Origin of the sequence: Wolbachia endosymbiont of Laodelphax striatellus (genome assembly GCF_007115015.1) — a bacterium.
In the GTDB taxonomy this organism is placed as follows: Bacteria; Pseudomonadota; Alphaproteobacteria; order Rickettsiales; family Anaplasmataceae; genus Wolbachia.
Genome location: NZ_MUIX01000001.1, coordinates 1,144,771 through 1,201,121, shown reverse-complemented (window position 1 = coordinate 1,201,121; position 56,351 = coordinate 1,144,771). Strand labels below are relative to the sequence as shown.

The window sequence follows — 56,351 nt, the reverse complement described above, 5'->3', positions numbered from 1 at the left end:
CCCATATACTTAGGAAATTACTAACAATAAGCTCAAAGCATGAATAATGATTTAGATAACACCACAAAACAAGAAGCACTTAAGTACCATAATAAAAGTGGTAAACCTGGTAAGGTATCAGTTATACCAACAAAACCCTTATCCACACAGCATGACCTATCACTTGCTTATTCTCCTGGTGTTGCAGCCCCATGCCTTGCAATAGCTAAAAATCCTGAGGATGTTTATGATTACACAGCAAAAAGCAATTATGTAGCTGTTATTTCAAATGGCACCGCAGTACTGGGACTTGGTAATATCGGTCCTCTTGCTTCAAAACCCGTCATGGAAGGCAAAGCTGTTTTATTTAAGCGTTTTGCTGACATTGATGCAATCGATATAGAAGTTGACACAGAAAATATAGAAAATTTCATCAATGCAGTAAGGTATCTTGGCTCAAGTTGGGGGGGAATAAATCTAGAAGATATAAGATCTCCTGATTGTTTCATAATAGAGAAACGTCTAAATGAATTGATGGATATTCCAGTTTTCCACGATGATCAACACGGAACTGCAGTAGTTGTTGCAGCTGGTATAGAAAATGCCCTCGATATTGTTGGAAAGAAATTAGGAAATGTAAAGATCATCATGAATGGTGCTGGAGCAGCTGGTATTGCGTGTTTGGAAATACTGAAGTCTATGGGTGCTAAGAACATAGTACTATGTGACAAACAAGGAGTAATACACAAAGACAGAAAAGAGGATATGAATGAGTGGAAAGAAAAATATGCAATTGACACTAAAGAACGTTCCTTGCTCGATGCCATAAAAGATGCTGATGTATTCATCGGACTCTCTGCAAAGGATGTGCTCAGTGAAGAGATGTTAAAAAGCATGGGTAAAGACCCAATCATTTTTGCTCTTGCTAACCCTGATCCAGAAATAAGGCCTGAATTTGCAAAATCTGTAAGGCCAGATGCAATAATTGCAACTGGTAGGTCAGACTATAACAACCAAGTCAATAACGTAATGGGATTTCCTTACATATTCAGAGGAACACTCGACGTACATGCAACGACAATAAATGATGAAATGAAAATTGCCGCTGCAGATGCAATAGCAAAGCTTGCTCGCGAGCCAGTGCCGCACGAGATATCTGCAGCCTATGGTGGTCGTAAAATGAGCTATGGACGTGAATATATAATACCTACTCCATTTGACCCAAGATTAATTTCTATAGTATCTCCTGCTGTTGCAAAAGCTGCAGTTACCTCAGGTGTAGCAAGAAAGGAAATAAAGGACTGGAATGAGTATGCAAGTCAATTAAAATCTCGTCTTGCTAGTGCTCTCAGCACGCTGAATCTATTGTCTTCACAATAATCAATTGCATATTTTAGACTTATAATTAAAATAAACTGATGACTATTACAATTCACGAGTTAGAGAAAATTATCAAACAATCATTTCCTGATGCTGATATAAAAATTAAAGACCTTGCTGGAGATGATGATCACTACCATTTAAAAATAACTTCCAAGTGTTTCTCTGGAAAGACAAAAATAGAACAACACAGAATGGTATACAAGGCTCTTGAAGGTCAGTCTATACATGCATTGCAACTAGAAACTGGAGCTTAAAATTAAGGTGATATTTATGAACAACTTTGAACAAATAAAAAAAGACATAGCAGAAAACGATGTAGTGCTGTATATGAAAGGCACCTCTGACTTTCCTCAATGCGGATTCTCTGGGCTCGTCGTATCAATTCTCAAAAATTTGAATGTAAAGTTTAAATGCATCAACGTACTTGAGAATGATGAAATACGTCAGTCCATAAAAAGTTTTTCTGATTGGCCAACAATTCCACAAATATATATAAAGGGAGAGTTTATTGGTGGCTGTGACATAATCCGCGAGATGTATGAAAAAGGTGAATTACAAAATTTGTTAAAAGAAAAAAAGGTTATTGCGGAGTAAGTTTACACAGCAAAGTGGCAAAATAAAAACATAGTGTCAGTGTCCAGACACTACCTTCTTTTCTGGATTTCAGTGTCAGCTACTTGAATCACAGAACTCGATGTCATGAAAGTAGCTGACACTGGAGTTATACCTTATCACCAGGCTTAACAAATAGATGGCCCAATGTTATTAACTTTATAGGCTTATCTTCGTTATTTACCACCACCCAAACACCATCATCTTCATGATCAACAATTTCTATTGCTGTAAATACTACATAATTATTGTTATCAACAATCTTTATTCCAAGAACGCCATCATCACTTAAACTTAAGGCCGAAGAAGGAATTTTATATGCAAATCTTTCACCTGAAGGGAGGCTTACACTAGCAGTCAGTCCTTGCAAGGATATAATCTCATTATCAGTTACCTTTACCTCCACTCTATAAGATCCAGTTTTAGGCTCAGCAATTTTACTAATAAAACTCACTTCACCTACTAATTCCCTTCCGTCTAGCAAATTAATTTGCGCTGCACTACCCAGTTTTATTTTATTTACTTCATTTTCTGAAACATACAACACTACAAGAACTTGATCAAAATTAACTATGTCAGTTATCTTCTGTCCAGAATTAACAAAATCCCCTTCATTTACGTTGATCTTATCTACATAACCATCAATAGGGGATTTAATCGCAGTATTTTCCAAATCCAACTCTAGCCTTTTTAGGTCAGGTTTTGCACTCTGCAATGCAGTAAAAGCTGCTTCCACTTTTATTTGTGCTCCATACCCTTTTGTATTCAATTTTCGAGAGGAATCATACTCAATTTCACGCTGCTTTAATAAAGCTTTGGCTTTTTCAACTTGCTCAACTCTGTCATAATCTTCTATCTTTAAAATTACATCGCCTCTTTTTACTTTTTCACCATCAGACAAATAAATAGCAATAACTTGACCACTTGTTCTTGAGACAAGGCTTGCCCTATGCAAGGGATTTACTGTACCAGAAAAATTTAAATATACAGTGCGATTTTGTGGAGTATAATCCTGAGTTTTTACTGAAAAACTACTAGTTGGATTATCACTATTAACTGCTTGATCTTTTTTTAAAAATGTACTGTTGATAAAAAACAGTAGAATAAGAGCAATACTGGAAACAATGATTACTTTGCTTCTCATCCTTAAGCAGTAAAATTTATTGACCAATCTTGTTAGAAATAACTGCATAAACTTTTGAATCAAAAGTGTAAGTATAATACATCTATTGTCACTCTATAAACAGTTTTATGTGAGCAAATTTTCCTAAAATTAAGTAAGTTTGCTAAAATGCAATTTTTAATCAAGAAACCTTATCCGAAAAGTTATTATGTCAATATAAGAATTAACATTATATTAGCATATAAGTACTAACGTAGTGTTAGTTTTATAATTAAGGAGTATATTATGACAAATCCTGTACTAAACCCTCCATTTCAATGGAAGGCACTTCATGATTGCTATAGAGAATGTGAAGAAAAGTCACCAGGTAATAGTTGGCAGGTAACAGCAGAGCAAAATAACTGCAAGTGGTACTGTCATCTGAAAGATACTCATGGCTTATTTAAATCTGATTCACAAGAAGAGTCGACACCTATTGATATAAGTAGTACATTCAGAGAGATTGGAAATAAATTCTATGATCTCGCAGATTCAGTGTCTGTTCTATAGTAAAATAAAGGATCAAAGTTCAATTAGTAAGTCTACTTTTGTAGACTTACTCTCTCATATTGACTCAACTGTAGCGCTGAAGTGCTAATGCCTGAGCTTTTTTTTACTGACTTTCCGTATTTTCAGGAAGAGGAGATCCTTGACCTTACCCAGAAAAAGTAGACAGAAAGTTAAGACGTTTTTGAAGTAAAATAAAACGTTTTTTCAAAGAGGTGTGGTATGACAAAAAGAAAAGAATATACAGCAGAATTCAAAATTGAAGCTATAAGACTAGTAAAAGAAACAGGTCAATCATCAGCAAAAATAGCAAGAGATTTGGGTATTAGCGGTAAGCAGATGGGTAAAAACATACAATGATAGAATGTCTGGAGTAGATGCGTTTCCAGGAAAGGGGAAAGTAGCTCATTGTGACAAAGAAAAGTTTGATTTAAAGAAAGAGCTGGCAAGAGTAACGAGGGAAAGAGACATTTTAAAAAAAGCCCTGGGATATTTTGCAAACCAAAAAGAGTAAAATATTCTTTTATAAAAGAACATGAAAACTGCTATAAAATACGGGAATTATGCAGATTTTTGAACGTATCTGCTTGTGGTTATTATAAATGGATTACTAAGGAAAAAAACAACAAAAAATCAATAAGAGAAGAGCTCATACAAGATATTCAGAAGGTATATCGATCATCACAATGCAGATACGGAGCTCCTAAAATTCACGCTGAATTAAAGGCTTTAGGTAAAAATTATAACATCAAAACAGTGCAAAATATTATGCAGAAAAATGGCATTCAAGCTAAGCTTAGACGAAAGTTTAAAAGTAAAAAACCACAAATAGACAATAGAGTTATAACTCCTAACATATTAAATCAGAATTTCATCGCTGATCAACCTAACAAGATATGGGTAACTGATATTACGTACATAAAAACTAATGAAGGATGGTTATATTTGGCAGCAATAATAGATTTATATTCACGCATGGTGATTGGGTGGTCAATGAGTAATGCAGTAAATAGGCAATTAGTTATAGATGCGTTATTCATGGCTATTGGTAGGCGCAAATCTCCTAAAAATCTACTATTTCATAGCGATCAAGGATCGCAATACACCTCTAAAAATTATCAATTTTTACTAAGTACAAAAAATATTACTTCTAGTATGAGTCACAAAGGTTGTTGTTATGATAATGCTGTTTCAGAGAGCTTTTTTAGTTCACTTAAGAGAGAGTTACTCATTGATACTTCACAACACTCTGCACAACAAGCTAAAACCGCAATATTTGAATATATAGAAATTTTTTATAATAAACAGCGTAGACATTCTACTATTAACTATTGCATTCCTGAGCTTTTTGATTCATCATTCTCATAGCAAAAACGTCTTAACTTTCTGTCTACTTTTTCTGGGTAAGGTCAATTGTCTATATAAGTTATTTCACCATTTACCACTTTCATTAAACCAGAACATAAAACTGGCTTACCACCTGCAAGAGTTGAATGACGATAAGCCCATTCGCTTTTGTTAACATTAATATGTTCATGAGTTACTAGCTTTCCGTCAAGCGTGATCACATAAGCTACACAACCTTTTTTATCCTTACTAATTTTATCAGTTGTATCATATAGTTTGCCTTTAAAGCCTTTTAACTTGTTACCTTCCATTTCTGGCATTAAGTCAACGTATAATTTTCCTTTATAAGGAATGTTGGTATATTCTGCTTGGTCATCTGGCGTAAAATACTTAACCCTTGTATTAGTTCCAGGAATTTTTCTTCCTTCAACTCCAACTTCTGGAAACAAATTATATCGTGGAAAAAAATAAGTAAAATTATTCTCTATCCAATACAGAATCTTATTTATGATACCAAAAACTTTTCTATTACCTAAATCAATAGAGAGTTGCTGTTCCTTTGGTACTGCTAGATGATTGGACTTTGTAACAGATTTGCCAAATTCTTTGGCAGCATATTTAAACTTTTCTAGTAAATATTCCTTACGTTCTTTTGATACTGACATTTTTACCTCACTCACTATTATTTTATCTTATATTATTTTAAACAAAAAGTCAATCTTTCTTAAGATATTAAGAAAAAAAAGTAGCAGCAAAATAACTAAACTGACTTAGATTTATCGACAATTTGAAAAATCATCATTCCGCTACTTGTTAGCGAAATCTATGTTCGTACAGTTGTGCTGCCCAACAAACTTATGCTAAGCTGTGCTGCCACTAATTTTGCAATCGGTACTCTATAGGGCGAGCATGACACATAATCAACCCCTGATTTGATCAAAAACTCTATGGACTGTGGATTCGCTCCATGCTCTCCACATATACCAAGTTTAATTTCTTTTCTGGTTTTTTTGCCCCTTTCGATAGCTATTCTGATTAATTCCCCTACCCCTTCGACATCTAGCACCTCAAAGGGATCGTTTTTGAATATGTTGCTTTCCTTATAAGAATCGAGGAAATTAACTGAATCATCTCGTGAAAGTCCCATAGTTGTTTGTGTTAAATCATTAGTGCCAAAACTAAAAAATTCTGCGTGTTTTGCGAGTTTGTCAGCAATAAGTGCTGCTCTTGGCAGTTCTATCATCGTTCCGATTGAATAATTCACATCGAAATTTTTAGCTTCTTTCTTTACTAACTCGCATATCAGAACAAACTCTTTCTCGCTAATGATAAAAGGAATCATGATTTCAGGTTTCACTTCTATCTTCTTTTCTTTCCTTAATTCACTTGCAGCACTGAGTATTGCCCTAATCTGCATTTTATATATTTCAGGATGAGAAATAGCAAGCCTACAACCTCGATGGCCAAGCATTGGATTTTTTTCTGATAACTGTACTATTTTATTTTTTACCGATTCAACTGACTTATTCAGTGATCTGGCGATTTTTTCTATAATCGATTGATCATGAGGTAAAAACTCATGTAGAGGTGGATCAAGTAATCTTATAGTGACTTCCTTGCCCTCCATAATAGAAAACATTTCTTTGAAATCAGACTTTTGCATTTCTTCGAGTTTATTTAATGCATTTGCCCTTTCATTTTCATCATCAGCTATTATCAATTTTTGAATGAATTCGATTCTATCACTAGCAAAAAACATATGTTCTGTGCGACATAATCCTATACCTTCTGCACCGAATTCTTTCGCAATTTTTGCATCTTTTGGAGTATCAGCATTCGCTCTCACCTTCACTGTTTTGATTTTATCTACCCAGTTAATTATCGTTTTGAACTCTTGAGATAATTCAGGCAAAACTGTCGGAAGAATACCAAGCATAACCTCTCCTGTTCCTCCGTCGATGGTGATTGGTTCACCTTTATTTACTTTTATATCCCCCATAGAAAGAAATTTTTCATCTTTATCAATATAAAGTCCACTTAGACTACAAATACATGGTTTACCCATTCCACGAGTTACAACAGCGGCATGGGAGGTCATACCTCCCCTCGCTGTTACTATTCCACTTGCAGCATTCATTCCATTAATATCTTCAGGGCTCGTCTCTGATCTTACCAAAATTACTTTTTTACCCTGCTCTGCAGCTTTTTCAGCATCACTTGCACTGAATACTACATATCCAGAAGCAACACCTGGAGAAGCTGGCAGTCCTTTGCCTATTACTTCTTGATCGATTTTAACATCAAGAACTGGATGTAATAAATTGTCAAAGGTTTTTGGATCAATTCTCAATATTCCTTCCTCTTTTGTAATCGCTCCTTCTTCTACCATATCAACTATTATGCGAATAGCAGCTTTGGCTGTGCGCTTGCCAGACCTAGTCTGCAAAATCCATAACTTACCGTCCTGTACAGTAAATTCGATATCCTGCATGTCTTTATAATGCCTTTCAAGTTTTTCACATACCACGCATAATTCTCGATAGACACTTGGTAGCAACTTCTCCATGGTACTTTCTTGCTCCCCGTCAATTGGCATAGGAGTATAAACACCAGAAACCACATCCTCACCCTGAGCATTAACTAAAAACTCACCAAAAAGCTTTTTTTCTCCAGTTGAAGGATTCCTTGTAAATATCACACCAGTTGCTGAATTATCATTCAGATTACCAAAAACCATTGCTTGTACATTAACTGCAGTTCCAAGGTTTTCAGGAATATTATTTATTTTTCTATAGGAAACAGCTCTATCATTTTGCCAAGAAGAAAACACTGCATTTACTGAATTGAGTAACTGTTCTTCAACGTTCTGCGGGAAATTTTTTCCTATTTTCTCATATACTACATCTTTGAAATCATTAACAATCCCCTTTAAAACATCAACATCAAGATCAGCTAAGCTTTTTGCTCCACTTTTTTGCTGTTCACTATCAATAATGTCTTGAAATAGGTTGTGGTCAAGCTGTAGTACAACATTCGAGTACATCATGATGAAACGGCAGTAGCTATCGTAAGCAAAACGTTCGCCACTTTTTTTTGCAAGACCAACAACGGTTGCATCATTTAGGCCAACATTTAGGACTGTATCGAGCATGCCCGGCATTGAATTCACACTACCAGAACGTATGGAAACTAATAAAGGATTATTTGAATCCCCGAATTTACAACCGATGTCACTTTCGAGCATCGCCATGTAGTTTTTTATCTCGTTACGTAGATCACACGACAATTCATTATCTTGACAATAGGCCTGACAAACAGCAGTGGAAATTGTAAAACCAGGTGGAACAGGAATGCCAATGTTACACATCTCTGCCAGATTTGCTCCCTTCCCTCCTAGTAGATTTCTCATTGCTGCATTGCCTTCACAGTTGCTTTGGCTAAAGTAATATATTAACTTTTCTTGCATTTTTTTTCGGATTTTCACTAATAAACATACTATACATACTATTCTAATAAATTTGTCAGGCAGGAGTAATAAATTTTGTAAAATTCAGCACAATTAAATAGCCTCTTTTCCTTTCATTCTAGTGTCCCTATTGTCATTCAAGTCTGTCATCTCAATGAACTCTATGATATCATTCCAGCACTTGACGCTGGAATCCAGTTCGTCCATAATCTCAACAAAAACGTTGTGTTTTAGCATAATTTTGTGCTCAATATGATTATTTATAGTAAAGACTTCTGGATTCCAGCATCAAGTGCTGGAATGACACCGTCATACCTGTTGGAGTATGAATGTAGCCTTATCTCACACTCCTGTCATCCCAGTACTGGTATCCAGAAAACTGATCAAGTAATAAGAACTAGTCACGCGCTGGCTCTCTTAAATTACTTTAACTATAAGTGTTAAGAAATTTACCAATCAAAAAAAGGCAAAAGAATCCACATGGTGCTAATTTTATTACTGTAATTGATAATGTGCTAACGCTTTAAATAAGCGCGATCTGGCCGAATGTAGAAAAAATAAAAAAGGCATGCAGCCGCCATAATTTCGCCAATAAATACAAGATTTGTCAAGAAGCTTCTATTAAATGAAAGTTATGAAAAAATCTATTGCAAGTCTTTTAATATTCTGTTAAGAGCTGGAACAAATAAAAATTATTATGTTTGGATTAGAGAATAAGAAATTTCTGATTACTGGTGCATCAGGCGGAATAGGCCAGGCAATTGTAGAAATTATGCATAAGGCCAGAGCAACTTTATGTATTTCTAGTACAAAAAAAGAAATAATCGAAGAAGTTGCTAAAAAATATGAAAAAAACATTCACGTACTTCCTTGCAACTTATCAAATCCTAAAGAGGTAAATCAACTAATAAATAAAGCAAGTGAGTTGATGAAAGGCTTTGATGGACTCATATGCAATGCAGGAATTACACAAGACAGCTTATTGTTGAGAATGACAGATGAAGCATGGCAAAAAGTGATTGACATTAATTTGACCTCCACATTTAAGCTAAATAGAGAAGCATGCAAGAAATTCATTAAAAATAATTGGGGAAGAATCATAAATATTTCCTCAATAGTAGGATTGACAGGAAATGCCGGGCAAGCAAATTATGCAGCTTCTAAAGCTGGGATAATAGCCATGAGTAAATCTATAGCAAAAGAAGTTGCAAGTCGTAATGTAACAGTAAATTGTATTGCTCCTGGATTTATAGATACTAAAATGACTGAAGTTTTAAATGAAGGACAAAAGGAAAAAATATTAGATAACATCCCAATGAAAAGAATGGGAACAGGAAAAGAAATAGCAGCAGGAGTATTGTTTTTAGCAAGCGATGAGGCAAAATATATAACGGGACATGTGCTTAACATCAATGGTGGGCTATTTATGTAGCAACACTTATTTATGGACAAATTATAAGTTTTACTTTAAAATGAGTATATATATAAGTTTATTTTCGCGTTAGTTTATTACTTGGAGGCAAAAGAATGAGCTGTATAATAAAAAAATTTTTTAATGCTTTATGTATAGTGCTGTTTCTCTCTTTTTCAGATTACGCAAATGCTGCTAATGATATAGATGACACAACTGCCCAAGTAATATGCAATATTATTGGTTATATTTGGGGAATAGGTGGACCACTTATGACTGTAGTCATAATAGGTGCAGCTTTGCTTGCAATATTTGGTAGAATGCCATGGCCAGCTCTCTTTGCCTTAGGTATGTTTTGTGGTGTATTTTTTGGTGCCAAAACGATTATAACGAAAATTATACCCAATATAAGCGATGAAGTAAGAGAGACGTTGAATAAGTGTGGAGAAAGATAACCTAAAAATAAGTGTGTTTTTGTGTGTATTGTTCCTTCATGTCCTCAATTTGCAGCAGGCAAGAGCTATCTTTCGGTAAAGTTTTAATAGCTAACTCAGCGTATTTCATAAATTTCTCTAAATTACCTTCAATACAAGCCTTTTTCGTCAAAGCAAAATAATACATTGCCATATCAGCGCTACGTTTATATGCAATACTTAAATACTTCCAGACAAAGGCGTTATTTGTTTCTACGCTTGCAACCTGCTCTAGGTAAAAAATTGCCTTCTCTATTTCACCGTGTAATAATAAAGTATGAGATAACGCAAGTTTCACTAAATAGTTATTCTTCTCAGATAAATATCTAAGTGATTCTTCATACATTTTTATTGCTTCACTTAAATTTCCAGCTTTGTATAACATCTCCGCTTTTAATTCATATAAATAAGGATCATTGCGTGACTCTTGAATCAATGAATTAACTTTAGTAATAGCCTCTTCTATCTTTCCTTGCCTATAGTGAATTACAGCATTTACATACTTAGAACTACCTTCATATTTATTAGATAACACATGAATAGGAGCAAAGAAAGAGTCTAGCTTTGCAACCATACGCTCAAACTTCAGCAATTTATCTGCAAGGATTGGTTTTATATTGTTTTTAACCTTATAATTCTGTACAGCAAATATACGCTTATCACTAAGTGGGTGAGTGCGGAAATACTCTTCAGTGTTTTCATGCTCAATACTCTTAAAATAGTCAAAAATCTCTTTCATACCCAAATTATCATAGCCAGATTCATCTAGGTATCTTAAAGCATAGCTATCTGCTACACTCTCTTGCTCTTGAGAATAGTTAAAAAACAACCTTGAACTAAGCGTTACACCACTAAGCAAGATTGCACTCGCAACCTGAGGGTTAATGACAATACTAGAAACTAATCCTACCATATAACTAATCATTGCTATTGATTGAAAATAACCTACAGCACTACTCATTTGTAATACATGACCAGCAGATATATGAGCAATTTCATGTGCTAATATACCAAGTAAGACATAAGGTTCAGTCGAATATTGTAAAAGCCCTAAATGAATGAAAATGCTATTATTGTTAATTACAAAAGCATTAATCGATCTATCATCAACTATAAAAACTTTTATTTTATCATTATCAATACCCGCAGCAGAAAATAAAGGTTGCGCTAGATCCTTAACTACCGCTTCCACTTCACTATCTCTAATAATACTAACAGAGTAAGCGCTATTACAGTATACGAAAAAAAATAGTAAAACAAAAAGCTTAGACATGGAAATTCCTTGTTTGTATAACTTTGAGGAATTTTATATTTTAACACTTAAACTATACGAATCTATAAACGCTAGTTTAAATTTTGAACGTAACTGATAAGTTTATCAATGGTAGTTAACTTAATATTATGTTGTTCAGCAAATTCAAGCAACTGGGGTAAGCGCATCATAGATCCATCATCATTCACTAGCTCACACCCTACAGCCGCATGATTAGATCCAACCAATTTTGCTATCTCAACACTTGCCTCAGTATGACCGTTGCGTGCTAAAACCCCGCCCTCACTTGCAATAATAGGAAAAACATGACCAGGAGTAATAATATCATCCTTAGTACTTTTTTCATCAATAGCGGTAAGTATCGTATGCGTTCTATCATGAGCAGAAACACCCGTTGTAATACCATAACGAGCATCAACTGACGTAGTAAATGCAGTGTGAGGAATAAGTGCTTCATCTACATTACTTCTCTTCATAAATTCAAGGCTAAGTTTATTCATGTAAAACTTCGTCATAGCTAAAAACACAATACCAGTGCCATACCTAACCATAAAAGCAATATGTTCTGGCTTCACCTTTTCAGCTAAAACAACCAAATCACCTTCATTCTCTCTATTTTCATTATCAACTAAAATAAATAATTTACCGGAACGCGCATCCTCTAATACATCTTCCACAGAAGAGATACCTGATAGACTAATTGAAGGATAAGTTACTTGTACCATGATTTACTTAAACTCAATCTTAACTATTTTATACAATTTCTCTCCATTTGGCACTATCACTTCCACATACTCACCAACTTTTTTGCCAATTAAAGCACTACCGAGTGGTGAATCCGTAGAGATCAACTGCTTTGAAGCATCAGCTTCATATCCACCTACAATCTTATAAACATATTCAATTTCACTGTTATCATCATTTAACATGCTTACCGTAACAGTTGCACCAAATATTACTGAATCACCAAACAAATCTTTCACTTCTATTACTTTTGCATGCGAAAGCTTATTTTCTAACTCGATTATACGACCTTCAATAAAACCTAATCTTTCCCGCGCAGCATGATACTCTGCATTCTCTGATAAATCACCTTGATCACGCGCATCAGAAATAGCTTGTATGATAGAAGGTTTTTCTTCCTTTAATTTCTCAAGTTCGACTTGCATACTCTCAAAACCTTCCCTTGTAATAGGAAACTTGTTAACAATGGATGAAGTCATAATCACCGCCTAAACGCAATTAAATTGAGTGACAAAATCACTCACAATACCAAGAATATCATCTTTTATATCATCATTCATGTCACCTGACAACTTTTTTAAAACTCCAGGGTGAACAGTTTGAAAATAATTGATAAGATCACACTCGAACCTATTGATGTTGCTCACCTGTACCTTACTTAATTGACCATACAGATTAGAAAAGATATACATAAGCAATACTTGCTCTTCTATTTGCATAGGTGAATACTGTTTTTGCTTTAATAATTCAATAAGGTATTTACCTTTGTTTAAGGACAATTGAACAGTAGCATCAAGATCAGAACCAAATTTAGCAAAGTCTTCTAGTTCTCTATATTGGGCTAAACTCAGCTTTATAGAACCAGCAACTTTTTTCACAGATTTCAATTGTGCAGCAGAGCCAACCCGAGAAACCGATAAACCTATATTCACTGCAGGGCGAAATCCTTTGTGAAACAATTCAGACTCAAGAAAAATTTGTCCATCGGTAATTGAAATCACATTAGTTGGGACATATGCAGATACATCACCAGCCTGAGTCTCAATAATCGGCAAAGCAGTCAAAGATCCCTGTCCTTTTTCATCAGACATTTTGGCAGCTCTTTCAAGCAAGCGAGAGTGTACATAGAATATATCTCCAGGATAAGCTTCACGACCAGGAGGACGTCTTAGCAATAAGGACATCTGCCTATATGCCACAGCATGCTTAGATAAATCATCATATACCACCAAGCAATGCATTCCATTATCACGGAAAAATTCTCCAATAGTGCAACCGGTATAAGGTGCTAAAAATTGCATAGGCGCGCAGTCAGATGCACTAGCCACAACTACGGTTGTATACTCTAATGCTCCACTTTCTTTTAGCTTATTCACCACTTTTGCTACTGTCGAAATTTTTTGTCCAATAGCAACATAAACACAGTAAATTTTTTGATTTTCGTTTACCTCATCATTAATCTTCTTCTGATTGATAATAGTATCAATCGCAATAGTGGTTTTACCAATTTGTCTATCGCCAATAATTAATTCACGTTGCCCTCTACCTATAGGAATCAACAAATCTATAATTTTAATTCCTGTCTGCAGAGGTTCATGCACAGATTTACGGTCAATAATACCTGGTGCTTTAGATTCTATATACATTTTGTTTTTGGCTCTAATTTCTCCGCCATCGTCTATAGGATCGCCTAATACATTTACAACTCTCCCTAATAATTCATGACCTACAGGCACCTGTACAACATCACCACTACATTTTACAACGTCCCCTTCTTTTACATCACGGTCATTGCCAAGCACAACTATTCCAGCTGTATCATGATCTAAATCAAGAACTATTCCTTCTACACCGCTTGCAAAAGATACCTTTTCACCAAACTTTGCTTTTTCCAGCCCATAAACCAATGTGATACCATCCGTTACTGAAATTACTTCACCTATATTTTCTCGTTTTATAGGATTATCAAATGTCTCAACCTTCTCTTTTATTATGTTTACTACTTCAGAGGCATTTATGCTATTCTTCATATACAATTCCTTATTTTCAACATTTCCATTTTACTCAAATCAACCAATCTATCCAAATAACTCTTAAGCGAAGCATCAATCAAGTTAAAACCATACCTAACTACAAAGCCACCTAGTATAGAAGGATCAACCACATTATTGACTTTTATTATTTTACCAAGAAAGTTCAAAGATTCAGTAATTATTTTTATATCAGGTTTCTTTAAAACCTCTGCTGATTTTATAGTAATTTCCAATTCATTTTCACTTTCCCTTACAAGATTTAAGAATTTTTCTAATATAAGGATTAATAAACGGGAGCGCTTGTTTGCAAGTGTAACCATAATAAATTTGACTAAGTTTTCACTCAAGTTCTCCTTTATAGAAAGTATCGCTTCTTTTTTGTGCAAAAGAGAAACCATAGGATGAGATAGATACACAAAAACATCTTGATCTTTAAAAAAAGCTAACAAAAATTCTACTTCTTTTCTTATAATACCTAATCTGCTTCCTGAGACATGAAACAGTGCTCTAGCATAAGATGAAACTAAATTATTGTTTTTCATATTCAATTACCTGTTCTAGTAAATCTAAATTATTTTAGCTACCATTGTTCAATCCAAGCATTTTTTATATAAATAGGTCTTCTCCTTAAGGAAAGAAAACATAAATCATATCTGACTGAATAATCTAAAAAATCAAGATTTTTACTTAAGAAATATTTAGAAGAATTTATAATAGACTGACACTGAAAATGAGATATCGGTACTTCTTTTCCAAATAAACTTGTTTTAACTTCTACAAAAATCAGCTCCCTTTTTTTAGATACAATTAAGTCAATTTCACCCAACTTACAACGGAAGCGACGTTTTATAACATTATAGAATTTCAGCTTTAAATATATCGAAACTAACAATTCTCCAAAGTAACCTACAAAATAGCGTAACCTACTTACCATAAAAAGAATATTTAGCTTTGTGTAACTACTTTGCTTCCTTTTTTATTTTTACTATAAATCTCACCTTTTGCTGAAATATCTCTATCAACTAGCTCTATCACTGCCATTGGAGCGCAATCACCCTTTCGAGTACCAAATTTTATTATTCTAGAATATCCACCTTTACGGTCTTGATAACGATTAGCTAGAACGCTTAATAATTTATCAACTACTAACTTACTATTATGAAGACGTGAAAGCAAAAGCCTTCTACCATGTAAAGAATCGTTATTCTTAGCAATTGTAATAAACTTTTCCACATATGGACGAAGTGCTTTAGCCTTTGGTAAAGTAGTTACAATCTGCTCATGATTAATTAACGAGATAGATAGATTCTTTAACATTGATAACCTATGCTCGGTACAACGAGACAGTTTATTTTTCTTTATTCCATGTTTCATATACTACCTAATCCTCATCAGTATGTTGTTTAGCCAGTTCATCTATATTCTTAGGCGGCCAATTTGGTATATTCATACCCAAAGACAAACCTAAATTATTTAAAATTGCCTTGATTTCAGTCAAAGATTTTCGGCCAAAATTAGAAGTTCTTAACATTTCAACTTCCGTCTTTTGCACAAGATCACCTATATAAATGATACTTTCATTTTTCAGACAGTTATGAGACCTAACAGATAATTCCATTTCATCTACTTTACGCAATAGAACAGGATCATACTCTAAACCTTTAGCACCACTAGACAAAGAAGCCTGCGATTTTTTATAATTCATATCAGAACTAATAAAAGGCTGAAATTGCTCCTGTAATATTCTTGCAGCATAGTCAATAGCTTGACTTGGAGAGATTGTACCATCAGTTTCAATTGACAATGTCAGCTTATCTTTATCAGTAACTTGACCAACACGACTATTCTCTACTTTATACGAAACCCTCTCGACAGGACTATATAAAGCATTAACTGGAATAAAGCCAATTAAATCTTGTTCATTCATAAACTTTAAACATTCATTTTCTTTATATTTACTTACAGGAAGATAACCTTTTCCACTAGCAACATATATAGTAATGTTAAGCTCTACATCTTGACCTAGTGTACATATCACCAAATCTTTATTAACAATAGAGCATTGGTCATCAGTTTCTATCATTCCAGCTAATACTTGACAAGGCCCTTTAGCGCTCAAATTTAAGCACTTATTAGACGTGTTATTTAACTTACATCTCAACATGCCGATATTTAATGCTATATCAGTTATGTCTTCCCTAACTCCTTGGATCGAAGTAAATTCATGATTCACGCCTTCAATTTTTATTCCATAAACAGCATTACCGCGAAGAGAAGATAACATTACACGCCTTAATGCATGACCCAACGTTAAAGCAAAACCACTTTCCAAAGGTTCTAGAACTATATCACTTTTTTTACTTGAATCACCTGATATTACCTTAGTCGCATTAGGCTTAATTAACCTATCTAAATTTCCATAGAAAGAAACATTATCACTATAATACATACAAAAACCTTTCAAATATCCTATACTCTTCTTTTTTTCCTTAATCTACACCCATTATGAGGTATCGCCGTTTTATCTGCAATTGAAGTGACAGTCAATCCACAATTCCGAAGTGCTTTAACTGCAGCTTCTGCACCAAAACCAGGACCACGAATTATTACAGAAACAACCTTCATACCAAATCTCTCTACTACTTTCTTCGCAGCAGAATCGGCAACCTTACCTGCAGCATAAGGTGTGGATTTTCTCGAACCAGAAAAACCACATGCACCAACAGAAGTCTGGTAAAGCGTATTACCACAAACATCAGTCACATTTACAAAAGTATTATTAAAAGTTGCACGAATATGGGCAATACCAGTAATAAATTTTTTTGTATTCTTACCAACCGTTTTAACTTTTTTCATAAAAATTCACGATAATAACAAATTTTATTTTTTTCCAGCAATAGGCAATTTAGATCTGCCTTTACGAGTTTTAGCATTAGTATGGGTTCTTTGTCCTCTCAAAGGCAAACCTTTTCTATGCCTTAATCCTCTATAGCAACCGATTTCTATTAAAGATTTTATATCCATAGCCACTTTTTTTCTGAGCTCACCCTCTATGACATATTTTTGCCTAATAAAACTACTAATTTTCTCTATATCTTCATCTTGTAATTCTGAAACACGCTTACGCTCATCAATTTTACAGCTACGACAAATTATATTCGCAGTAGTAATACCTATACCATGTATATAAGTTAATGCAAAAGGAACACACTTCTTCACCGGAACATTTATGCCTGCAATACGTGCCACTGATACCTCGATACTTTATTAATAATAACTCTTAATTTATACCATAAAACAACTTATAGTCAAATCAAATTACAAGAAACTTTACTTTCAATCTCTTGCATTACTCTATCAACACTCAAATTAGCATTAATTGTTAACAACTTGCCCTTATAATACTCGCGCAAACCCTTCATCTGAAAATGATATTCTCTTATCCTCTTATTAATTGCAAGCATATTAGCATCATCAATTCTCTTCTCCAATCTCGTACTTTTACATTTAGCACAAGTAGTATTTTTAAAAGAAGATATACTATATATACTTTTACAATCCAAACAAGTAAGACGATCTTTTAATCTATCAATTGCAATATTATCGTCAAGCTGCAACTCAATTACAAGATCAACATCCCTATTGCATCTTTTTTGCAAAACTTGAGTTAAAAAATGAGCTTGATTTAAATTTCTTGGAAAACCATCTAACAAAAAATCACCATCTATTAATGCAAGCTGGTCACACAATAATTTACATATAACTTCATCTTGAATTAAGTTACCAGATTCGACAGTATCCTTTATTCCTTTACCTAATTTACTCCCACTAGATATAATATTCCTTAATAAATCTCCTACTGAAACTAATTTAAAATTATACTTTGCTATTAACAAACTGGACTGAGTACCCTTACCAGAGCCAGGAGGACCAAAAATTGTAATAATCACTTTAGTCTCCTTGTTTTAAACTCATATTTCTTTATCCAACTATCGTACCTATTTGAAAAAACATAAGATTGTACTTGCATAATAGTATCAGTAATAACGTTAACTATAATCAGCAAGCTCGTCCCACCAAAAATAAATGGTATATCATAATGATACCTCATAATTTCAGGTATAGTACATATTACCACCAAATACGCAGACCCAATAAATGTTAATTTAAAAACTATATCTTGAAGATAATCAGAAGTATGTTTTCCAGGCCCTCTACCAGGAATAAAACCACCATTTTTCCTAAGAAAATCAGCATTTTCCTCTGGATTAAATATAAAATTGGTATAGAAAAAATTAAAAAGTACTATGAGTATTAAGTAAGTTATAATGTACATCACTTTATTTGCCATAAAGTAATTTAAAATAAAATCAGCAATGGCATGACCTTTATAGAAATTTGCAATTGAAATAGGCGTTAATAGAATTGCGTTAGCAAAAATAGTTGGTATTACACCAGATAAATTGATCTTCAATGGAATGTAAGTAAAATCATCATTATGTAATTTTTTAAACTGTTTTTTGGGATATTGAACAATTACCTTTCTATAAGAAGATTCTGTAAAAATGACTAAAAGGAGCAGTAAAAAAAACAATGCTATAACAAAAAGGGTAATGAAAAACGACATACTACCATTTTTATTTAATGTTAGCAGAGATGATAAAGCATTATGTAATTCAGATGTTATGCCGGTAAAAATGATTAATGAGATACCATTGCCTATACCGCTCACACTGATCCGCTCACCAAGCCATATTAAAAATATAGTTCCACCTAAAAGGCTAAAGACACCTATAGTACGAAACATAATACCAGGTTCAACTACAACTAATACCCCTTCCCTATTCATTCTTTCTAACCCTATTAAGATCGTAATTGATTGAAAGATACAAAACACTATAGTCATATAGCGTATATAAGAGTTCATCTTTCGACGTCCTAACTCTCCGTCATTTTTAATTTCATTGATTCCTTTAACGGCAGAAGACAATAATTGCATAACTATGGATGCAACTATGTATGGCATAACATTTAACGCCAAGATCGTCATTCTAGCTAAAGCGCCACCAGAAAATAAATTAAATACTCCAAAAACACCAGAACTCTCTTTTGGAAATATATCATTGATTATATCAAGATTAATTCCAGGAATAGGAACATAAGTGCCTAAACGATAACAAACTAAAGCCATTAGCGTAAAAAATATACGCTTTAGTAAATCACTTTTATATAACAAGGTAGAATCCAAACTATTAAATGCAAATTTACTGTTCATGATTTACGATAGTATTTCTACACTACCACCAACTGAAGCTACAGATCTTTTTGCAGCTTCTGATGCAAAATCAACATGAAACACAAATTTTTCGCTTAATTTACCCTTATTAAGAAGTTTGATTTTACTTTTAACAGATCTGATAAAACCTAATTTATGCAGTAGCTCCTTATCTATGATAGAATCCTTGACTATTTTTTTAGCTTCCATTAAGCACTGCACATCACCAACATTAAATATAGAGTATAAGTTTTTGCGTATAGGCTTAAAACCTCTTTTAGGTAAACGAGTATATATAGACTGCTGTCCACCTTCAAAACCATTTATAGAAACGCCACTTCTCGCTTTTTGCCCTTTATGCCCCCTACCAGATGTTTTACCTTTACCACAACCAATACCTCTACCTAATAATTTAGGCTTCTTTTTCTTAGATAATTTGGTAAATACAGAATTTAATTTTACAGCATCATTCATACTTTACCTATTTCCAACTATCTCACTAATCTTTTTACCCCTCTTATCTGCCACTTGGCGAGGAGATAACATAACATCAAAAGCCTTAAATACTGCACATATAATATTATGAGGATCATTTGATCTAGTAGACTTAGCTACCACATCCTTTATACCTAATACCTCAAAAACCGACCTCATTGCTCCACCAGCAATAATACCTGTTCCAGTTCTTGCAGCTCTTAAAACTATCTCACCAGAACAAAATTTAGCTTTAATATCATGATGTAAAGTTCTACCTTCACGTAAGTACACCCTAATCATCGACTTCTTTGCAGCATTTACAGCTTTCACTCTTGCTTCAGCAACCTCTGCGTGTTTACCTATTCCACATCCTACCCTACCCTTACCATCACCAACAACAACCAAAGTTGAAAATGAAAATCTTCTACCACCTTTAGTAACCGTTGTTACCCTTCGGACTGAAACCAAAAGTTCTGATAAATCATTATTATTTTGTAAATTCTTTACAGCCATACTTCAAACCTTCTAAAATTCAAATCCAGAGCTTCTTAAAGCTTCAGCAAATTGAGAAACCAATCCTGTATACTTATATGCCCCCCGATCAAAGACGAACCGCTGCTGCAATTTTGTACTAGACAGACGCTCAATCAATAAAGAAGAAACCTGTTTTATAGTTTCAGCATTGACCCTACCTTTACATACATTCCTAATTTTATCATCCAAAGTAGAAGCAGAAGCTAGGGTTGTTCCTTTTGCATCGTTAATCAACTGAACGTAAAAATGTTTATTAGACTTAAATATGGATATACGTAAACGCCCAGCGCTCTTATCGAGCTTCGCTCTATTACGAAGTTTCCTTTTTTCATAGCTACTTAAAAAATTATGCAATCTTTTCATTTTAATTACTTCTTTTTATTTACAACCTTACGCAGCATAAATTTGCCTTTTATTACAATACCCTTACCTTTATAAGGATCATATTTTCTAATTTTGCATATATCAGAAGCCACCATATAGACTTTTTGCTTATCCATACCGCGAATCACTAAATGAGTTGGCTTTATACACTTAATCTCAACTTCTTTAGGCACTTTATACTTAATATTATGACTATAACCAAGATATAAAGTCAAATACTTATCATCACATTCTGCTTTATACCCTACACCATTAATCTCAAGATCAACAGAAAAATCATTAACCATACCGTTAATCATGTTATTAATATTACTTCTATAAGTGCCCCATATAGATTTTATTTTATCATAATCATCCCTGCCTTGATCAACAGAAAGTAACAATTGATTATCAACTATCTGACACAGAATGCCACTACACAAGTTCAGCTCTTTTTCTGCCCTAACACTTCTTATTAATACCCTACGATCATTATATTCAACTGAAAGATCAGCAGGAATATTGATAGGTGCGGCACCTATACGAGACATACATTTCTCCTATCATTTAAAATACACGACACAAAACTTCTCCACCAACTTTTAATCTACGTGCATTATAATCGGTCATCACTCCTTTCGGCGTAGATATAATAAAAATTCCAAGACCATTATATGCTTTAGAAATGTCCTTACACTTAGAATAATAACGACAACCGGGCTTTGATACCCTAGCTATATCATTAATCACAGGTGATTTATCATAATACTTCAACTGCACAACAAGCGAAGGGACACTATCACTCTCTTGCTTTTTATAATTAAGAATATAGCCTTCCTCTTTTAAGATCTTCAATATAGAAGAATTCACTTTAGAGAATAGGACTCTTGTTTCCCTATGCATTGCCAATTGAGCATTACGTATTCTTGTTAAAAAATCACCAATACTATCAGATAACGACACTATTACACTCCTTATATCACATTTACCAACTAGATTTTGTAACCCCTGGAACTTGTCCAAAAGAACACAAATCACGTAAAACAATCCTACATAAACCAAATTTTCTATATACTGCTCTCGGCCTACCAGTTAAAGCGCATCTATTCCTAATTCTGATTTTAGAAGAATCTCTAGGCAATTTTTTAATCAGCTTACTCTGAGCTGCAAACCTTTTTGTAATAGATAAATCCTTATTATTCATTATAGATTTTAATTCTTCCCTTCTCTCCCTATACTGATCACATAACTTTATTCTACGAAGATTCTTCTGTATCATGGATTTTTTTGCCATATATATTTTCTCTCAATTATCAAAAAAAGGGAATTTAAGAGCCAGTAATAATTCCTTTGCTTCCTTATCACTAACTGCAGTCGTTATAATATTAATATCCATACCTCTAATTTTGCTTATTTTATCATAGTCTATTTCTAAAAATGATATATGCTCCTTGATACCAAAGGAAAAATTACCATGACCATCAAATTGCTTCACACTAAACCCTCTAAAATCTTTTTCCCTTGGCAAAGCAATATATATTAATCTTTCTAAGAATTCATACATTTTATTTCTACGCAACGTTACTTTACAACCTACTGTTGCACCTTTTCTAATCTTGAAACCAGAAATAGATTTCCTTGCAAAAGTTGACACAGGCTTTTGCCCAGCAATCAAATATAGATTATCAAATGGCTCATTTATTGCTTTACTATCTGTAGCAGCATCGCCAACACCCATATTAATACACACCTTAACAAGTTTAGGCACTTGCATTATATTATCGTAATTGAACTTATCCTTTAAGGATTTTACTATATTATCTTTATACAATTGTTTAAACATATCAACCTAATCTATCACTTCTCCAGAAACTTTTGCAAAACGCACTTTTCTACCATCTATAATCTTAAATCCTACTTTAGTTGGAGTTTTACACTTAGGATCCAATATTGCAACATTAGATACATCAATAGCTAACTCTTTATTCAATATACCACCACCACTACCAGCTCTTGGTTTAGTATGTCTCTTACACACATTTACGCCAGAAACAACTACTTTCTTTTTAGCATCACGTATTATAACTTTGATTACCTTACCAATTTTTCTCTTATCTTTACCAGTTAAAACTATAATATCATCACCACTTTTTATTTTAGCACTCATTATAAAACCTCATCAGCTAATGACATTATTTTCATAAAAGAACCAGACAATAACTTTTTTACTGGACCAAACACCCGAGTACCAAGTGGTTCACCTTGATCATTAATTAAAACCACAGCATTGCTAGAAAAACGAATTACAGAACCATCAGATTTCTTAACACTATTTTTTACTCTAACAACAACTGCTTTATATACTTTTCCTTTTTCAACTTTACCTTTTGGGTTAATAGACTTAGTAGATATAATAATCGTATCACCTACAGATGCAGATTTCCTACCACCTAACAAGCCAATACAAAGCACTGCACGCGCACCAGAATTATCAGCTACTTCTAATAATGTATTTTTTTGAATCATATAAATATCTATTCCTTTTTAGCTATTAATAACAACCCATTTTTTAGTAACAGAAATAGGCTTATGTTCCTGTATTAAAACCCTATCTCCCTTTTTGCAACTATTATTCTCATCATGTGCTGTATACTTCTTGTATTTTTTAATAACTTTTTTATATAGCCTATCCTTATACACTTGTAACACCGAAACCTTTACAGTCTTATCAGACTCAGCATTAGTTACGACACCACAAAAAACCTTCTTAGGCATTTTTTCCCTCTCTCTTTCTTCTATTTAATACAGTTAGACTACGAGCTATGCTCTTTCTTATTAAGCTAAAACGCGAAAAATTGTTGCACTGGCCAAGCTTTTTTTGAAAAGACAAATTAACAAATTCTTTCCTCAAATTCACAAGAAGTTGATGTAATCCTTGTGAAGATTCTGATTCAAATTTAACTATATCCATTACAACTCCATTCAATTATGATTAGATATAAATTTACACTTCATAGGAAGCTTAGCAGTCGCTTTTTCAAGCGCCAATCTTGCTAAATGCATGGGAACATCACTACTAATTTCAAACAAAACCCTACCGGGCTTAGCTTTAAATACCCAAAATTCAACACTACCTTTCCCTTTACCCATACGTACATCTGCTGGCTTTTTACTAACCGGGGTATCAGGAAAAATTCTTATCCACACTTTACCAGAGCGTTTTAACGTTCTAGATATTACGCGCCTTGCAGTTTCAATATGCCTAGACTGAACCTTACCTACTTCCATAGCTTTTAATCCATAATCTCCAAAAGACAGCGTGCTACCACCCTTAGCATTACCCTTGATTCTCCCCTTAAATACCTTTTTATACTTACTCTTTTTGGGAACAAACATTTCAATATACCTTAACTACCAACATAAACCCAAACTTTAACTCCTATAATACCACATATAGTCTTCGCTTCACAAAAAGCATAATCTATATTAGCACGCAAAGTGTGTAAAGGCAAACGACCTTCTTTGTACCATTCAGTACGAGCTATTTCAGCTCCGCCAAGACGCCCAGAGCAACTTACTTTAATACCCTCAGCACCCATCTTCAAACAATTTTGAATAGCTTTTTTCATCGCTCTTCTACATGAAATCCTTTTTTCTAGCTGATGTGTAATACTCCTTGATATTAAAGTTGCATCTATTTCAGACTTTTTAACTCCTACTACATTCACTTCGACACTACTTTCTACTTTTTTAGCTATTTTTTGCTTTATCTTCTCAACATCCAAACCTTTCTTACCTATTATAACTCCAGGCTTAGAAGAATGTATTATTACAGACACTAAATTAACTGTACGCTCTACAATTACTTTAGAAATACCAGCATGCTTAAAGGATTCATTTATATAACTGCGAATAAATAGATCGTGATGCAATTTCTGTTTATAATCGTCTGTAGCACACCAAACAGAATCCCAGGTATTACTATTTACTTGTAATCTAAATACTTTAGGATTAACCTTCTGTCCCATATTTTTACACTTTCCTTATTAACTTTCCATTTCTATAAATCATACAATTTCTTTCAATTTTATAGTTATATTACTATAAAATTTACTCATTCTATTAGCCCTACCCATAGCTTTTGGATATACTCTACGCAAAGTAAGGGACTTACCTATTAAAATTTCCTTTATATATAAATTATCAATATTCAATCCATAATTATTTTGAGCATTAGCAATTGCAGAATTCAACACCTTCATTATAAAACCAGCAGCCTTTTTTTCACAAAATCTTAATTGTACATTAGCAAAAGAAACTTTTTTATTACGTACTAAATCAGCAACCAAATTCAATTTGCGAGGAGTCGATCTTAAAACCCTAGAACCAGCCTCAACCATTATATCCCTATTTTTCATATCAATTACCTATCTTCTTGTTGCCTTTTTATCACCACCGTGCCCAGTAAATTTACGAGTAGGTGAAAATTCACCAAATTTATGACCTATCATATTCTGATTATCAACACTAACAGGAATGTAATCTTTACCATTATAAACAGCAAACTTTAAACCCAAACAATTAGGAAGAATTACAGAAGCCCTGGAATGAATTTTTATCACCTTATTAATAGAACCCTCTTTTAAAGCTCTCTGAACTAATCTTAGTACAGATGGATGTAAAAAAGGTGGTTTCCATACAGATCTACTCATAAATTAACCTTTCAATTTTTTTATATACTTATCACTAGATTTATTTTTTTTCCTAGTTTTCTTTCCTTTTGTTGCAACACCCCAAGGAGTAACAGGATGACGACCGCCAGAAGTTTTTCCCTCTCCACCTCCATGAGGATGGTCAATCGGATTCATTGCAACTCCACGTACAGTAGGTCTAATCCCAAGCCACCTACTTCTCCCAGCTTTACCCAACTTTCTATTCTTATGGTCAGGGTTAGATACTACACCAATAGTAGCCTTGCAAGAAGATAAAATCAACCTAATTTGACCAGATCTAAGCCGCAATAAAACATATTGACCATCACGACCAACAATTTGCGCACAACAACCCGCAGCTCTAGCAATTACAGCACCACCACCTGGCTTCAATTCAACGTTATGAACAAAAGAACCAACAGGTATATACTTCAACAATAAACAATTACCTGGTAGAATATCAGCATCATCTCCAGCTATCACAACATCACCAGGCTTCATACCTTGAGGAGCTAATATATAGGATTTAGTATTATCTTCCTTATATGATATTAATGCTAAAAACCCACTTCTATTTGGATCATACTCTATTTTCTCAACTATACCCTGATCACTTCTATTACGTTTAAAATCTATAAGTCTATACTTCTTCTTGTGACCACCACCCCTGTGACGAGTTGTAATTATACCATGATTATTTCTTCCACCACTGGATTTCTTACCAAATACAAGAGACTTCTCCGGCTTATCTTTTGATAAACCAACTTTACTTATTAATACAGTCCCACGAGAAGACGGAGTAACAGGATTAAAAAATTTCATACCCATATTAAACGCTCATTATATCTAATTTTTGACCATCCATCAAAGAAAAATAAACCTTTTTTCTCTGTTTTTTACAACCAATCACACCCCTAAAACGTCTATATTTAGGTTTAACTCTAATAACATTTATAGAAGAAGTTCTGACATTAAATAAAGACTCTATTGCCGATTTTATTTGACGCTTATTTACATTTACAAAAACATACAAAGAGTATTTATTAAACTTCTCTCTTAAAAGAGAAGTCTTTTCTGTGATTACAGGAGATTTTATTATATTATTATATTTAATCATAACAATCTACCTTCAAGATGCTTTAAAGTGTCTTTTGTTAACATCACGCATTCGTGATTCAATATATCAAAAACATTTAACCCAATAGGTTTAATTAAATCTACATAGTGCAAATTTTTAGCAGCACGTAACAAATCATCTCCATAATCACCAACTATTAAAAAAGAGGAAAATTTAAAATTTTTAATATATTCACACATTTTAGATGTTTTCTTCACATCAATATTTAAACTATCAAGAACAATAACTTGATTATTTAAATATTTTAGAGATAAAGCAATTTTCAAACCAAATTTGCGTACTTTTTTATTAAGAGAATAAGCATGACTCCTCACAACAGGACCAAAAATAATTCCACCACCTCTAAACTGAGGAGATCGCAAGCTCCCCTGTCTCGCCCTACCGGTACGTTTTTGACCATACGGTTTAGCTGTTGTACCAGAAACATCACTGATACCTTTTGTTTTATGAGCACCAACTCTTCTCTTTGCTAGTTGCCATCTCACTATATCATGCAAAATACTCAATTTTTGCTTGGCAGAAAATATCAAAGGATTAAGCTCAACACTACCTACATTATTATTAGATAGATCAACTAATTCACATTCCATAACTAACTCACCAAATTATTAGCATCATCACTCGTATTCAACAGCAGACCTACTGGAAAAGGAACATCTTTATGTAAAGGCTTTTTAACTGCATCTCTCACAAAAACATAAGAGTTTTTAAACCCAGGAACATTATTACCCTTTACAGCAATTATGCTATTTTCATAATCAATGGATAATATTTTCATATTCTGTACAGTTACTCTGCTATTACCTAAATGACCAGCCATTTTCTTCCCCTTGAATACTCTACCAGGATCTTGACATTGACCAGTAGAACCTTGCGATCTATGAGCAATAGAAACGCCATGAGATGCCCTAAGCCCACTGAAGTTATGCCGCTTCATCACACCAGCAAACCCTTTGCCTAAAGAATAACCCGTAATATCAAGATATTGACCAACTACAAAATGATTAACCCCCACCTTTTTACCACATTCTATTCCAAATAGATCAGTTAATCTACTTTCGTATAATTTACATTTACTATTTATACCCTTTTTCTTTAAATATTCCAACTGAGGTTTTGCTATTTTTTTTAAATCTCCCGTGCCTAAAATGACTGAATTGTAGCCACATTTATCTTGTCCTTTTATATCGATAATATAAGTTTCGCTGAGATGCAATAAGGTTACAGCCATGCGACTATTATCAAAATACATAGCAGTATGGCCAACATTCGTCATTAACAACCCAATTCTCCTAAGCGAATTTATTCTCTTCATTTTCTTTTCCTAAATATTAACTTCCTTAACCTTTAAATCCATTTCTACACCAGCAGAAAAAGATAAATCTGCAAGCATCTTCATCATAGTAGAAGTAGGATTATGTAGAATAATTAACCGCTTAGAAATTCTCATTTCAAATTGCTCACGAGATTTTTTATCAACATGAGGAGACCTATTAACAGTAAATTTAGAATTTTTTCTTGGCAACGGAATCGGACCAGATAAATCTGCATTAAACTGCTTTAATTGATCAATAAACTCCCGAACACACTTTTCCAATAAAGAACAATCGAAAGCTTTAATTCTAATATATATATCTTGCTTCATCTTAGTTACTATACTCATTCTAAAATTTCCGAAACAACGCCAGAACCAACAGTTCTACCACCTTCTCTTATCGCAAAACGCAATCCTTTATCCATTGCTATTGGTACTTGCAACTCCACTTCTATACTTACATTGTCCCCTGGCATTACCATCTCCTTTCCATCTCGCAATTTTATGCTCCCAGTTACATCCGTTGTCCTTAAATAAAACTGTGGCTGATAATTTCCAAAAAATGGTGTATGCCTTCCTCCTTCTTCTTTCTTCAATATATACACCTCCGCATTAAATTTCTTATGCGGGGTTATTGTCCCTGGTTTTGCCAATACTTGCCCTCTCTCCACTTCTTCTCTCTTTGTTCCTCTTAGTAGTACTCCTACATTGAGTCCTGCACTTCCCTTGTCTAGCAACTTCTTAAACATCTCAACACCAGTACATATCGTCTTTTGCGTCGCTTTCAGACCTATTATCTCTATCTCATCCCCTGTCTTTATCTCCCCCTTCTCTATTCTTCCTGTTACTACCGTTCCTCGCCCCGATATTGAAAATACATCTTCTATTGGCAATAAAAACGGCAAATCTATAGGCCTTGGAGGTACTGCCACATACTCATCTAACTTCTCCATCAATTTATCTATTGATTTCTTTCCATACTCACTACTATCATCCTCTAATGCTTTTAATGCAGATCCAACTATCACAGGCACTTCGTCACCTGGAAATCCATACTTACTCAGCAACTCTCTCACTTCCATTTCCACCAAATCTATCATATCAGCATCAGCAACATCAGCTTTATTTATATATACCACGATATATCCAACACCCACCTGTTTTGCCAGCAATATATGCTCTCTCGTTTGTGGCATCGGCCCATCAACCCCTGACACTACCAATATCGCTGCATCCATCTGCGCTGCACCTACTATCATATTCTTTACATAATCAGCATGTCCAGGACAATCAACGTGTGCATAGTGTCTCTTTTCTGTTTGATATTCAACATGCGCTGTTGCTATTGTTATCCCTCTCTTTCTTTCTTCTGGCGCTTTATCTATTTGATCATATGCTACAAAATTACCATAATGCTTTGTTATCGCCGCTGTTAACGTTGTCTTCCCATGATCCACATGTCCTATCGTTCCCACGTTTACATGCGGCTTTCCAAATGCTTCTACTATCGCTGTCATAACTTTAACTCTTCTACCTAAAATACAAATACATCAATAAATAATATGTTGATTTTATATAAATACAACAAAAAAAAAGAGCGGATAGTGGGAATCGAACCCACGTCACTAGCTTGGAAGGCTAGAGCTCTACCATTGAGCTATACCCGCACAATGGAGGAGGTAGGATTCGAACCTACGTACGCTCACGCGGACAGATTTACAGTCTGTTACCTTTAACCACTCGGTCACTCCTCCACAAAAATCTGTTAAGAGAACACTACCTTAACTTAAGTTTTATTATCCCTAATATTAAACATCCAAATCTAAAAGATCAAGTAATAAAAGCTAATCTAACTGATTTCAGTTAGATTTTACTTTTATATAACAAAATATTATCAATAAAACGCCTAAATAAATAATGTGAATCATGCGTACCTGGCGCTTCTTCTGGATGGTATTGAGCAGAAAAGACTGGGTAATCCTTCATCATTATCCCCTCTACACTATTATCAAATAGAGAAATATGAGTAAATTCAACGTTACTTGGAAGAGAAGCTGAATCAACAACAAAACCATGATTTTGGCTAGTTATCTCAACTTTTCCACTAATTACATCATAAACTGGATGGTTACTCCCTCGATGGCCAATATCCATCTTGATAGTCTTTGCTCCCAAAGCAACTGCAAGTAATTGATGGCCCAGGCATATGCCGAAAACCGGCACCTTAGACTTTACAATAATTTCTATCTCTGAAATTACACTCTCTGCTATCTCTTGTGGATCACCAGGACCATTTGAAAGCACTATACCATCTGGATTCATGCTTAATATTTTGTGAGCAAAACCTGTATCTGGTTTGACTAATTCAACCGTACAATCAAGTTCTACTAAGCGTGAGACTATACTATTTTTTACACCGAAATCAATTACCACAACTTTGTATTTTGCATTAAGGTCACTTTTAAATTTACTATGCAAGCTAACTTTATTGGTTATTTCTATTCCATTTACAGATTTGTATTTCTTCAATTCATCTAATATATGTGCCTCACTTGACGGACATATCATTCCATTTTGAGATCCATGTTTTCTTAAATGTCTCGTCAAAGCTCTAGTATCAACTCCCGATATCCCAACCACATTATTTTTCTCCAACCAATCATTTAAACTAATATATGAAGAAGAGTGAGACATAGGAGAAAGTTCACGCATAATCACACCACTTGCAAAAACTTTTTCTCCTTCATTATCCTTGTGATTTATTCCAACATTACCAATATGAGGAAAAGTGAACGCTATTATTTGATCAGCAAAAGAAGGATCGGTTATAGTATGTTGATACCCGGTCATACCAGTGGTAAAACAAACTTCACCTATACATTTGCCTCTTTTACCTACCGATTTTCCCAAAAAGCACTTGCCATCTTGTAAAACTAAAGCTGCATCCTGCATTTAATTCTCTCAACTCACTTAAAATATTATATAAGAATTTTTAATTACAAGTAAGCAAATACTAAATTTCCCTTTAAGTTTATATAAAATTCAAAATTATAAGTAGCTTTCTTTTTTTATTATTTAGCAAAATTATAGCAAACTTAACTTGTGTGAATAGGCAATAGTCATTACATTCATACTTCATGTTATATAAATTCACATGGATAGAAAAACTTGTCTCATTACAGGAGCATCATCTGGCATTGGAGAAAGTCTAGCACGGTTGCTCATTAAAGATCGATGGTTTGTGGTTGGCATTGCAAGGCGCACTGAAAAACTGGAAAAATTAAAAGAAGAATTAGGTAGTAATTTTTTACCTATAACATGTGATGTAAGCAAAAGTGAAAATATTAAAAACTCGTCTGATTTTTTAAAAAAGCAAAATATTATACCAAATCTCTTTTTTCTTAATGCAGGATGTGGCGAAATAGAAGATAAGTTTCATACCAACATTCATAGAAAAACATTTGAAACCAATTATTTTGGCGTTATCAACTGGATTGAAGAATGGATTCATCATAATTCCTTGGCAACTTTTGCGGTTATATCTTCCCTTGTTGCTATTCATGCAACACCACATGCTTCTGCATACTGTGCCAGCAAAGCAGCACTAAAAAGTTGTTTTCAATCACTAAAAATCCAATATTCTAACAGTAGCACAAAGTTTATCACCATAATGCCAGGGCCAGTAAAAACAGATATGTTTAAGTCTAATAAACCACTTCCCTTCATATGGGAGCCAGAAAAAGCTGCAGCATATATTTTAAAAAGTATATTTAAAGGAAAGAAAGTTATAGCGTTTCCAATTTTCTGGCGGTTATTTTTTCATATTTTACAAATTCTTCCCACTAAAATGACTTCAAGAATCTTACGATAATCACCAAATCTACCATCTTGTAAAGCTAAAGCTCTTCAAAACTCAATCGCAAGCTTCTCCACAAAAAAACATCTTGACTATCGCATGTTTCATATTATATGAATAAACTGTTAATGAAAGTGGAGGGTTGCAATGCCTGATGATATAGATCAGTCTAAAAAAATAAATGAGAAATGGTTACTTATAGGAGGTGCTTCATTGTTTCTTGTAATCATGCTACCATCAATTTTTCTCTTAGCAAAAATAGCTATGATGTTTGTTATAATCTCAGCTACAGCAATAGCAATAAAAATTGCCTCAAAAGCAATATCAAATGTTTTAGAGGATAAAGAGAATCAATCAACACAAAATAAAATTATAAACCTAGCTGTTGGAGTAGTATCCATACTTGCAGGTGGGCTATCATTACTTATTACAGCAAAAGTTGGTTTCATCGCAATATGTTCAACTATAGCTATTTTAGCTCTGTACGAATATATTAAAGATGAAAAAATAGGTAAGGATATAAATGATAAATTTGATGAAATAGCTAATAACACGGCTGAGTTTTGTGTAGACAGCATTGAAAAACTTATTCCATCACAAAGCCAAGGAGTGTGATCTTTTATTTATAAATAATTAAATTTGAGATACATGGCTAACGTACAAAAACTGAAACCAGTACTTCCTTTCTTGTCATCCTAGTAATGCCTTCCATCATTAAAAATGTTGTATTACTTTTATACTCGCAAATCTAACTGGATTTCAGTACTGGAATGACAACAAAGAGGCTACCTAAATGACATATTCAATCTCTATACAGATGTACGTCATGTTCATAAAATTACGATAAAAATTACTTGACAAATTCTGATAGTCTTTTTACTATTCGTAATGGAGGTGTTCTAGAGTTTGGAATCTATCTTCGTCTGCAGGCTTTTCAATTCAATTAATCTATAATCTTCAGTTAAAATATATTTTAGCTATACTTCGGTCGTAGCTGTATACATTTTTTGAATCTTTTTTTATTAACAGGAGGATCATTATGTTTAAAATTCTGAATTACGCATATCATTAACCTGCATGTCTTTAAAGGACAGATGGTACATATGTCCTTTTTATATTATATTTTATAGCAATATCATGTATTACTTTACGCCCAGTCTTTTTCAAATATTGCGAGCCCTTGGTCAGTAAGTGGATGATTAATTAACTGTCTAAGTATTTTTGCTGGTACAGTAATTGAATGAGCACCAAGCCGTGCAGCTTCTATTACATGTGCTGGACTTCTTACTGATGCAACAAGAACTTTTGTCTTAAAATTATAATTAGAATATATAGTGCATATATCTTCTATTAGCGATAAGCCATCATAGCTTATATCATCAAGGCGACCAACAAAGGGAGAAATAAAACAAGCACCGGCCCTAGCGGCAAACAGTGCTTGTCCAGGAGAAAAACATAATGTGATATTAGCAGGTATTTTATGTTCTGTCCACAACTTTTTACAAGAAATTAATCCTTCATGTGTAAGGGGCAACTTTACTACGATATTACTAGCAATTTTCGCTAACTTAAGGCCTTCTTTAATCATCTCTTCATGGCTATCTGCAACAACTTCAACACTAACAGGCCCTTTTATAATAGAGCATATTTCACTTACTAAATCTTCGTATTTATCTTTATGTCCAGATTTTGCTATTAAAGAAGGATTAGTTGTTATGCCGTCAATGAACTCCTTTAATTCTTCAATTTCATTTAAATCAACACTATCAAGAAAAATTTCCATATTATTGTCCTATTAAAAACCTATTTTTACAAAATATTGTCATCTTTGAAAAGTATTAAATAAAATCGGATTTTTAACTCAACTCAATTTTTAGTCTGTCAGGGAAGAAAATATTGAACTGAGACATAGTTAATATGTATAGCGCTTTCCTTAATTGGTTATATTTTATTAACAGAATTAGCAACTAGTATACCCAATTTCTGAAGTTTACTAGTTTTACGTCTAATGAAATTCTTGCATAGCCTAAGATGTAGTGCTACTATTAGTATAGTATTGTAATACAAATAGATAGTGAGGCTAAATTGAGTTTAATGCTCGCAGTTGTTTTTAACGCAATTAAATTCAACTACAAAGATTAACACAAAGGAACTTTGATAGCTTAGCCACTCCTACAATAGATGTATTATCAGAACAATAGTAATAGGGGGTATACTATGTCAACAAGTTTCCTGATGCTGAAAAACATATTAGCAGAGTTGAAAAGAAAAAATAGCATTACTGTTTTAGAAAAGCATTATCAGGAAAAATGGGAGATTTATGACTTGTTCATGGATTTAACAAATGATGAAAATTTTAAGCAAGCATATATAGATCTATCTTTCAACAAGAGCTTTAAGAAAGACTTTATAGAATTAGCAAATCAGGCAAAAAAAGCTGTAAGTAAGTATTTTGAAAGGAAAGACATAGAGCTTCAAGCTTTTTATGTAGAAACTGAAGATGCTAATAGAGTGTTAAACATTAACCTTACTAATTACAGTAGAAGTGAGCCAATAAAAATTAGCGATATCTTGCAGCAAGAAAGTAATATTAATGCGTTGAATATTTATTGCGATAAAAAGCATGGTATGTACGCTTATCGAAAAGATAAGGAAAGACATTATGAATTTAAAGAGGATGCATATTATGAAATAACAAGCACTTGGTCTGTGCAGGACAAGCATGGGAAAACTTTTACTTGTACTATGGTTATGAATGTAAGTAGTGCTGGTATAACTGAAGTACTACAGTTTAATGGTAAAGATTTTGAATCGCCATCTAAGGAGTTTTGGAATTTAATAAGACAAAATGAGGAATTATATATTCAAGACCTCTCTCTACATGATGCTGTAAAAGCATTATTGGAGAAGAATAAAGATGCTCCAGCTGTTAGTAATCTGCAAAATATAGTAATCAATCAAGACGAAAAGCTGAAAGATCTTGAAAATGATGCTAAAAACAATCCTATTCTTTCTTTCACTAGCAACAATGTACCAGCACAGCAGATTGCAACTCAGGCAATTGCAACTCAAACAGAAGTTAATTCACAGCACACTGAAACTCAAACAGAAGTTGCTGTGCAACATGTTGAGATTCAAGCGGAAATTGATTCTCAACAAACTGAAACTCAGAATTTGCAAGAAGTTGCAACTCAAACAGAAGTGAATTTACAGCACACTAAAACTCAGACAGAAGTTGCTGTGCAACATGTTGAAATTCAAGCGGAAATTGGCTCTCAACAAGCTGAAAATCAGACAGAAGTTGGTTTACAAGAGGTTGCAATTCAGACAGGAATTAGTTTACAGCACACTGAAGCTCAGACAGAGGTTAATTTACAAGAAGTTGCAATTCAGAATTTGCAAGAAGCTGCAGTGCAAACAGAAATTAACTCACAACAATTAGATCAAAAGTTTACAAAGGCTGAGCAAGAAATTAGAGAATTAAACGAGCAGAGAAACAAATTACAATATAGACTCGACGAGGCTAAGCAAGAAATTGAAGAGTTAGAAAAGCGTAATAGTGATTTACAGAATGAATTTGGAGAAGAAAAGCAAAAAAATGCAGAATTGCAAGCTGAACTGACACAAAAAAATGAAAAGCTAGCAAATATGTCAACAGAGCTGCAAGAAAAAGCGCAAGAACTTGAAGGTGCGTATGAAGAAAGGGAAGGCCTGAAGAAAAAGCTGGAAGTTGCTAATGCAGGAAAAGAAGAGTTGATAAGTGAGTTAAGAAAATTGCAAAAGGAATTAGTTCATCTGGAAGAAGAAAGGTTTCATTTGAAAGATGATCTTGATCAGTTAAGAAGCGATAATGAGAGTATAAAGAAAAGCAAAGAGGAGCAAATATCAGATTTGAAAGAAGAAAATCAAATGTTAAGCAACTATACAGCAAAGCAAGTAGAATCAGAACAGGAACTCGACAAGGCTAAGCAAGAAATTGAAGAGTTAGAAAAGCGTAATAGTGATTTACAGAATGAATTTGGAGAAGAAAAGCAAAAAAATGCAGAATTGCAAGCCGGACTTACACAAAAAGATGAAAAGCTAGCAAATATGTCAACAGAGCTGGAAGAAAGAGCGCAAAAACTTGAGAATGTGTATGGAGAAGAAAAAGAAGATCTAAAGAAGAGGCTGGAAGTTGCTAATGCAGAAAAAGAAGAGTTGACAAGTGAGGTAAGAAAATTGCAAGAGGAATTAGACCAGCTGTTAAACAATTGCATAATAAAGCAAAAAAAATCAGAACAGGAACTCATGGAGGCTGAGCAAGAACTTGAAGAGTTAGAAAAGCATAATAGTGATTTACAGGATGAACTTGGAAGAGAAAAGCAAAAAAATGCAAAATTGCAAGCTGAACTGACACAAAAAAATGAAAAGCTGGCAAATATGTCAACAGAGCTGGAAGAATTTGAAAAGGCAAATAAAAAACTGAAGAAAGACCTGGAAGTTGCCAATGTAGAAGGAAAGAAACTGAAAAGTAAAGTGAATCAGTTAGAAGAAGAGGCAAATGCAAATGAAGAGGAAGCAAACAGAATGAGAGATGAACACAGTAAATCGTCAATGAATTTCAAATCTCAAATGCAAATCTTAGATAATGAGTACAACACAAATCTGGAATCTTATAAACAAGAGGTAGATCAGCTAAAGCAGGAATATGAAGAGTTAAAGAACGAGCTAGAGCTTAAAGATGAGCAAATTAAGAAGTATAAGCAACAGTTGTCGCAGAAGGGAGAAGAAACAAAAGAGAATCAATTACTGAAGTCAAAGATTAAAGAATTGGAAGAATGTAATGAGCACTTGACAGAAATAATTGGAAATAAAGCTCTGGAAATTGAAAGAATAATTGGAGAAAGAAAAGAGCTAAACGGTACAGTGCAATACTTAAATAGCCAAGTAGAACTGTTAAGTCCAGTAATTGATCAAGTACTTGTTAGTAAAAAAGAAGTTTTTGATAATAATTCAAAAATGTTTTACCAGCTTACAGAGGAAATTGATGATTCAGAAAAAAAACCTAGGTCTTTAAGCTTTGATAGCGCATTTCATAACGATGATGACGACCACTGTAATTCACTTCTAGACTTAATCAGCAGTCCATCAAAGGTGTGTAGCCAAAGTCAGTGTGGAGGTGTTTAATACTGTTCAGATGCATATGAAATCAGTGCTTCTTCTTGTCACTCAACTCTTGTCATCCCAGTGCGCGACACTGGGATCCAGTTAAATTTGCGAGTATAACAGTAATCAACGTTTTAATGATTATGAAGAACCAGTGTCACAAATTGGGATGACATCTTCCCTGAACCATAATGTTCGTACAGTTGTGTGTCAGCTACTTGAAGTGGGAATGACAAGAGTAAACTCATTTCTTGAACACAAAAAGAGCCCCTAAAGAGATTTGACATCAAGATAACTTAAATATATACCAACTCTCTTATTTTTTAATGATTCCTCATCATGAGTCAAATGATCAAAAACCTGAATTTGATTCGTTATAATGCTACAATTATTATTTGCAACCTCTAATATACCATTATCAATTACAACTTTTTCCTTTGTCTGGTTACTCATTTGAACAGTAATTATACCAGGCAATAAATAAATTAAGTAAGGAGAATGGTAAGCTAAAATCACTAGCTCTCCTTCAAGCCCATTCACTGAAAGCGAAACCACTTCATCGAATGAAATTCGATTATCAGGAGAAAAAAATTGCACCTTAAAAGTGTTCATAATCTTTAATGTCCGGCTCCAACTTCAGCTTTTATTGATTCAGCCTTTTCTATTGCTTCACTTATACTTCCCACCATATAAAAAGCAGCTTCTGGCAGGTGATCATATTTACCTTCAATAATTCCTTTAAAACTAGAAATAGTATCAGAAAGTGAAACAAATTTGCCAGACATGCCAGTAAATACCTCCGCAACATGAAAAGGTTGAGAAAGAAACTTCTGAATTTTACGAGCTCTATCAACAATAATTTTATCTTCATCAGATAGTTCATCCATACCAAGTATTGCGATAATATCTTGCAGCGACTTATAAGTTTGCAATATACGTTTCACTTCAGAAGCCACATTATAATGCTCTTCACCAATGATTTCAGCAGATAAAGACTGAGAAGTTGAGTCAAGTGGATCAACAGCAGGATATATACCCATTTCAGCTATCTGCCTTGACAACACTGTGGTTGCATCAAGATGAGAGAATGTCGTTGCCGGAGCTGGATCGGTCAAATCGTCCGCAGGAACATATATAGCCTGTACAGAAGTAATAGAACCAGCAGTAGTTGAGGCTATTCTCTCTTGCATAGCGCCCATATCAGTTGCAAGGGTTGGCTGATAACCAACAGCCGACGGTATTCTTCCAAGCAAAGCAGAAATTTCAGAACCAGCTTGAGTAAAACGGAAGATATTATCCACAAAAAATAGAACATCTTGATTTTCACAATCACGAAAATACTCTGCCATAGTTAGTGCTGTTAAAGCAACCCTAGCCCTTGCTCCAGGAGGTTCATTCATTTGACCATAAACCAAAACGGCTTGAGATTTTTCGTGCTCATTTATATCTATTACATTCGAAGTAATCATCTCGTTATAAAGATCATTACCTTCACGCGTTCTCTCTCCTACTCCAGCAAACACAGAAAATCCTTTATGAGCTTTTGCTATGTTGTTAATCAGCTCCATTATCAGAACTGTTTTACCAACACCAGCTCCACCAAATAAGCCAATTTTTCCTCCTTTAAGATAAGGAGCAAGAAGATCTATAACCTTTATTCCTGTAACTAAAACTTCTTCCTGTATCTTCTGCTCAGTAAAACTTGGAGGTGATCTATGTATAGGTTCTAAATCATACTTTCCTTTTAGCGGACCACACTCATCTATAAGCTCCCCTACAACATTAAAAATCCTTCCTAAAGTTGAGCGTCCAACCGGAACTGATATTGGTGCACCTGTATCAACAAACTCATCACCTCTTGACATACCATCTGTGCTATCCATAGCAATACAACGGACTACATTGTCACCTATATGCTGTGAAACCTCTAGAACTATCTCCTTGCCCTTAGATTTTAGTTTGCTTTTTAAAGCATTAAATATCTTAGGCAACTCGTCTTCAAATTTCAAATCAACAACTGCTTGAGTTATTTTAACTACTTTACCTGTACCCATCTCTTTCATCACCTAACACTACAATTCTATAAAAGAACTTCTAAAGAAAATAAATCTTATATTATTAACAGAAATTTTGCAATATTAAAACACTTACTAGTTACGTTTCATTATAAACAATGCAAATGCATTCAATAGCCAAGTAATAACAAACAGCACCAAACTAAGCGCATAAGCAGCAAGAGTTTGCACACTATTGAAATCCTGATCTCCGGTAAGTAATGTAGCAATTTGTACAGTGATAGTAGTAACTGAATTGAGAGGATTAAAGGTCAAATTTGCATTGATTCCCACAGCCATTAGTACAATCATTGTTTCGCCTATCACTCTTGAAATTGATAATAAAATTGCACTTAAAATTGTAGGCATTGCATAAGGTATTATTATATGCCATATAGTTTCCGCTGGTGTTGCACCAAGCGCCATAAAACCATAACGCAAACTTTTTGGAACAGATCTTATAGCATCTTCAAGCAAAGAAATAATAAAAGGAAGAATCATTACCCCGATCGATAAACCAGCAATCAAAGCACTTTCTGAGTGTATACTTAAATTAAAAAAATTTGCTACCTGCTTTATAAAAAAAGACAAAAATACAACTGAGAAGTATCCATATACAACAGTAGGAATAGCAGACAAAACCTGTAAGGCTGTATTAATAACATAACGCACTTTTTCACTCGCATACTCACTAATATATATTGCAGAAAACAAACCAAGCGGCACCGCAACTAACATTGCTACAATAGTTATAAGTAATGTCCCCACTAAAAGTGGCGCTATACCAAAACATCCCACCTCTCCTTCACCAATAATAGCTACATTATGCTTCCATTTTAAGCAAAATAAGAATTCTGAAATAGCTACTTTATTAAAAAAAGAAATGGACTGAACAAAAATAGATAGCATTATAAATAAAGTGATAAAAAGTGATATTGCTAAAGCCATAAATAACAAAAATTTTACCATCTTATTTCTTTTACCTTTAAAGATAAAAATCAGCATAAAAAAAAGTAACGCTATAGAAATAGAAGTTATAAAATAACCATCATAGAATGCTAACAAACAAGGTAGCATCCACATACAACTCAAATATATATAAGACTTAACTTTACTTACTGCTTGAAACTTACTCAAACAAAATAAAAGGATTAGTAAAATAGGTACGCCTATAATTAAATTCATTTTCCCATACATCAAATTTTATTCGACAAGAATGCCATAGAAGTTGACCATTATTTGACAATAGAGCAAAATAATTTAAAATAAATAATCATATTAATATAAAAACAATGAAAAGAACATTTCAACCAAAAAATTTAAAAAGAAAGCACAGACATGGATTTCGTTCACGTATGTCAACAAAAGCTGGAAGAAAAATTCTTAATAAGCGTCGTTCATTAGGGTGTAATAAATTATGCGCATAGTAAGCATAAAAAAAAAGAGTTTTCCTTTGCTTTTAAAAACAGATTAGCACCTGACAGTCTTTTTTATCGAGGGGTATATATATCACTATATGCTATAAAAGAAAGAGAACCTGAAAAGTATATTCATGTTATTAGAGTAGGTCTGGCTATCAGTAAAAAAGTCGGAAAAGCAGCAAAAAGAAATAAAATAAAAAGGCAATTACGAGTGCTAGCTAAAGTTAGCATTTCTAATATAAGTAATGTAGGGTACTATTACATAATACTAACCCATAAAAACATTATGCAAGCAAGCTATAAAAATTTACAAAAAGATCTCAATATTTGCTTAAAGAAAGATAGAATAAGAAGAAATTTTCACTAAAGTATTTACAGCTATATTTTTTATGATAAGATAAGTAAAGTTTTTAAAATAAATTAATAGATGTGGGTGCTTGATGGTAGAGAGTATAAGAAAACAAGATAAAAAGCTCGATACAAATAATACTGAGGAGAGTTTTTATAAATATAGAGAGTCTAGCTACCGTACACAATGGGGAATGGCATTTGAACAAAGCCAGTACTTAGAGCAAAATAAGGATAATCCTAGAGGGAAGTTGCTAAATTTGAATATAGAAGCAACTTATTACAATAAGAGAATAGTTTGATAAAAGTAAAAGTACCCGTTCAGGGGAGTCGTTCAAGAAACGATAGGCAGGGGATTGTATAGTTCTCTTTGTTTTCATGTTAAGTATAATGAAGTTATCTTTTCAAATTCTTAGCTCTGATTACGTAAAATATGAGCTTTTACAGTAAACGATATAATGCCTAATTTGCTGTTCAGCGCGGTAGTGGAATATTTTCTGGTTCACTTAAAAAATTTCACATCATTCTTTCAGATTTTAAAATATTTTTCGCAACTTGAGAAGCTCCAATTGCTTCAGATAAGTAGCTTCAATTAATACCTTATACGTTTTGCAACTTTCTTACACTTCTGTTAAAATATCTATTTCACTTTTTAATAAAGCTTTTTTTAGTACAAATAATTCAGTGGATGCGTTTTTTAAGTAACAGCCCAGAACTTTAACTTCAATAGTCCAACTATGTTTCAAAGTACCTTGCTAAGTGTGCCCAACAAATCTACCTTTTTTATCAGCAAAATAATTGTACGCTGCATATCTGTCAGCGACTATTACGATTGCAACATACACTGTCTTTTAAAATCTTCTTTCCCTTTAAAACTTTCAGTATTACTTCAGCACTAACAAAGCTTACCTTTATTATAATAGGTTGATGCGCGAAACCTCACCTTTCTTATTCGATTTGCTCATACACCTTTTTGCATTTTGAAGCAACTCTATATTCACTATTTGATACGCTTCCAATTCACATTAAAAAAATTACTTATAATTCCCACGTTTTGAATTTTTATAAAATCCACTAAGTGCTACAATTATCAACCTAACTCTTGGGCCAAATGTATCTGCTTTTTAGTAGTTTTCTACTTCTTCTTTCTCCTCATCTCCAACAACTTAATTAATATTCAATTATATAAAGTTTGATTTTCGGAAGATCAACTTTTTGATGATTTGTTAAATATTGCTATCTCTCCTCATCATTTGCAAGTAGGTAACAAATTCTACTTTTAAGTTTTCTACTTTTATTTTAAAGTTTTCGCAGAGTTCTAAAAGATCAGTACAGCTACTCTATGTTTACCTTGTTTGATCACTCTACTGAACAGATATAAATAAAAAAGAAATTTTTATAAACTTGGCAGCGACCTACTTTCCCTTTTTAAGTATCATCGGCGCTAAAAAGTTTCACTTCCGAGTTCGAAATGAGATCGGGTGGTTCATTTTTGCTATAGCCACCAAGTCAATAAAAATTTCTGACTTAACAAACTTCAATTTTCAATTTAATATTTAACACTGCATACATACATATAGAAAGCAAATAAATCAATCAGGCTATTAGTACTAGTTAGCTTCGCATGTTACCATACTTCTACACCTAGCCTATCAACGTGGTAGTCTCCCACGGCCTTAATTGGGAAATTTTTTTGAAGAGGGTTTCTTGCTTATATGCTTTCAGCAATTATCCCATCTATACATAGCTACCCAGCGATGCTATTGGCATAACAGCTGGTACACCAGAGGTATATCCACCTCGGTCCTCTCGTACTAGAGTCAGACCTTCTCAAATTTCCTTCACCCACGGCAGATAGAAACCGAACTGTCTCACGACGTTCTAAACCCAACTCACGTATCACTTTAATCGGCGAACAGCCGAACCCTTGGGACCTTCTCCAGCCCCAGGATGTGATGAGTCGACATCGAGGTGCCAAACGGTGTCGTCGCTATGAACGCTCGAACACCATCAGCCTGTTATCCCCGGCGTACCTTTTATCCGTTTAGCGATGACCCTTCCATACAGAATCACCGGATCACTATGACCGACTTTCGTCTCTGCTTGGCTTGTCAGCCTCGCAGTCAGGCAAGCTTATACCATTGTACTATCAAGCTGATTTCCGACCAGCTCTAGCTTACCTTCGCACGCCTCCGTTACTTTTTAGGAGGCGACCGCCCCAGTCAAACTACCCACCATACAATGTCCTAGTTCCAGATAATGAAACATAGTTAGATATCAAAAATGTAAAGGGTGGTATCTCAAGGTTGACTCCATTATAGCTAGCGCCATAACTTCAAAGTCTCCCACCTATCCTGCACATTATATTTTTAATAGCAATGTAAAGCTATAGTAAAGGTGCACGGGGTCTCTTCGTCTAACCGCGGGTACCCCGCATCTGCACGGGGAATTCAATTTCGCTGAAGTGATGTTGGAGACAGTGGAGAAATCGTTACGCCATTCGTGCGGGTCGGAACTTACCCGACAAGGAATTTCGCTACCTTAGGACCGTCAGTGTTACGGCCGCCGTTTACTGGGGCTTCAATTCGGAGCTTGCACCCTTCCTATTAACCTTCCAGCACCGGGCAGGCGTCAGACCCTATACTTCCACTTACGTGTTTGCAGAGTCCTGTGTTTTTAGTAAACAGTCGCTACTCCCTATTTTGTGCCACCTACTCATAGTTGCCTAAAAGCAGGTTACCCTTCTTCCGAAGTTACAGGTATAATTTGCCGAGTTCCTTCAACATCATTCTTTCAACACCTTAGTATACTCTACTCATCCACCAGTGTCGGTTTGCGGTACGGCCTCATAAATATAAGTGCTATTTCCTGGAGCTTCTTTTAAGCATAGATCAATCCAATAAGATCTATACAAATACGAAACCCGTCACACTTAAGAGGTTTAGGAATATTAACCTAATTGCCATCGACTACTCCTTTACGGACTCGCCTTAGGAACCGACTAACCCTACGCAGATTAACTTAACGTAGGAAACCTTAGATTTTTGGTGAGAGTGTTTTTCACACTCTTTTACGCTACTTATGTCAGCATTCTCACTTCCGATATCTCCAGCAGTTTTCACAAACCACCTTCACAGACTTACGGAACGCTCCGCTACCGCGCCTATTGATCGAAATCAATAAGCACTCACATCTTCGGTATACAGCTTTAGCCCCGGTACATTTTCGGCGCAGAAAAACTTATTTAGACAAGTGAGCTGTTACGCTTTCTTTAAAGGATGGCTGCTTCCAAGCCAACCTCCTAGCTGTAATGGTTTTTCTACTTCCTTCCCCACTTAGCTGTAATTTTGGGACCTTAGATAGTGATCTGGGCTGTTTCCCTTTCCACCACGGACTTAGCACCCGTAGTGTGTCTGCTGTATAATCAATTGTTGGTATTCGGAGTTTGGTTAGATTTGGTAAGATGATGAATCCCCCTAGTCTATCCAGTGCTCTACCCCCAACAACATACATACAACGCTCTACCTAAATAGATTTCGCGGAGAACCAGCTATTTCCAAGTTTGATTGGCCTTTCACCCCTAATCACAACTCATCCAATAATGTTGCAACATTAACTGGTTCGATCCTTCAGTATGTTTTACCATACCTTCAATCTGGTCATGACTAGATCACTTGGTTTCGGGTCTAATCCGTAAAACTAAACGCCCTATTCAGACTTGCTTTCGCTACGCCTACACCTAACGGCTTAAGCTTGCTTCACAGATTAACTCGCTGACCCATTATGCAAAAGGTACGCTGTCACTCTAAATATCAATAAATTGATATAGAGCCCCAACTGTTTGTAAGCACTTGATTTCAGATTCTATTTCACTCCCCTCCCGGGGTTCTTTTCACCTTTCCCTCACGGTACTTGTTCACTATCGGTCGTTAAGGAGTATTTAGGCTTGGAGGATGGTCCCCCCATATTCAAACAGGATTTCACGTGCCCCGCTCTACTCAAGGATTTAAAAACTTTCTACTTATACAGGACTATCACCTTCTATGGTTACCATTTCCAAAGTATTCTAATTCTTATTTTTAAACCACTAGCCTTTTCCGCTTTCGCTCGTCACTACTAACAGAATCTCGGTTGATTTCTTTTCCTTTGGCTACTTAGATATTTCAGTTCACCAAGTTTGCTTTATATACTTAGTATATAATAACTAGCTAAGCTAGTTGGGTTTCCCCATTCGGAAATCTGCGGATCAAAATTTGTTGACAATTCCCCACAGCTTATCGCAGCCTGCCACGTCCTTCATCGCCTCTTAACGCCAAGGCATCCATCAAGTGCTCTTAATAATTTATTTATCTGACTATATGTAGAATATGCAGAGTTAAATATTAACTTACAATTGAATTGAGATTAAATAATCTCTACCATAAAACTTTTCAAACATCTAAAAACTAACCTCTTATATGTTACAATCTGATAAATCATATGTCAACGCCTTTTTACACAAAACATTTACCTATTATTATCAACAACAATATACCAGCAATCTTAAACAGTACAATCTGAGAAATATTCGACAAATTGATATGTACAGAAAAATTAATGAAAAAGATATTTTGTAAGATAAAATGTGTTAAAATTAGTTACCTAAAAACGACAATGAACATTTGGAGTATTTCTAATGTATGAAAAGTAATCTATCTTTTATAAAAAACTTTACTTTAAATTGTATATCTAAGCTTACTGGCTTATTAAATATTAAAAAAGTAAAAAACTTCATTATGGATAAATACAATACTCTCCATAAAGAAATTGTAGTGCTTCTTGAAAAATCTAAAAACCTGTTAAATACCAACGTTGAAATCGGGTTATATCACTTCTATAAAGGTAATATATCAGATGCAAAGTTAAGATTTTGGTTAATTAGCATATTCTACCCCAATTTACCTATAATCTGGTATAATATTGGAAGATGTCATTTTGCAGTAGGAAATACTAATAAAGCTTATAATTATTTAACAAAGACGCTAAAATTAGATAGCAGTCACAAAGAAGCTTCTTACTACATAAAAAAAATAACAAACACATCAGATATCGTAGAATTGCCTAAAAATCTCATAAAGCAATATTTTGATTACACAGGTGAATATTTTGTTGAACATTGGTTGATTGCCAAACAATACAGAGGACATGAACTAGTACATATGATAATCAAAAAAATCTTTCACAACTCCACTTCTGAACTGAATATACTTGACCTTGGTTGCGGTACTGGAATATGTGGTCACTTCCTAAAAATAAATAATATTAGAAGTCGCATAACAGGAGTTGACATCTCAAATAGAATGCTCAATATTGCAAGAGGATGCCTTATAAAAGGTAAACCTGTTTACGATGAGTTAATACATACAGAAATGAAAGAGTTCCTTAAACAAGAGAAGAACCGGCAGTATGATGTAATTATCTTTGCTGAAGTTCTACACTATTTACATGATTTTCTAGCAGAATTGGAACTAGCAAAAGTATTGACAAACAAAAAAGGGATTATTGTATGTTTAGTAAGAAGAAAGGAAGGTAAAGGTATTGACTTTGTAAACAAAGGAGATTATTTTCGTCATTCAGAAGATTATATTCAGCATGTTGCAAAAGAAACAAATATGCAACTAAGTCAGATGAGTTACTGTAAAATATATGGTAGCCAGGTTGATGGTATCTTGTTTGCGTTACAACATCCACAAACAAATTCAACAACTTAATCGAGAAATCGCTCAAATAAATGTCTATATTATCATAAAAGGAGCCTTATGAATTACATTACTATTAATTACGCAAAGGATAGTAAATTAACCGATTTTGGAAAAGCAGTTCTATCGGACAGGTATTTAATAAAAAATGAAAGTTATCAAAATCTCTTTATACGTATTGCTAATTATTATTCTGACAATAAGGAGCATGCACAACGTCTTTATGATTACATGAGCAACTTGTGGTTCATGCCTTCAACACCAATACTTAGTAATGGCGGTACCAAGAGAGGATTGCCTATTTCCTGCTTTCTTAACGAAACTGAAGATAGCTTGCAGGGAATAGTTGATTTATGGAATGAAAATGTTTGGCTCGCTGCACGTGGAGGAGGAATAGGTAGTTACTGGGGAAATCTACGTTCAATTGGTGAAAGTGTCAAAGGCAGCGGCAAAACATCAGGAATTATTCCATTTATTGTAGTGCAAAATGCTCTAACGCTTGCAATTAGTCAGGGATCCTTAAGGCGAGGAAGTTCAGCAGTTTATCTTCCTGTATCTCACCCAGAAATAGAAGAGTTTTTAGATTTACGTAAGCCAACTGGTGGTGACCCAAATCGCAAAGCGTTAAATATACATCATGCTGTAATAGTAACAGATAAATTTATGCAAGCTGTTGAGAATGATCAAGAATGGGATTTAATAAGCCCTCATAGCAATGAAGTTATTTCAACTGTAAAAGCGCGGGATATATGGATCAAAATATTAACAGCAAGAGTTGAAACTGGAGAACCTTACATTATTTTCCTTGATGCAATAAATAACAATAAGCCAGAATCTTACAAAAAGCTCAACTTAGACATCAAGATGTCAAATCTATGCAGTGAAATAACTTTAACCACAGGTTATGATCACCTGAATAAGTCACGTACTGCTGTGTGTTGTCTATCATCCGTAAACCTTGAGTACTACGAAGAATGGAAAGATAATGAGCTTTTCATAGAAGATATAATGCGTTTTCTTGATAATGTATTAGAGGATTTCATAAATCAAGCACCCAATGAAATACAGCGAGCAAAATATTCGGCAATAAGAGAGCGTAGTATCGGTCTTGGTGTGATGGGTTTTCATTCATTTTTACAAAGTAAAATGGTTCCTTTTGAATCAGCAACAGCACAACAATGGAATAAAAAATTATTTAAGCATTTGCGCAAGCAAGCAGATATAGTGTCTAAAAAATTAGCAGAAGACAAAGGTTCATGTCTTGATGCTAAAGAAATCGATCTAATGGAAAGGTTTACACATAAGCTCGCTATCGCTCCAACTGCCTCAATTTCGATTATCGCAGGCAACACTTCCCCTGGAATAGAGCCGTATGCAGCAAACGTATTCATACAGAAGACACTTACAGGTTCATTTGTAGTGCGAAATAAATTCTTACAAAAATTATTAGCAGAAAAGAATCAAGACAATGATAAAATATGGTCCTCAATTTCAACAAATGAGGGTTCTGTTCAACATTTAGATTTTCTTAGCGAGCATGAAAAATTGACATTTAAAACAGCATACGAACTTGATCAACAATGGATCATAGAACATGCAAGTGATAGAACTCCTTATATTTGTCAATCTCAATCAGTAAATCTGTTCTTACCTGCCAACGTGCATAAACGTTACTTACATAAAATACATATGCTTGCTTGGAAAAAAGGATTAAAGAGCTTATACTACTGCAGATCACAATCAATGCAGAGAGCTGACAAGATTTCTCATGATATATTCAAAAAAAGCGAAATACTGCAACAAAAAACAGATATTAATTATGATGAATGTCTATCATGCCAGTAGACTGTACATAACTTACTGTCACAAAAATACAATTGTACAAAAGTTATGTTTTCATAGATGCTACATATAAATCCAGATGAATTTCTAAAGTCTATTCCAAGAGATAAACGTATAATGTGCCTTGATATGGGAGAAAAACAAATAGGCATAGCATTTAGTGATAAAACACAGCTTATAGCTACAGCTCATAGTATATATTATAGAAGAAATATGAGCAAAGATTTAGGTTATCTAAATAGAGTGCTTAAAGAAAATGAAGCTGGATCAATGGTAATAGGACTACCATTCAAAATAGATGACCAAGAGACTGAATGGTGTAAAGCAATAATCCAGTTTGCAAATAAAATAATAAAAAAATGTAAAGTACACATATACCTACAAGACGAAAGTCTATCAACATCTCTTGCAACTCACGCACTAAAAATTACTGGAATATCAATCACAAAATCAAAAAAAATAGATGATAAAATTGCTGCATGTATTATTCTGCAACGAACGTTAGATAAGATAAATACCATCAAATAGTTTTTTCAACTGAATTCATGTAAAACTATTCAATAAAACAAGAACTTCTCGTATAAGCATGACAAATTGCTGTAGCAAGAGCATCAGCAGTATGATGACATTTTATATTTAAGTTTTTAACTATTTGCTTCACCATAAATATAATCTGATCCTTATCAGCATGACCATTTCCAGTAATGCTCTTTTTTATATAGTTTGCATCATATTCATTCATGGGTAAATCCGTCATTCGTAATATTAAAATTGCAATCGCTCTTGCATATCCTAAAGTTAGCGAAGATTTTGGGTTCTTATTAACAAAAATTTTCTCTACTGCAGCTTCATTTGGAGAGTATAGAGAAATTACTTTCTTTAATTCTTCAAAAATTATATGTAAACGCTCACCTGTACCCAACTTACTATCAGTTGATATGGCACCACCACCCAAAAATTCAATACTATTTTTTTCTTCCAGATTGATAATTGCCCAACCAGTTTTGCTTATTCCTGGATCTAGACCTATTATCTTAATCACTTAATAAATGCTGAGCCAATAAACAAACAAAAATAAAAATATCCAAACTACATCAACGAAGTGCCAATACCAAGAAGCAAACTCAAAACATAAATGATCTTGAGGTGTAATCTGATTTTTTCGAGCTCTAAATAAACATACTGACAAGAATATTATCCCTATTATAACATGTACACAATGAAAACCAGTAATCATGTAAAAGTTGGATGTATAGATAAGTTTCTCTCCCGCTTCTTGTAGAGAAAAACTTGCTTCATAATACTCAATTGCTTGCACTATTATAAAGAACATCCCAAGCAATATAGTTATAGACAGCATTTTAATCATGCTCTTTTGATCATTTTCAAGTAAAAAATGATGTGCTGAAGTAATCGTTGTACCAGAAAGTAATAATATTAGTGTATTCATAAATGGTAACGACCACGGATCCGGTGGTAAAATCCCTTCAGGGGGCCATTCAACTTTTTTTGTAGGAGAAAACGCTTCAAATAAAAAAACCGGATCAAGCCAGGCTTTAAAGAATGAACAAAAGAACGCTATAAAAAACACAACTTCCGAGAGGATAAATAAGTACATTGCAAGCTTGAGTCCATGTTTTACAATGGCAGTATGGCATTTATCATAAATTGCTTCTCTTATTACATCTCTCCACCAATAAAACAGCACTCCTGATACCGCAGAGATTCCCAAAACTAAACCAAATATTCCAGAAATTTGTTTATGGAGTGTACCAACTAATCCAAGTGCAAGAACAAGAATTGCTGCTGATATAGCAATTGGCCAGGGACTTGGGTCCACTAAATGAAAATCATGTTCTTTACTTTTCATATCACCTTCAAAAATACATATCAAGCATACAAATTAGCTTAAAATTGTCAATATTTCTTAAAATCTTGATCAAATTTTGAAAAATTATATGCGCTATTCCAAAAGTCTAACTCAAATTGTGCAGTTATTTTAAATAATTCAAGCATTCTGGTTCTTTCACTTTCCCTTGCTTTGTTACAATACTCGTCAACAATATCTTCCAAAGCAACACATCCAGATTCCATCAAACTACCGCCAAAAAAATCAAACCAATCCTTATATCTATTATTTTTTTTAATTTTATTTCTCATATTATCAACAATAATTTTATATATAAAATGGCAAGAGTAAAGAACTGTTACAGCTTCATAAATGTCGCTATACGAAGTAGACAAAAGAAAGTTAGTAAAATTGAAACATTCAAGCGACTTTTCTCCACGATTTATGGAGTATACAGTAAAGTAGTGGTCGTATAACACTCTCATAATCTCTATTCCTCCTTTAGCCACCCCAATCAATGGAACAATGTTATTACAACTCTCCATTTTTGATGCAGTCATTAAAACAGTACGAACATAATCAGCTAAAAAGAATGCATCTTGTTGTATATAAAATTTGAAGTTTTCTATGTTTAAAGTATTATTTGCTAATTCAACATTGAAAGGATGCTCAATAATATCCTTTAAAAGATTTGACCCATAATAACTCTTAATTATACCACTAAACATCACATAAACTAGAATATAATTTAGTGTTAATACTACAGATTATGCTAGAGAATACATCTCATCCCAAAACATTATTTCTAGCTCTAGACCTCTCTTAAAAAACTCACGCATCTTTTTCCTCTCACAATCACCAGCCTTTGCATATAGATTATTTGCAACGTCAGTAACTTGATTAATCGTAGCATTCATTACTGTGTTATTATAGATATCAATCCACCCTTGATATCTGTGATCTTCAACTTTTTTAGGCATAACCTCTCCTACCATATGATTTATAATAATTTGGTATATATTAAAACAAGGATAAGACGCTGCTAAAGCTTCAGCAACAGAATTATGATATGCAGCACGCATAAAAAAATCAGTAAAAGCAGAACAAGATTTTGATTTTTTATGATTATCGGATAAATCACAAGTCTCAAAATATTCAGTATACTGCTTTCGAACCGCAAATGTTCCCCTTGCTACATTAACCAAACTGCCCATTATTTCAATGTCATCAACTTTAGCTGCAATAATCAATAAAGCACGAGTACAGTCCACTAAATATAAAAAATCCTGCTGAAGATAAATTTTGAACTTTTCATAATCTAGCGTATTGTTTATCAATTCAACATTGAAAGGATGTTCTTTTATTTCTTCAATAAGATCAGATGATTCTTTTATAGCAATATCATAAAATTCTTCTTTTGGTTTGTTGGACATCTTGTAAGCCTCATAAATATTAAAACTAGTATAGTTACTAAAAAGTTACTTACAATTTATAATAAGTTATTATATCAGTATCAAGCTAGAAATAAAAGAGTTTAATAGTTTAAAGAAATTCTCTCTTTTCTTCTTCTATATTAAATTCTTTACAAAAATCAGTAGATAAGTCCACACCTTCCCAAGAAAATCCACCATCACTTTCTAACTTTTTACCAAAATGCCCATAGCAGGCTGTACGTTTATATATAGGACGATTAAGTGATAAATGTCTTATTATGCCTTTAGTTGATAAATCTATGTTACCTTCAATAAACCCTTTAATCCTCTCTTCATCTATTGTATTCGTGCCAAATGTATCAATGTAAAATGAAGTAGGTTTTGAGACACCAATTGCATAAGAAAGCTGCACAAGACAACGTTCAGCTAAACCTGCAAAGACAATATTTTTAGCAAGGTATCTCGCCATATAAGCTGCGGATCTATCAACTTTTGTTGCATCTTTTCCAGAAAACGCTCCTCCACCGTGTGGAATATAGCCTCCATAAGTATCAACCATAATTTTTCGTCCGGTTAATCCACAATCACCAACTGGTCCACCAATAACAAATCTACCTGTTGGATTGACTAAGAGATTTTCTTTAGGGCACATCCACCCTTCAGGTAAAGATGAAGCTATGTAAGGATAAATTATTTCCTTCACTTTCGATTGACTCAGATCCTCAAGATGCTGTATTGAAACAACAATACTTTCAGCACGCACTGGAAGGTTATTCTCATACGCCAAAGTGATTTGCGATTTTGCATCCGGACCAAGCTTTACCCCTTTGACCATACTCATGATATTTCTCAGAATCGAGTGTGCATAAAAAATGGGTGCTGGCATGAGGCTTTCTGTCTCTATTGTTGCATAGCCATACATTATGCCCTGATCCCCAGCACCTTGATCCACACCTATTGCAATGTCATTTGATTGTTCATGTAGTAATATATTTACTTTCACTGTTTCCCAGTGGAAACCATCATGCTCATAACCAATATCTTTTATTGTATTCCGTACAATACTTTCAATCTTGCTATTTTCAATGTTCGGCCCAAATACTTCCCCAGCTATAATAACATTATCTTTAGTAACTAAAGTCTCTATTGCAGTACGAGAGGAAGAGTCATTAAAAAGGTATTCGTCAAGTATTGCATCTGAAATCTGGTCTGCTACTTTGTCTGGATGACCGGCTGCTACTGATTCACTGGTTACTGAATTCTTATGTAAAACCATCGCTTAGTTACACGATATCAAAACTATTGCAAATTTAAATGGTGGGTCTGGGAAGAGTTGAACCTCCGACCTCACGCTTATCAGGCGTGCGCTCTAACCACCTGAGCTACAGACCCGTATCTATTCAAGCCAAGGCTTGCATATCATCTGTAGGCACAACATCAATAAACGTCTTTTTATTTGCTGATTTTCTAAAACTCACCCAGCCTTTCGTTTTAGCAAAAATCGTATGATCTTTACCCATACCAACATTCTTTCCAGGATGAAATTTTGTACCTCTTTGACGTACAATTATGTTACCTGGAATAACCTCACCATTCTTCTTTATCCCGAGTCGACGCCCTGCCGAATCTCTACCATTACAGGAACTACCACCTGATTTTTTAGTTGCCATATCTTACCTCTTACTTTTGAAGACTAATTTCATTGATACGAAGAACAGTAATATACTGCCTATGACCATTTTTCCTACGGTAATTTTTTCTTCTCTTTTTCTTAAAGATTATAATTTTTTTATCTCTACACTGCTCCAGTACTTCAGCTTTAACAACAGCATTAGATGAACAAGATAAGCCATTGTTTGAAACACAAATCACTTTATTGATTTCCACTTCCTCTTTTTCTTCAGCTTGTAATCTTTCTACTTTAATTATGCTGCCTTTTTTTACTAAATACTGCTTTCCACCAGTTTCGATTACTGCAAACATGACAAATATCAATTATTGTTATTAACACTAATCGTAAATGATGTTACACATACTGTCAATATAAATAAAAACATGAAATACTTCTACCTTTATCTGTTTTTCCTCGTGGAGAGTAGTCAAGTTTTAAAACTTGACTACTCTCCAATTCTCTTAGTATCATGAAAACTTTACGACGTTAATAAGCTTTCACTAAAAACATTCAATCGGAGCTTATAAATTAAAACTCATTCCAAGTTCAAACCCATGAGAAAACTCACTGAACTTGTGAAGTTTGTAGCCAGCGAAAACATTCGTTCTCTCAGAAAGTGGAAGATTAATACCAGCACCTATCTGGTAGGAAAAAAACTTTTTTACGTCTAGCTGTTGACCTTGCTGTGCTGGTTGAGATACTTTAGCTCCACCTCCTAGCTGTTGACCTTGCTGTGCTGGTTGAGATACTTTAGCTCCACCTCCTACACCAAAAGTAACATAAGGGGTAATATCCGTACTTTCAAATTGATGATGATAATGAAGCTTTGCCATGAATCCTAACTCTGCCAAAGATCCTCCAAAAAAAACAGATTTGACTACAGGACCAGCTGAAATTTTTATGCTATCTGTATAATGATAGCCAAACTCATAATTAATACCAAGATTGCCATATGACGACGAAGTATAGACTCTATCTCTAATCCAATCAACTCCAAAAGACGGTGCTGACAGAGAACAGCAGATTACTAAAGTAAGTAATTTTTTCATTTTCACCCTCTAACCATGAATATACGCATATATACCCACAGAAAAGTTAAAAATCACATAACTTACATAATAAAATCGGAATCACTTTCTTAGCTACTTGCCTTTCTCTTGCAATTGCCAAACTTCTCTTTGTCACATTTTGTTACCTACTGCAATCATCATTTTAGCCTATATCACTTGCTTTTTTTCAACAAAAATTCAAACCAGACTTCACTAAAAACATTCAATCGGAGCTTACAAATTAAAACTCATTCCAAATTCAACCCCATGCGAAAGTTCATGGAACTTTTGCAGCTTGTAGCCAGCAAAAACACTTGTTCTCTCAGAAAGTGGAAGATTAATACCAGAACCTATTTGATAAGAAAAAAATTCTTCTACGTCTGGCCCTTGATTTTCTGAAAGAGGAATTTTAGCAACTCCTCCTATACCAAAAGTAACAAAAGGAGTAATATCTGTGTTTTCAAATTTATAATGATAATGAAGCTTTGTCATAAGTCCCGCGTCTAAAATCCCTTCACTCATAACAAGTTTAACTGCAGGACCAAATGAAATTTTAATGCTATCTGTACAATGATAGCCAAGATCATAATTAATACCAAGCATGCCATACGACGAAGAGGTGTAGGTTCTATCTTTAACCCAATCAACTCCAAAAGACGGTGCTGACAAAGAACAGCAAGCCAACAAAGTAAGTAACTTTTTCATTTTTATCCTCCAAAGATTAATATATGCATATACAAGCATATAAATATTAAAAATAGTATAAATTGCAAGTAAAAAATTGGAATTATTTTATTTTTTTGTTATTTGTCTTTCTCTTGCAATTGCAAATTGGCATATCTTTCACTATCTGCTGCAATCAGCATTTGAGTCTACATCACTTACTTTCGCTTCAATATAATTTCCCACTAGCCTTTACTAAAAATATTCAATCAGAGTTTATAAATTAAAACTCACTCCTAGCTCAATTCCATGAAAAATTTTATGAAACCTTTGAAGTTTATAACCAGCAAAAACACTTGTTCTTTCAGAAAGTGGAAGATTAATACCAGCACCTATTTGATAAGAAAAAAATTTATCATTGACTATAGTTTTGAAAACCTCTACCAATAGGGTACTTATGTTTTCACCTACATTATCAGCTCTACTTACATTAGGTTTAGCCTTCATTGTACGCACTATAACAGGACCAACACCAGCAGTAATATAACGAGTCATATTCGTACCTTCAAATTTATGATGATAATTAAGCTTTGCCATAAGCCCCACCACTGCTCCAAATTCTTCCTCAAGAGTAGGTCTGATTAGAGAATTAATAATAGGTTTGATTACATAGCCAACTGAAATTTTAGTGCTATCTGTATAGTGAAAACCAACATCATAATTAACACCAAGCCGGCTATATGATAAAGAAGTATAGATTCTATCTCTAATCCAATCAACTCCAAAAGACGGTACTGACAGGAAACAACAGACCACCAAAATAAGCAACTTTTTCATTTTTAACATGTATATTGATATACATGTATACTAACGCATACATTAAAAATAACATAATTCGCGTAATAAAAATCAGAGTTATTTTATTTTCTTAGTTATTTGCCTTTCTCTTGCAATTGCAAGACTCCTCTTTGGTACATCTTCCACTATAACGCTACCTGCTGCAACTAGAGAGTCATCATAAACATTAAGCGGTGCAATTAGTGAGCTATTGGCACCAATAAAACAATTGCTTCCAAT

67 protein-coding genes, 3 tRNA genes, 2 rRNA genes and 3 pseudogenes (1 of these 75 running past the window's edge) are annotated in these 56,351 nt (G+C 34.0%); 16 read left to right on the top strand and 59 right to left on the bottom strand.

The features are described 5' to 3' along the window. Nucleotides 1–39: 39 nt before the first annotated feature. Genes BVG17_RS05825 through grxD form a run of 3 tightly spaced genes read left to right on the top strand, consistent with a single transcriptional unit; the run spans nt 40 to nt 1,956 of the window. The gene (locus BVG17_RS05825; protein WP_017532513.1) at nt 40–1,359 is read left to right on the top strand and encodes a malic enzyme-like NAD(P)-binding protein; all 1,320 of its coding nucleotides are present in this window, start codon (nt 40–42) and stop codon (nt 1,357–1,359) included. A 38-nt stretch (nt 1,360–1,397) separates the two neighbouring features. After that, complete coding sequence (locus tag BVG17_RS05820) at nt 1,398–1,616, top strand: BolA/IbaG family iron-sulfur metabolism protein (RefSeq protein ID WP_006012412.1); 219 nt, start codon at nt 1,398–1,400, stop codon at nt 1,614–1,616. Nucleotides 1,617–1,632: 16 nt separating this feature from the next. Continuing rightward, complete coding sequence (gene grxD, locus BVG17_RS05815; RefSeq protein WP_063631065.1) at nt 1,633–1,956, top strand: Grx4 family monothiol glutaredoxin; 324 nt, start codon at nt 1,633–1,635, stop codon at nt 1,954–1,956. 127 nt (nt 1,957–2,083) lie between these two features. Here grxD and BVG17_RS05810 read toward each other — a convergent pair whose 3' ends face one another. Beyond that, the gene (locus tag BVG17_RS05810; RefSeq protein WP_241654178.1) at nt 2,084–3,118 is read right to left on the bottom strand and encodes an efflux RND transporter periplasmic adaptor subunit; all 1,035 of its coding nucleotides are present in this window, start codon (nt 3,116–3,118) and stop codon (nt 2,084–2,086) included. A 264-nt stretch (nt 3,119–3,382) separates the two neighbouring features. Here BVG17_RS05810 and BVG17_RS05805 point away from each other — a divergent pair, with 264 nt between their 5' ends. Further along, nucleotides 3,383–3,646 (top strand): hypothetical protein, encoded by a 264-nt coding sequence (locus tag BVG17_RS05805; protein ID WP_063631063.1) that lies wholly within the window; start codon nt 3,383–3,385, stop codon nt 3,644–3,646. Between the two features lie 219 nt (nt 3,647–3,865). Further along, a pseudogene (locus BVG17_RS05795) lies at nt 3,866–5,011 on the top strand (IS3 family transposase). A 44-nt stretch (nt 5,012–5,055) separates the two neighbouring features. Here the strand turns inward: BVG17_RS05795 and BVG17_RS05790 are convergent. From BVG17_RS05790 to BVG17_RS08825, 3 genes and pseudogenes are all read right to left on the bottom strand, one after another. After that, nucleotides 5,056–5,655 (bottom strand): annotated as a pseudogene (locus BVG17_RS05790) (hypothetical protein); the annotation flags it as partial. A 158-nt stretch (nt 5,656–5,813) separates the two neighbouring features. Continuing rightward, complete coding sequence (gene ppdK / locus BVG17_RS05785; RefSeq protein ID WP_063631062.1) at nt 5,814–8,456, bottom strand: pyruvate, phosphate dikinase; 2,643 nt, start codon at nt 8,454–8,456, stop codon at nt 5,814–5,816. Between the two features lie 93 nt (nt 8,457–8,549). Continuing rightward, a complete protein-coding gene (locus tag BVG17_RS08825) occupies nt 8,550–8,693 on the bottom strand; it encodes a hypothetical protein (protein WP_162848925.1) in 144 nt (47 codons plus the stop codon). A 460-nt stretch (nt 8,694–9,153) separates the two neighbouring features. Here BVG17_RS08825 and fabG point away from each other — a divergent pair, with 460 nt between their 5' ends. After that, the gene (fabG, locus tag BVG17_RS05780) at nt 9,154–9,888 is read left to right on the top strand and encodes a 3-oxoacyl-[acyl-carrier-protein] reductase (RefSeq protein ID WP_063631061.1); all 735 of its coding nucleotides are present in this window, start codon (nt 9,154–9,156) and stop codon (nt 9,886–9,888) included. Between the two features lie 95 nt (nt 9,889–9,983). Further along, nucleotides 9,984–10,322, top strand: a complete 339-nt coding sequence (locus BVG17_RS05775; protein WP_063631060.1) for a TrbC/VirB2 family protein — start codon at nt 9,984–9,986, stop codon at nt 10,320–10,322. Between the two features lies 1 nt (nt 10,323). Here BVG17_RS05775 and BVG17_RS05770 read toward each other — a convergent pair whose 3' ends face one another. The 36 genes from BVG17_RS05770 to carA all read right to left on the bottom strand — a co-directional run bounded on the left by BVG17_RS05770 (nt 10,324) and on the right by carA (nt 31,156). Continuing rightward, complete coding sequence (locus BVG17_RS05770) at nt 10,324–11,613, bottom strand: M48 family metalloprotease (RefSeq protein WP_063631059.1); 1,290 nt, start codon at nt 11,611–11,613, stop codon at nt 10,324–10,326. Between the two features lie 71 nt (nt 11,614–11,684). Further along, on the bottom strand, nt 11,685–12,338 hold the full coding sequence (ribB, locus tag BVG17_RS05765; protein WP_063631058.1) for a 3,4-dihydroxy-2-butanone-4-phosphate synthase: 654 nt from the start codon (nt 12,336–12,338) through the stop codon (nt 11,685–11,687). 3 nt (nt 12,339–12,341) lie between these two features. Further along, nucleotides 12,342–12,836 carry a transcription elongation factor GreA gene (greA, locus tag BVG17_RS05760; protein ID WP_063631057.1) on the bottom strand — a complete coding sequence of 165 codons (495 nt, stop codon included), beginning with the start codon at nt 12,834–12,836 and terminating at the stop codon, nt 12,342–12,344. Nucleotides 12,837–12,845: 9 nt separating this feature from the next. Continuing rightward, entirely contained in the window at nt 12,846–14,387 is a 1,542-nt protein-coding gene (gene atpA / locus BVG17_RS05755) for a F0F1 ATP synthase subunit alpha (protein WP_063631056.1), read from the bottom strand. Then, nucleotides 14,384–14,932: an ATP synthase F1 subunit delta gene (atpH, locus tag BVG17_RS05750; RefSeq protein WP_063631055.1), complete on the bottom strand. Its 549-nt coding sequence runs from the start codon at nt 14,930–14,932 to the stop codon at nt 14,384–14,386. Before atpH ends, atpA begins: the two co-directional genes overlap by 4 nt. A 38-nt stretch (nt 14,933–14,970) precedes the next feature. After that, entirely contained in the window at nt 14,971–15,324 is a 354-nt protein-coding gene (locus BVG17_RS05745; RefSeq protein WP_063631054.1) for a YraN family protein, read from the bottom strand. An 11-nt stretch (nt 15,325–15,335) separates the two neighbouring features. After that, nucleotides 15,336–15,764: a 50S ribosomal protein L17 gene (rplQ, locus tag BVG17_RS05740; RefSeq protein ID WP_010404731.1), complete on the bottom strand. Its 429-nt coding sequence runs from the start codon at nt 15,762–15,764 to the stop codon at nt 15,336–15,338. Between the two features lie 7 nt (nt 15,765–15,771). Then, nucleotides 15,772–16,839 carry a DNA-directed RNA polymerase subunit alpha gene (locus tag BVG17_RS05735; protein ID WP_017532500.1) on the bottom strand — a complete coding sequence of 356 codons (1,068 nt, stop codon included), beginning with the start codon at nt 16,837–16,839 and terminating at the stop codon, nt 15,772–15,774. A gap of 20 nt (nt 16,840–16,859) precedes the next feature. Continuing rightward, the gene (rpsK, locus tag BVG17_RS05730) at nt 16,860–17,246 is read right to left on the bottom strand and encodes a 30S ribosomal protein S11 (RefSeq protein WP_017532499.1); all 387 of its coding nucleotides are present in this window, start codon (nt 17,244–17,246) and stop codon (nt 16,860–16,862) included. 24 nt (nt 17,247–17,270) lie between these two features. Then, nucleotides 17,271–17,639, bottom strand: coding sequence for a 30S ribosomal protein S13 (rpsM, locus tag BVG17_RS05725; RefSeq protein WP_063631053.1), 369 nt, complete (start codon nt 17,637–17,639; stop codon nt 17,271–17,273). A gap of 59 nt (nt 17,640–17,698) precedes the next feature. Beyond that, nucleotides 17,699–18,340 carry an adenylate kinase family protein gene (locus tag BVG17_RS05720; RefSeq protein ID WP_063631052.1) on the bottom strand — a complete coding sequence of 214 codons (642 nt, stop codon included), beginning with the start codon at nt 18,338–18,340 and terminating at the stop codon, nt 17,699–17,701. Then, on the bottom strand, nt 18,337–19,665 hold the full coding sequence (secY, locus tag BVG17_RS05715; RefSeq protein WP_017532496.1) for a preprotein translocase subunit SecY: 1,329 nt from the start codon (nt 19,663–19,665) through the stop codon (nt 18,337–18,339). Before secY ends, BVG17_RS05720 begins: the two co-directional genes overlap by 4 nt. A gap of 3 nt (nt 19,666–19,668) precedes the next feature. Further along, a complete protein-coding gene (rplO, locus tag BVG17_RS05710; protein ID WP_006012263.1) occupies nt 19,669–20,139 on the bottom strand; it encodes a 50S ribosomal protein L15 in 471 nt (156 codons plus the stop codon). 3 nt (nt 20,140–20,142) lie between these two features. Beyond that, a complete protein-coding gene (gene rpsE, locus BVG17_RS05705) occupies nt 20,143–20,655 on the bottom strand; it encodes a 30S ribosomal protein S5 (protein ID WP_063631051.1) in 513 nt (170 codons plus the stop codon). Between the two features lie 12 nt (nt 20,656–20,667). Beyond that, the gene (gene rplR / locus BVG17_RS05700; protein WP_063631050.1) at nt 20,668–21,039 is read right to left on the bottom strand and encodes a 50S ribosomal protein L18; all 372 of its coding nucleotides are present in this window, start codon (nt 21,037–21,039) and stop codon (nt 20,668–20,670) included. 5 nt (nt 21,040–21,044) lie between these two features. Continuing rightward, entirely contained in the window at nt 21,045–21,590 is a 546-nt protein-coding gene (gene rplF / locus BVG17_RS05695; RefSeq protein ID WP_063631049.1) for a 50S ribosomal protein L6, read from the bottom strand. A gap of 16 nt (nt 21,591–21,606) precedes the next feature. Further along, complete coding sequence (rpsH, locus tag BVG17_RS05690) at nt 21,607–22,002, bottom strand: 30S ribosomal protein S8 (RefSeq protein ID WP_006012252.1); 396 nt, start codon at nt 22,000–22,002, stop codon at nt 21,607–21,609. A 22-nt stretch (nt 22,003–22,024) separates the two neighbouring features. Continuing rightward, nucleotides 22,025–22,333, bottom strand: coding sequence for a 30S ribosomal protein S14 (gene rpsN / locus BVG17_RS05685; RefSeq protein ID WP_017532494.1), 309 nt, complete (start codon nt 22,331–22,333; stop codon nt 22,025–22,027). A gap of 12 nt (nt 22,334–22,345) precedes the next feature. Next, complete coding sequence (gene rplE / locus BVG17_RS05680; protein WP_063631048.1) at nt 22,346–22,882, bottom strand: 50S ribosomal protein L5; 537 nt, start codon at nt 22,880–22,882, stop codon at nt 22,346–22,348. Nucleotides 22,883–22,888: 6 nt separating this feature from the next. Continuing rightward, a complete protein-coding gene (gene rplX, locus BVG17_RS05675; protein WP_010404700.1) occupies nt 22,889–23,206 on the bottom strand; it encodes a 50S ribosomal protein L24 in 318 nt (105 codons plus the stop codon). Then, the gene (gene rplN, locus BVG17_RS05670) at nt 23,206–23,565 is read right to left on the bottom strand and encodes a 50S ribosomal protein L14 (protein WP_007302542.1); all 360 of its coding nucleotides are present in this window, start codon (nt 23,563–23,565) and stop codon (nt 23,206–23,208) included. The genes rplX and rplN overlap by 1 nt, the downstream gene beginning before the upstream one ends. Before the next feature lie 18 nt (nt 23,566–23,583). After that, nucleotides 23,584–23,814, bottom strand: coding sequence for a 30S ribosomal protein S17 (rpsQ, locus tag BVG17_RS05665; protein WP_010404696.1), 231 nt, complete (start codon nt 23,812–23,814; stop codon nt 23,584–23,586). Continuing rightward, nucleotides 23,807–24,010: a 50S ribosomal protein L29 gene (gene rpmC / locus BVG17_RS05660; protein WP_040754783.1), complete on the bottom strand. Its 204-nt coding sequence runs from the start codon at nt 24,008–24,010 to the stop codon at nt 23,807–23,809. The genes rpsQ and rpmC overlap by 8 nt, the downstream gene beginning before the upstream one ends. 11 nt (nt 24,011–24,021) lie before the next feature. After that, the gene (gene rplP / locus BVG17_RS05655) at nt 24,022–24,435 is read right to left on the bottom strand and encodes a 50S ribosomal protein L16 (RefSeq protein WP_063631047.1); all 414 of its coding nucleotides are present in this window, start codon (nt 24,433–24,435) and stop codon (nt 24,022–24,024) included. 11 nt (nt 24,436–24,446) lie between these two features. Next, nucleotides 24,447–25,067 carry a 30S ribosomal protein S3 gene (gene rpsC / locus BVG17_RS05650; RefSeq protein WP_063631046.1) on the bottom strand — a complete coding sequence of 207 codons (621 nt, stop codon included), beginning with the start codon at nt 25,065–25,067 and terminating at the stop codon, nt 24,447–24,449. Between the two features lie 39 nt (nt 25,068–25,106). Continuing rightward, a complete protein-coding gene (rplV, locus tag BVG17_RS05645; protein ID WP_017532490.1) occupies nt 25,107–25,457 on the bottom strand; it encodes a 50S ribosomal protein L22 in 351 nt (116 codons plus the stop codon). A gap of 9 nt (nt 25,458–25,466) precedes the next feature. Continuing rightward, a complete protein-coding gene (gene rpsS, locus BVG17_RS05640; protein WP_010404687.1) occupies nt 25,467–25,751 on the bottom strand; it encodes a 30S ribosomal protein S19 in 285 nt (94 codons plus the stop codon). A 3-nt stretch (nt 25,752–25,754) separates the two neighbouring features. Then, nucleotides 25,755–26,579: a 50S ribosomal protein L2 gene (rplB, locus tag BVG17_RS05635; RefSeq protein ID WP_063631045.1), complete on the bottom strand. Its 825-nt coding sequence runs from the start codon at nt 26,577–26,579 to the stop codon at nt 25,755–25,757. Nucleotide 26,580: 1 nt separating this feature from the next. After that, nucleotides 26,581–26,868, bottom strand: coding sequence for a 50S ribosomal protein L23 (locus tag BVG17_RS05630; protein WP_017532487.1), 288 nt, complete (start codon nt 26,866–26,868; stop codon nt 26,581–26,583). Further along, complete coding sequence (gene rplD / locus BVG17_RS05625) at nt 26,865–27,479, bottom strand: 50S ribosomal protein L4 (RefSeq protein WP_017532486.1); 615 nt, start codon at nt 27,477–27,479, stop codon at nt 26,865–26,867. Before rplD ends, BVG17_RS05630 begins: the two co-directional genes overlap by 4 nt. A gap of 2 nt (nt 27,480–27,481) precedes the next feature. Continuing rightward, nucleotides 27,482–28,204, bottom strand: a complete 723-nt coding sequence (gene rplC / locus BVG17_RS05620) for a 50S ribosomal protein L3 (RefSeq protein WP_063631044.1) — start codon at nt 28,202–28,204, stop codon at nt 27,482–27,484. A gap of 9 nt (nt 28,205–28,213) precedes the next feature. Beyond that, nucleotides 28,214–28,534 carry a 30S ribosomal protein S10 gene (rpsJ, locus tag BVG17_RS05615; protein ID WP_017532484.1) on the bottom strand — a complete coding sequence of 107 codons (321 nt, stop codon included), beginning with the start codon at nt 28,532–28,534 and terminating at the stop codon, nt 28,214–28,216. 14 nt (nt 28,535–28,548) lie between these two features. Beyond that, complete coding sequence (gene tuf, locus BVG17_RS05610; RefSeq protein ID WP_063630642.1) at nt 28,549–29,721, bottom strand: elongation factor Tu; 1,173 nt, start codon at nt 29,719–29,721, stop codon at nt 28,549–28,551. 79 nt (nt 29,722–29,800) lie between these two features. Then, a tRNA-Gly gene (locus BVG17_RS05605) sits at nt 29,801–29,871 on the bottom strand. A 4-nt stretch (nt 29,872–29,875) separates the two neighbouring features. Next, nucleotides 29,876–29,958, bottom strand: a tRNA-Tyr gene (locus BVG17_RS05600). Nucleotides 29,959–30,067: 109 nt separating this feature from the next. Beyond that, nucleotides 30,068–31,156 carry a glutamine-hydrolyzing carbamoyl-phosphate synthase small subunit gene (carA, locus tag BVG17_RS05595; protein ID WP_063631042.1) on the bottom strand — a complete coding sequence of 363 codons (1,089 nt, stop codon included), beginning with the start codon at nt 31,154–31,156 and terminating at the stop codon, nt 30,068–30,070. Nucleotides 31,157–31,358: 202 nt separating this feature from the next. On the opposite strand from carA, the gene BVG17_RS05590 reads away from it, so the two are divergent. After that, nucleotides 31,359–32,075 carry an SDR family NAD(P)-dependent oxidoreductase gene (locus BVG17_RS05590; protein ID WP_063631041.1) on the top strand — a complete coding sequence of 239 codons (717 nt, stop codon included), beginning with the start codon at nt 31,359–31,361 and terminating at the stop codon, nt 32,073–32,075. Nucleotides 32,076–32,207: 132 nt separating this feature from the next. After that, the gene (locus BVG17_RS05585) at nt 32,208–32,675 is read left to right on the top strand and encodes a hypothetical protein (protein WP_063631040.1); all 468 of its coding nucleotides are present in this window, start codon (nt 32,208–32,210) and stop codon (nt 32,673–32,675) included. A 532-nt stretch (nt 32,676–33,207) separates the two neighbouring features. Here the strand turns inward: BVG17_RS05585 and fsa are convergent. Further along, a complete protein-coding gene (fsa, locus tag BVG17_RS05580; RefSeq protein WP_063631039.1) occupies nt 33,208–33,843 on the bottom strand; it encodes a fructose-6-phosphate aldolase in 636 nt (211 codons plus the stop codon). 434 nt (nt 33,844–34,277) lie between these two features. Between fsa and BVG17_RS05575 the strand changes: the two genes are divergently transcribed. Then, nucleotides 34,278–37,226: a coiled-coil domain-containing protein gene (locus BVG17_RS05575; protein WP_143688860.1), complete on the top strand. Its 2,949-nt coding sequence runs from the start codon at nt 34,278–34,280 to the stop codon at nt 37,224–37,226. A gap of 249 nt (nt 37,227–37,475) precedes the next feature. Here the strand turns inward: BVG17_RS05575 and BVG17_RS05570 are convergent, their stop codons facing one another. The 3 genes from BVG17_RS05570 to pstC all read right to left on the bottom strand — a co-directional run bounded on the left by BVG17_RS05570 (nt 37,476) and on the right by pstC (nt 40,444). Next, complete coding sequence (locus BVG17_RS05570; RefSeq protein WP_010404622.1) at nt 37,476–37,817, bottom strand: F0F1 ATP synthase subunit epsilon; 342 nt, start codon at nt 37,815–37,817, stop codon at nt 37,476–37,478. 5 nt (nt 37,818–37,822) lie between these two features. Further along, nucleotides 37,823–39,259 carry a F0F1 ATP synthase subunit beta gene (gene atpD, locus BVG17_RS05565; RefSeq protein ID WP_172793469.1) on the bottom strand — a complete coding sequence of 479 codons (1,437 nt, stop codon included), beginning with the start codon at nt 39,257–39,259 and terminating at the stop codon, nt 37,823–37,825. Nucleotides 39,260–39,355: 96 nt separating this feature from the next. Further along, a complete protein-coding gene (pstC, locus tag BVG17_RS05560) occupies nt 39,356–40,444 on the bottom strand; it encodes a phosphate ABC transporter permease subunit PstC (RefSeq protein ID WP_063631036.1) in 1,089 nt (362 codons plus the stop codon). 107 nt (nt 40,445–40,551) lie between these two features. Between pstC and rpmH the strand changes: the two genes are divergently transcribed. The 3 genes from rpmH to BVG17_RS05545 all read left to right on the top strand — a co-directional run bounded on the left by rpmH (nt 40,552) and on the right by BVG17_RS05545 (nt 41,330). Next, on the top strand, nt 40,552–40,686 hold the full coding sequence (rpmH, locus tag BVG17_RS05555; protein ID WP_015588337.1) for a 50S ribosomal protein L34: 135 nt from the start codon (nt 40,552–40,554) through the stop codon (nt 40,684–40,686). Continuing rightward, on the top strand, nt 40,670–41,047 hold the full coding sequence (gene rnpA / locus BVG17_RS05550; RefSeq protein ID WP_084241005.1) for a ribonuclease P protein component: 378 nt from the start codon (nt 40,670–40,672) through the stop codon (nt 41,045–41,047). The genes rpmH and rnpA overlap by 17 nt, the downstream gene beginning before the upstream one ends. Before the next feature lie 73 nt (nt 41,048–41,120). Then, a complete protein-coding gene (locus BVG17_RS05545) occupies nt 41,121–41,330 on the top strand; it encodes a hypothetical protein (RefSeq protein WP_063631035.1) in 210 nt (69 codons plus the stop codon). A gap of 123 nt (nt 41,331–41,453) precedes the next feature. Here BVG17_RS05545 and BVG17_RS09625 read toward each other — a convergent pair. From BVG17_RS09625 to BVG17_RS05535, 3 genes and pseudogenes are all read right to left on the bottom strand, one after another. After that, nucleotides 41,454–42,249: pseudogene (locus BVG17_RS09625) on the bottom strand (IS66 family transposase); the annotation flags it as partial. Nucleotides 42,250–42,430: 181 nt separating this feature from the next. Continuing rightward, nucleotides 42,431–42,537: ribosomal RNA gene (rrf, locus tag BVG17_RS05540) — 5S ribosomal RNA — on the bottom strand. Between the two features lie 74 nt (nt 42,538–42,611). After that, nucleotides 42,612–45,376 (bottom strand): 23S ribosomal RNA (locus BVG17_RS05535). 331 nt (nt 45,377–45,707) lie between these two features. Here BVG17_RS05535 and BVG17_RS05530 point away from each other — a divergent pair. Genes BVG17_RS05530 through ruvX form a run of 3 tightly spaced genes read left to right on the top strand, consistent with a single transcriptional unit; the run spans nt 45,708 to nt 49,136 of the window. Next, nucleotides 45,708–46,778, top strand: coding sequence for a methyltransferase domain-containing protein (locus BVG17_RS05530; protein ID WP_063631034.1), 1,071 nt, complete (start codon nt 45,708–45,710; stop codon nt 46,776–46,778). Between the two features lie 48 nt (nt 46,779–46,826). Continuing rightward, on the top strand, nt 46,827–48,611 hold the full coding sequence (locus tag BVG17_RS05525; protein ID WP_063631033.1) for a ribonucleoside-diphosphate reductase subunit alpha: 1,785 nt from the start codon (nt 46,827–46,829) through the stop codon (nt 48,609–48,611). 57 nt (nt 48,612–48,668) lie between these two features. Then, nucleotides 48,669–49,136: a Holliday junction resolvase RuvX gene (gene ruvX, locus BVG17_RS05520; RefSeq protein WP_019236914.1), complete on the top strand. Its 468-nt coding sequence runs from the start codon at nt 48,669–48,671 to the stop codon at nt 49,134–49,136. Nucleotides 49,137–49,161: 25 nt separating this feature from the next. Here the strand turns inward: ruvX and ruvC are convergent, their stop codons facing one another. The 12 genes from ruvC to BVG17_RS05460 form a co-directional block, all read right to left on the bottom strand. Then, complete coding sequence (gene ruvC, locus BVG17_RS05515) at nt 49,162–49,650, bottom strand: crossover junction endodeoxyribonuclease RuvC (RefSeq protein WP_019236913.1); 489 nt, start codon at nt 49,648–49,650, stop codon at nt 49,162–49,164. After that, nucleotides 49,651–50,478 carry a cytochrome c oxidase subunit 3 gene (locus tag BVG17_RS05510; RefSeq protein ID WP_019236912.1) on the bottom strand — a complete coding sequence of 276 codons (828 nt, stop codon included), beginning with the start codon at nt 50,476–50,478 and terminating at the stop codon, nt 49,651–49,653. A 47-nt stretch (nt 50,479–50,525) separates the two neighbouring features. Continuing rightward, nucleotides 50,526–51,185, bottom strand: coding sequence for a TenA family protein (locus BVG17_RS05505; RefSeq protein ID WP_007302513.1), 660 nt, complete (start codon nt 51,183–51,185; stop codon nt 50,526–50,528). Nucleotides 51,186–51,224: 39 nt separating this feature from the next. Further along, on the bottom strand, nt 51,225–51,890 hold the full coding sequence (locus BVG17_RS05500) for a TenA family protein (RefSeq protein ID WP_007302512.1): 666 nt from the start codon (nt 51,888–51,890) through the stop codon (nt 51,225–51,227). Between the two features lie 109 nt (nt 51,891–51,999). Further along, entirely contained in the window at nt 52,000–53,166 is a 1,167-nt protein-coding gene (gene metK / locus BVG17_RS05495; protein WP_019236911.1) for a methionine adenosyltransferase, read from the bottom strand. Between the two features lie 39 nt (nt 53,167–53,205). After that, nucleotides 53,206–53,282: transfer RNA gene (locus BVG17_RS05490), tRNA-Ile, on the bottom strand. An 8-nt stretch (nt 53,283–53,290) separates the two neighbouring features. Continuing rightward, nucleotides 53,291–53,560 carry a 50S ribosomal protein L27 gene (gene rpmA, locus BVG17_RS05485; protein WP_006012184.1) on the bottom strand — a complete coding sequence of 90 codons (270 nt, stop codon included), beginning with the start codon at nt 53,558–53,560 and terminating at the stop codon, nt 53,291–53,293. Between the two features lie 10 nt (nt 53,561–53,570). Then, on the bottom strand, nt 53,571–53,873 hold the full coding sequence (gene rplU, locus BVG17_RS05480) for a 50S ribosomal protein L21 (protein WP_007302510.1): 303 nt from the start codon (nt 53,871–53,873) through the stop codon (nt 53,571–53,573). A gap of 210 nt (nt 53,874–54,083) precedes the next feature. Next, nucleotides 54,084–54,611: an outer membrane beta-barrel protein gene (locus BVG17_RS05475; RefSeq protein ID WP_063631032.1), complete on the bottom strand. Its 528-nt coding sequence runs from the start codon at nt 54,609–54,611 to the stop codon at nt 54,084–54,086. Nucleotides 54,612–54,845: 234 nt separating this feature from the next. Then, complete coding sequence (locus tag BVG17_RS05470) at nt 54,846–55,316, bottom strand: porin family protein (protein ID WP_063631031.1); 471 nt, start codon at nt 55,314–55,316, stop codon at nt 54,846–54,848. A 234-nt stretch (nt 55,317–55,550) separates the two neighbouring features. After that, a complete protein-coding gene (locus BVG17_RS05465; RefSeq protein ID WP_063631043.1) occupies nt 55,551–56,111 on the bottom strand; it encodes a hypothetical protein in 561 nt (186 codons plus the stop codon). A gap of 78 nt (nt 56,112–56,189) precedes the next feature. Further along, nucleotides 56,190–56,351, bottom strand: the end of a protein-coding gene (locus BVG17_RS05460; RefSeq protein WP_063631030.1) for an NTP transferase domain-containing protein. 1,074 nt of this gene lie beyond the right edge of the window; only the last 162 of its 1,236 coding nucleotides appear in the window; its start codon lies off the right edge, out of view; it ends in the stop codon at nt 56,190–56,192.

Excerpts from the sequence above, each read along its gene's own strand:
- rplR (WP_063631050.1), bottom strand. The coding sequence starts at position 21,039 with ATGAAAAGATTGCATAATTTTTTAAGTAGCTATGAAAAAAGGAAACTT.
- rpsQ (WP_010404696.1), bottom strand. The coding sequence starts at position 23,814 with ATGCCTAAGAAGGTTTTTTGTGGTGTCGTAACTAATGCTGAGTCTGAT.
- carA (WP_063631042.1), bottom strand. The coding sequence starts at position 31,156 with ATGCAGGATGCAGCTTTAGTTTTACAAGATGGCAAGTGCTTTTTGGGA.
- ppdK (WP_063631062.1), bottom strand. The coding sequence starts at position 8,456 with ATGCAAGAAAAGTTAATATATTACTTTAGCCAAAGCAACTGTGAAGGC.
- BVG17_RS05745 (WP_063631054.1), bottom strand. The coding sequence starts at position 15,324 with ATGGTAAGTAGGTTACGCTATTTTGTAGGTTACTTTGGAGAATTGTTA.
- rplN (WP_007302542.1), bottom strand. The coding sequence starts at position 23,565 with ATGATTCAAAAAAATACATTATTAGAAGTAGCTGATAATTCTGGTGCG.
- BVG17_RS05775 (WP_063631060.1), top strand. The coding sequence starts at position 9,984 with ATGAGCTGTATAATAAAAAAATTTTTTAATGCTTTATGTATAGTGCTG.
- fabG (WP_063631061.1), top strand. The coding sequence starts at position 9,154 with ATGTTTGGATTAGAGAATAAGAAATTTCTGATTACTGGTGCATCAGGC.
- BVG17_RS05770 (WP_063631059.1), bottom strand. The coding sequence starts at position 11,613 with ATGTCTAAGCTTTTTGTTTTACTATTTTTTTTCGTATACTGTAATAGC.
- rpmA (WP_006012184.1), bottom strand. The coding sequence starts at position 53,560 with ATGGCAACTAAAAAATCAGGTGGTAGTTCCTGTAATGGTAGAGATTCG.
- BVG17_RS05575 (WP_143688860.1), top strand. The coding sequence starts at position 34,278 with ATGTCAACAAGTTTCCTGATGCTGAAAAACATATTAGCAGAGTTGAAA.
- tuf (WP_063630642.1), bottom strand. The coding sequence starts at position 29,721 with ATGACAGCGATAGTAGAAGCATTTGGAAAGCCGCATGTAAACGTGGGA.
- secY (WP_017532496.1), bottom strand. The coding sequence starts at position 19,665 with ATGAACAGTAAATTTGCATTTAATAGTTTGGATTCTACCTTGTTATAT.
- atpD (WP_172793469.1), bottom strand. The coding sequence starts at position 39,259 with ATGGGTACAGGTAAAGTAGTTAAAATAACTCAAGCAGTTGTTGATTTG.
- BVG17_RS05825 (WP_017532513.1), top strand. The coding sequence starts at position 40 with ATGAATAATGATTTAGATAACACCACAAAACAAGAAGCACTTAAGTAC.
- rplX (WP_010404700.1), bottom strand. The coding sequence starts at position 23,206 with ATGAGTGCTAAAATAAAAAGTGGTGATGATATTATAGTTTTAACTGGT.
- rplD (WP_017532486.1), bottom strand. The coding sequence starts at position 27,479 with ATGGAATGTGAATTAGTTGATCTATCTAATAATAATGTAGGTAGTGTT.
- BVG17_RS05590 (WP_063631041.1), top strand. The coding sequence starts at position 31,359 with ATGGATAGAAAAACTTGTCTCATTACAGGAGCATCATCTGGCATTGGA.
- BVG17_RS05545 (WP_063631035.1), top strand. The coding sequence starts at position 41,121 with ATGGTAGAGAGTATAAGAAAACAAGATAAAAAGCTCGATACAAATAAT.
- rplP (WP_063631047.1), bottom strand. The coding sequence starts at position 24,435 with ATGTTTGTTCCCAAAAAGAGTAAGTATAAAAAGGTATTTAAGGGGAGA.
- atpH (WP_063631055.1), bottom strand. The coding sequence starts at position 14,932 with ATGAAAAACAATAATTTAGTTTCATCTTATGCTAGAGCACTGTTTCAT.
- BVG17_RS05510 (WP_019236912.1), bottom strand. The coding sequence starts at position 50,478 with ATGAAAAGTAAAGAACATGATTTTCATTTAGTGGACCCAAGTCCCTGG.
- pstC (WP_063631036.1), bottom strand. The coding sequence starts at position 40,444 with ATGAATTTAATTATAGGCGTACCTATTTTACTAATCCTTTTATTTTGT.
- BVG17_RS05465 (WP_063631043.1), bottom strand. The coding sequence starts at position 56,111 with ATGAAAAAGTTGCTTATTTTGGTGGTCTGTTGTTTCCTGTCAGTACCG.
- rplO (WP_006012263.1), bottom strand. The coding sequence starts at position 20,139 with ATGAATGATGCTGTAAAATTAAATTCTGTATTTACCAAATTATCTAAG.
- BVG17_RS05585 (WP_063631040.1), top strand. The coding sequence starts at position 32,208 with ATGCCTGATGATATAGATCAGTCTAAAAAAATAAATGAGAAATGGTTA.
- BVG17_RS08825 (WP_162848925.1), bottom strand. The coding sequence starts at position 8,693 with ATGCTAAAACACAACGTTTTTGTTGAGATTATGGACGAACTGGATTCC.
- rpsJ (WP_017532484.1), bottom strand. The coding sequence starts at position 28,534 with ATGAAGCAAGATATATATATTAGAATTAAAGCTTTCGATTGTTCTTTA.
- rplC (WP_063631044.1), bottom strand. The coding sequence starts at position 28,204 with ATGAAGAGAATAAATTCGCTTAGGAGAATTGGGTTGTTAATGACGAAT.
- rplU (WP_007302510.1), bottom strand. The coding sequence starts at position 53,873 with ATGTTTGCAGTAATCGAAACTGGTGGAAAGCAGTATTTAGTAAAAAAA.
- BVG17_RS05810 (WP_241654178.1), bottom strand. The coding sequence starts at position 3,118 with ATGAGAAGCAAAGTAATCATTGTTTCCAGTATTGCTCTTATTCTACTG.
- rplQ (WP_010404731.1), bottom strand. The coding sequence starts at position 15,764 with ATGAAACATGGAATAAAGAAAAATAAACTGTCTCGTTGTACCGAGCAT.
- BVG17_RS05805 (WP_063631063.1), top strand. The coding sequence starts at position 3,383 with ATGACAAATCCTGTACTAAACCCTCCATTTCAATGGAAGGCACTTCAT.
- rplF (WP_063631049.1), bottom strand. The coding sequence starts at position 21,590 with ATGTCTCGTATAGGTGCCGCACCTATCAATATTCCTGCTGATCTTTCA.
- BVG17_RS05530 (WP_063631034.1), top strand. The coding sequence starts at position 45,708 with ATGAAAAGTAATCTATCTTTTATAAAAAACTTTACTTTAAATTGTATA.
- rplE (WP_063631048.1), bottom strand. The coding sequence starts at position 22,882 with ATGTTTAAACAATTGTATAAAGATAATATAGTAAAATCCTTAAAGGAT.
- atpA (WP_063631056.1), bottom strand. The coding sequence starts at position 14,387 with ATGAAGAATAGCATAAATGCCTCTGAAGTAGTAAACATAATAAAAGAG.
- BVG17_RS05525 (WP_063631033.1), top strand. The coding sequence starts at position 46,827 with ATGAATTACATTACTATTAATTACGCAAAGGATAGTAAATTAACCGAT.
- metK (WP_019236911.1), bottom strand. The coding sequence starts at position 53,166 with ATGGTTTTACATAAGAATTCAGTAACCAGTGAATCAGTAGCAGCCGGT.
- rpsE (WP_063631051.1), bottom strand. The coding sequence starts at position 20,655 with ATGGCTGTAAAGAATTTACAAAATAATAATGATTTATCAGAACTTTTG.
- rpsK (WP_017532499.1), bottom strand. The coding sequence starts at position 17,246 with ATGAAAAAAGTTAAAACGGTTGGTAAGAATACAAAAAAATTTATTACT.
- BVG17_RS05475 (WP_063631032.1), bottom strand. The coding sequence starts at position 54,611 with ATGAAAAAATTACTTACTTTAGTAATCTGCTGTTCTCTGTCAGCACCG.
- rpmH (WP_015588337.1), top strand. The coding sequence starts at position 40,552 with ATGAAAAGAACATTTCAACCAAAAAATTTAAAAAGAAAGCACAGACAT.
- greA (WP_063631057.1), bottom strand. The coding sequence starts at position 12,836 with ATGACTTCATCCATTGTTAACAAGTTTCCTATTACAAGGGAAGGTTTT.
- rpsN (WP_017532494.1), bottom strand. The coding sequence starts at position 22,333 with ATGGCAAAAAAATCCATGATACAGAAGAATCTTCGTAGAATAAAGTTA.
- BVG17_RS05505 (WP_007302513.1), bottom strand. The coding sequence starts at position 51,185 with ATGTTTAGTGGTATAATTAAGAGTTATTATGGGTCAAATCTTTTAAAG.
- grxD (WP_063631065.1), top strand. The coding sequence starts at position 1,633 with ATGAACAACTTTGAACAAATAAAAAAAGACATAGCAGAAAACGATGTA.
- BVG17_RS05500 (WP_007302512.1), bottom strand. The coding sequence starts at position 51,890 with ATGTCCAACAAACCAAAAGAAGAATTTTATGATATTGCTATAAAAGAA.
- BVG17_RS05630 (WP_017532487.1), bottom strand. The coding sequence starts at position 26,868 with ATGATTAAATATAATAATATAATAAAATCTCCTGTAATCACAGAAAAG.
- ruvX (WP_019236914.1), top strand. The coding sequence starts at position 48,669 with ATGCTACATATAAATCCAGATGAATTTCTAAAGTCTATTCCAAGAGAT.
- rpmC (WP_040754783.1), bottom strand. The coding sequence starts at position 24,010 with ATGGATATAGTTAAATTTGAATCAGAATCTTCACAAGGATTACATCAA.
- rpsS (WP_010404687.1), bottom strand. The coding sequence starts at position 25,751 with ATGAGTAGATCTGTATGGAAACCACCTTTTTTACATCCATCTGTACTA.
- BVG17_RS05570 (WP_010404622.1), bottom strand. The coding sequence starts at position 37,817 with ATGAACACTTTTAAGGTGCAATTTTTTTCTCCTGATAATCGAATTTCA.
- rplV (WP_017532490.1), bottom strand. The coding sequence starts at position 25,457 with ATGAAAAATAGGGATATAATGGTTGAGGCTGGTTCTAGGGTTTTAAGA.
- rpsC (WP_063631046.1), bottom strand. The coding sequence starts at position 25,067 with ATGGGACAGAAGGTTAATCCTAAAGTATTTAGATTACAAGTAAATAGT.
- BVG17_RS05820 (WP_006012412.1), top strand. The coding sequence starts at position 1,398 with ATGACTATTACAATTCACGAGTTAGAGAAAATTATCAAACAATCATTT.
- BVG17_RS05735 (WP_017532500.1), bottom strand. The coding sequence starts at position 16,839 with ATGTATTATAGTGATAATGTTTCTTTCTATGGAAATTTAGATAGGTTA.
- BVG17_RS05470 (WP_063631031.1), bottom strand. The coding sequence starts at position 55,316 with ATGAAAAAGTTACTTACTTTGTTGGCTTGCTGTTCTTTGTCAGCACCG.
- fsa (WP_063631039.1), bottom strand. The coding sequence starts at position 33,843 with ATGGAAATTTTTCTTGATAGTGTTGATTTAAATGAAATTGAAGAATTA.
- ribB (WP_063631058.1), bottom strand. The coding sequence starts at position 12,338 with ATGGTACAAGTAACTTATCCTTCAATTAGTCTATCAGGTATCTCTTCT.
- rplB (WP_063631045.1), bottom strand. The coding sequence starts at position 26,579 with ATGGGTATGAAATTTTTTAATCCTGTTACTCCGTCTTCTCGTGGGACT.